At 68.7% G+C, this 57,404-nt stretch carries 46 protein-coding genes and 2 tRNA genes (1 of these 48 running past the window's edge); 34 read left to right on the top strand and 14 right to left on the bottom strand.

The features are described 5' to 3' along the window. Positions 1-150, bottom strand: the 5' portion of a protein-coding gene (locus tag ITJ67_RS16865) for a DUF3107 domain-containing protein (RefSeq protein WP_194678408.1). It extends 75 nt beyond the left edge of the window; the window shows 150 of its 225 coding nt (coding positions 1-150); the start codon lies at positions 148-150; its stop codon lies beyond the left edge, outside the window. 165 nt (positions 151-315) lie between these two features. Between ITJ67_RS16865 and ITJ67_RS16860 the strand changes: the two genes are divergently transcribed. Then, positions 316-3,678, top strand: a complete 3,363-nt coding sequence (locus ITJ67_RS16860) for a UrvD/REP family ATP-dependent DNA helicase (protein ID WP_194678407.1) — start codon at positions 316-318, stop codon at positions 3,676-3,678. Then, positions 3,675-6,971: an ATP-dependent helicase gene (locus ITJ67_RS16855; protein ID WP_194678406.1), complete on the top strand. Its 3,297-nt coding sequence runs from the start codon at positions 3,675-3,677 to the stop codon at positions 6,969-6,971. Before ITJ67_RS16860 ends, ITJ67_RS16855 begins: the two co-directional genes overlap by 4 nt. Here the strand turns inward: ITJ67_RS16855 and ITJ67_RS16850 are convergent. Then, on the bottom strand, positions 6,946-8,136 hold the full coding sequence (locus ITJ67_RS16850; RefSeq protein WP_194678405.1) for a phosphotransferase: 1,191 nt from the start codon (positions 8,134-8,136) through the stop codon (positions 6,946-6,948). The two genes, ITJ67_RS16855 and ITJ67_RS16850, sit on opposite strands and share 26 nt — an antisense overlap. Positions 8,137-8,230: 94 nt before the next feature. Between ITJ67_RS16850 and nudC the strand changes: the two genes are divergently transcribed. Then, on the top strand, positions 8,231-9,169 hold the full coding sequence (gene nudC / locus ITJ67_RS16845) for an NAD(+) diphosphatase (protein WP_228503195.1): 939 nt from the start codon (positions 8,231-8,233) through the stop codon (positions 9,167-9,169). Continuing rightward, on the top strand, positions 9,153-10,925 hold the full coding sequence (locus tag ITJ67_RS16840; protein WP_236558449.1) for an ATP-dependent helicase: 1,773 nt from the start codon (positions 9,153-9,155) through the stop codon (positions 10,923-10,925). Before nudC ends, ITJ67_RS16840 begins: the two co-directional genes overlap by 17 nt. A gap of 898 nt (positions 10,926-11,823) precedes the next feature. Here ITJ67_RS16840 and ITJ67_RS16835 read toward each other — a convergent pair. Then, a complete protein-coding gene (locus ITJ67_RS16835) occupies positions 11,824-13,191 on the bottom strand; it encodes a zinc-dependent metalloprotease (protein ID WP_104331533.1) in 1,368 nt (455 codons plus the stop codon). 130 nt (positions 13,192-13,321) lie between these two features. Between ITJ67_RS16835 and ITJ67_RS20335 the strand changes: the two genes are divergently transcribed. From ITJ67_RS20335 to ITJ67_RS16815, 4 genes are all read left to right on the top strand, one after another. After that, positions 13,322-14,539 (top strand): PDZ domain-containing protein, encoded by a 1,218-nt coding sequence (locus ITJ67_RS20335; protein WP_160072308.1) that lies wholly within the window; start codon positions 13,322-13,324, stop codon positions 14,537-14,539. A 158-nt stretch (positions 14,540-14,697) separates the two neighbouring features. After that, positions 14,698-17,640, top strand: a complete 2,943-nt coding sequence (locus ITJ67_RS16825) for a UPF0182 family protein (RefSeq protein ID WP_194678403.1) — start codon at positions 14,698-14,700, stop codon at positions 17,638-17,640. A 586-nt stretch (positions 17,641-18,226) separates the two neighbouring features. Further along, positions 18,227-18,303, top strand: a tRNA-Met gene (locus ITJ67_RS16820). A 277-nt stretch (positions 18,304-18,580) separates the two neighbouring features. Then, the gene (locus ITJ67_RS16815) at positions 18,581-19,471 is read left to right on the top strand and encodes a DUF817 domain-containing protein (RefSeq protein ID WP_194678402.1); all 891 of its coding nucleotides are present in this window, start codon (positions 18,581-18,583) and stop codon (positions 19,469-19,471) included. Here ITJ67_RS16815 and ITJ67_RS16810 read toward each other — a convergent pair. Next, a complete protein-coding gene (locus ITJ67_RS16810; RefSeq protein ID WP_194678401.1) occupies positions 19,468-20,997 on the bottom strand; it encodes a sensor histidine kinase in 1,530 nt (509 codons plus the stop codon). The genes ITJ67_RS16815 and ITJ67_RS16810 overlap by 4 nt on opposite strands. Next, positions 20,994-21,773 carry a response regulator transcription factor gene (locus ITJ67_RS16805; RefSeq protein WP_194678400.1) on the bottom strand — a complete coding sequence of 260 codons (780 nt, stop codon included), beginning with the start codon at positions 21,771-21,773 and terminating at the stop codon, positions 20,994-20,996. The genes ITJ67_RS16810 and ITJ67_RS16805 overlap by 4 nt, the downstream gene beginning before the upstream one ends. 111 nt (positions 21,774-21,884) lie before the next feature. Between ITJ67_RS16805 and ITJ67_RS16800 the strand changes: the two genes are divergently transcribed. After that, positions 21,885-22,514 (top strand): GNAT family N-acetyltransferase, encoded by a 630-nt coding sequence (locus ITJ67_RS16800; RefSeq protein ID WP_160072300.1) that lies wholly within the window; start codon positions 21,885-21,887, stop codon positions 22,512-22,514. Here ITJ67_RS16800 and dnaE read toward each other — a convergent pair. Next, entirely contained in the window at positions 22,433-25,786 is a 3,354-nt protein-coding gene (gene dnaE / locus ITJ67_RS16795; protein ID WP_194678399.1) for a DNA polymerase III subunit alpha, read from the bottom strand. The two genes, ITJ67_RS16800 and dnaE, sit on opposite strands and share 82 nt — an antisense overlap. Positions 25,787-25,793: 7 nt before the next feature. Next, positions 25,794-26,078 carry a hypothetical protein gene (locus ITJ67_RS16790; protein WP_160072296.1) on the bottom strand — a complete coding sequence of 95 codons (285 nt, stop codon included), beginning with the start codon at positions 26,076-26,078 and terminating at the stop codon, positions 25,794-25,796. Positions 26,079-26,258: 180 nt separating this feature from the next. Here ITJ67_RS16790 and ITJ67_RS16785 point away from each other — a divergent pair, with 180 nt between their 5' ends. The 4 genes from ITJ67_RS16785 (at position 26,259) to ITJ67_RS16770 (ending at position 32,140) form a co-directional block, all read left to right on the top strand. Further along, positions 26,259-27,407, top strand: coding sequence for an L-talarate/galactarate dehydratase (locus tag ITJ67_RS16785; protein ID WP_194678398.1), 1,149 nt, complete (start codon positions 26,259-26,261; stop codon positions 27,405-27,407). 116 nt (positions 27,408-27,523) lie between these two features. Further along, on the top strand, positions 27,524-28,840 hold the full coding sequence (locus tag ITJ67_RS16780; protein WP_160072292.1) for an MFS transporter: 1,317 nt from the start codon (positions 27,524-27,526) through the stop codon (positions 28,838-28,840). Continuing rightward, positions 28,837-31,347, top strand: a complete 2,511-nt coding sequence (locus tag ITJ67_RS16775) for a glycosyl hydrolase (protein ID WP_194678397.1) — start codon at positions 28,837-28,839, stop codon at positions 31,345-31,347. Before ITJ67_RS16780 ends, ITJ67_RS16775 begins: the two co-directional genes overlap by 4 nt. Positions 31,348-31,453: 106 nt before the next feature. Further along, positions 31,454-32,140 carry a FadR/GntR family transcriptional regulator gene (locus tag ITJ67_RS16770; RefSeq protein ID WP_160072288.1) on the top strand — a complete coding sequence of 229 codons (687 nt, stop codon included), beginning with the start codon at positions 31,454-31,456 and terminating at the stop codon, positions 32,138-32,140. A gap of 11 nt (positions 32,141-32,151) precedes the next feature. On the opposite strand, the gene ITJ67_RS16765 is transcribed toward ITJ67_RS16770, so the two are convergent. After that, the gene (locus ITJ67_RS16765) at positions 32,152-32,892 is read right to left on the bottom strand and encodes an SOS response-associated peptidase (protein ID WP_194678396.1); all 741 of its coding nucleotides are present in this window, start codon (positions 32,890-32,892) and stop codon (positions 32,152-32,154) included. A 69-nt stretch (positions 32,893-32,961) separates the two neighbouring features. Here ITJ67_RS16765 and hisC point away from each other — a divergent pair, with 69 nt between their 5' ends. After that, positions 32,962-34,029, top strand: a complete 1,068-nt coding sequence (gene hisC / locus ITJ67_RS16760) for a histidinol-phosphate transaminase (protein ID WP_194678395.1) — start codon at positions 32,962-32,964, stop codon at positions 34,027-34,029. Then, positions 34,026-35,315 (top strand): ATP-binding protein, encoded by a 1,290-nt coding sequence (locus tag ITJ67_RS16755; RefSeq protein ID WP_104298578.1) that lies wholly within the window; start codon positions 34,026-34,028, stop codon positions 35,313-35,315. The genes hisC and ITJ67_RS16755 overlap by 4 nt, the downstream gene beginning before the upstream one ends. A 171-nt stretch (positions 35,316-35,486) precedes the next feature. Here the strand turns inward: ITJ67_RS16755 and ITJ67_RS16750 are convergent, their stop codons facing one another. Then, the gene (locus ITJ67_RS16750; protein ID WP_160072282.1) at positions 35,487-35,867 is read right to left on the bottom strand and encodes a hypothetical protein; all 381 of its coding nucleotides are present in this window, start codon (positions 35,865-35,867) and stop codon (positions 35,487-35,489) included. Between the two features lie 147 nt (positions 35,868-36,014). On the opposite strand from ITJ67_RS16750, the gene ITJ67_RS16745 reads away from it, so the two are divergent. Beyond that, positions 36,015-36,899, top strand: a complete 885-nt coding sequence (locus ITJ67_RS16745) for a carbon-nitrogen hydrolase family protein (protein WP_194678394.1) — start codon at positions 36,015-36,017, stop codon at positions 36,897-36,899. Between the two features lie 7 nt (positions 36,900-36,906). Here ITJ67_RS16745 and ITJ67_RS16740 read toward each other — a convergent pair whose 3' ends face one another. Then, positions 36,907-38,112, bottom strand: coding sequence for an aminotransferase class I/II-fold pyridoxal phosphate-dependent enzyme (locus ITJ67_RS16740; RefSeq protein WP_194678393.1), 1,206 nt, complete (start codon positions 38,110-38,112; stop codon positions 36,907-36,909). Positions 38,113-38,251: 139 nt separating this feature from the next. On the opposite strand from ITJ67_RS16740, the gene ITJ67_RS16735 reads away from it, so the two are divergent. Next, positions 38,252-39,568, top strand: coding sequence for a S1C family serine protease (locus ITJ67_RS16735; protein WP_160072276.1), 1,317 nt, complete (start codon positions 38,252-38,254; stop codon positions 39,566-39,568). A gap of 11 nt (positions 39,569-39,579) precedes the next feature. Here ITJ67_RS16735 and ITJ67_RS16730 read toward each other — a convergent pair whose 3' ends face one another. Then, positions 39,580-40,476 (bottom strand): hypothetical protein, encoded by an 897-nt coding sequence (locus ITJ67_RS16730; RefSeq protein WP_194678392.1) that lies wholly within the window; start codon positions 40,474-40,476, stop codon positions 39,580-39,582. Between the two features lie 131 nt (positions 40,477-40,607). Between ITJ67_RS16730 and ITJ67_RS16725 the strand changes: the two genes are divergently transcribed. The 3 genes from ITJ67_RS16725 to ITJ67_RS16715 are packed head-to-tail and all read left to right on the top strand — an operon-like array spanning position 40,608 to position 43,543. Beyond that, positions 40,608-41,663, top strand: a complete 1,056-nt coding sequence (locus tag ITJ67_RS16725; RefSeq protein ID WP_308471704.1) for an ABC transporter ATP-binding protein — start codon at positions 40,608-40,610, stop codon at positions 41,661-41,663. Then, positions 41,639-43,210 (top strand): hypothetical protein, encoded by a 1,572-nt coding sequence (locus tag ITJ67_RS16720; RefSeq protein ID WP_194678391.1) that lies wholly within the window; start codon positions 41,639-41,641, stop codon positions 43,208-43,210. Before ITJ67_RS16725 ends, ITJ67_RS16720 begins: the two co-directional genes overlap by 25 nt. Positions 43,211-43,252: 42 nt before the next feature. Beyond that, positions 43,253-43,543 carry a DUF3039 domain-containing protein gene (locus ITJ67_RS16715; protein WP_104253865.1) on the top strand — a complete coding sequence of 97 codons (291 nt, stop codon included), beginning with the start codon at positions 43,253-43,255 and terminating at the stop codon, positions 43,541-43,543. Positions 43,544-43,651: 108 nt separating this feature from the next. Here the strand turns inward: ITJ67_RS16715 and ITJ67_RS16710 are convergent, their stop codons facing one another. After that, on the bottom strand, positions 43,652-44,992 hold the full coding sequence (locus ITJ67_RS16710; protein ID WP_194678390.1) for a nicotinate phosphoribosyltransferase: 1,341 nt from the start codon (positions 44,990-44,992) through the stop codon (positions 43,652-43,654). Between the two features lie 91 nt (positions 44,993-45,083). Between ITJ67_RS16710 and murI the strand changes: the two genes are divergently transcribed. From murI to rdgB, 3 genes are read left to right on the top strand one after another with little or no spacing between them, the layout of a single operon-like run. Beyond that, positions 45,084-45,917 (top strand): glutamate racemase, encoded by an 834-nt coding sequence (gene murI, locus ITJ67_RS16705; protein WP_194678389.1) that lies wholly within the window; start codon positions 45,084-45,086, stop codon positions 45,915-45,917. A gap of 49 nt (positions 45,918-45,966) precedes the next feature. After that, a complete protein-coding gene (gene rph / locus ITJ67_RS16700) occupies positions 45,967-46,698 on the top strand; it encodes a ribonuclease PH (protein ID WP_160072268.1) in 732 nt (243 codons plus the stop codon). Continuing rightward, positions 46,695-47,318, top strand: coding sequence for an RdgB/HAM1 family non-canonical purine NTP pyrophosphatase (gene rdgB / locus ITJ67_RS16695; RefSeq protein ID WP_160072266.1), 624 nt, complete (start codon positions 46,695-46,697; stop codon positions 47,316-47,318). The genes rph and rdgB overlap by 4 nt, the downstream gene beginning before the upstream one ends. Positions 47,319-47,507: 189 nt before the next feature. Here the strand turns inward: rdgB and ITJ67_RS16690 are convergent, their stop codons facing one another. Together ITJ67_RS16690 and ITJ67_RS16685 are read right to left on the bottom strand one after the other, a co-directional pair. After that, positions 47,508-48,884, bottom strand: a complete 1,377-nt coding sequence (locus ITJ67_RS16690; RefSeq protein ID WP_104298587.1) for an aspartate aminotransferase family protein — start codon at positions 48,882-48,884, stop codon at positions 47,508-47,510. 155 nt (positions 48,885-49,039) lie between these two features. After that, a tRNA-Leu gene (locus ITJ67_RS16685) sits at positions 49,040-49,121 on the bottom strand. Between the two features lie 123 nt (positions 49,122-49,244). Between ITJ67_RS16685 and ITJ67_RS16680 the strand changes: the two genes are divergently transcribed. The 11 genes from ITJ67_RS16680 (at position 49,245) to smpB (ending at position 57,336) form a co-directional block, all read left to right on the top strand. After that, a complete protein-coding gene (locus tag ITJ67_RS16680; RefSeq protein WP_194678388.1) occupies positions 49,245-50,474 on the top strand; it encodes a CpaF family protein in 1,230 nt (409 codons plus the stop codon). Then, a complete protein-coding gene (locus ITJ67_RS16675; protein WP_194678387.1) occupies positions 50,471-51,334 on the top strand; it encodes a type II secretion system F family protein in 864 nt (287 codons plus the stop codon). Before ITJ67_RS16680 ends, ITJ67_RS16675 begins: the two co-directional genes overlap by 4 nt. Beyond that, a complete protein-coding gene (locus ITJ67_RS16670; protein ID WP_194678386.1) occupies positions 51,331-52,269 on the top strand; it encodes a type II secretion system F family protein in 939 nt (312 codons plus the stop codon). The genes ITJ67_RS16675 and ITJ67_RS16670 overlap by 4 nt, the downstream gene beginning before the upstream one ends. A gap of 21 nt (positions 52,270-52,290) precedes the next feature. Then, positions 52,291-52,467: a hypothetical protein gene (locus ITJ67_RS16665; protein WP_194678385.1), complete on the top strand. Its 177-nt coding sequence runs from the start codon at positions 52,291-52,293 to the stop codon at positions 52,465-52,467. Continuing rightward, positions 52,454-52,873, top strand: coding sequence for a TadE/TadG family type IV pilus assembly protein (locus tag ITJ67_RS16660; protein WP_323741492.1), 420 nt, complete (start codon positions 52,454-52,456; stop codon positions 52,871-52,873). The genes ITJ67_RS16665 and ITJ67_RS16660 overlap by 14 nt, the downstream gene beginning before the upstream one ends. Then, positions 52,842-53,300, top strand: a complete 459-nt coding sequence (locus ITJ67_RS16655; protein ID WP_194678383.1) for a pilus assembly protein — start codon at positions 52,842-52,844, stop codon at positions 53,298-53,300. Before ITJ67_RS16660 ends, ITJ67_RS16655 begins: the two co-directional genes overlap by 32 nt. Continuing rightward, complete coding sequence (locus tag ITJ67_RS16650; protein WP_228503191.1) at positions 53,297-53,764, top strand: hypothetical protein; 468 nt, start codon at positions 53,297-53,299, stop codon at positions 53,762-53,764. The genes ITJ67_RS16655 and ITJ67_RS16650 overlap by 4 nt, the downstream gene beginning before the upstream one ends. Positions 53,765-53,818: 54 nt before the next feature. Then, positions 53,819-54,934 (top strand): peptide chain release factor 2, encoded by a 1,116-nt coding sequence (prfB, locus tag ITJ67_RS16645; protein WP_160072250.1) that lies wholly within the window; start codon positions 53,819-53,821, stop codon positions 54,932-54,934. Between the two features lie 83 nt (positions 54,935-55,017). Beyond that, the gene (ftsE, locus tag ITJ67_RS16640; RefSeq protein WP_160072248.1) at positions 55,018-55,860 is read left to right on the top strand and encodes a cell division ATP-binding protein FtsE; all 843 of its coding nucleotides are present in this window, start codon (positions 55,018-55,020) and stop codon (positions 55,858-55,860) included. Further along, a complete protein-coding gene (ftsX, locus tag ITJ67_RS16635) occupies positions 55,857-56,768 on the top strand; it encodes a permease-like cell division protein FtsX (protein ID WP_160072247.1) in 912 nt (303 codons plus the stop codon). Before ftsE ends, ftsX begins: the two co-directional genes overlap by 4 nt. A 91-nt stretch (positions 56,769-56,859) precedes the next feature. Beyond that, positions 56,860-57,336, top strand: a complete 477-nt coding sequence (smpB, locus tag ITJ67_RS16630) for an SsrA-binding protein SmpB (RefSeq protein ID WP_104241539.1) — start codon at positions 56,860-56,862, stop codon at positions 57,334-57,336. Positions 57,337-57,404: the final 68 nt, after the last annotated feature.

Genomic DNA, 57,404 nt, shown 5'->3' with positions numbered 1-57,404 from the left:
GTACGAGCGTGACTTCGAGTCGTGCAGCTTCACGATCGCTACGTCCTTCGCGACTGCCTCTTCGATGATGCGCTCGAAGTCATCCTTGGTGAGGTCGGTCTCGAACGAGAGCTCTCGTGGGGCGTGCTTGATGCCGATGCGAACTTCCACTTGGCGCCTTTCGAATGCGAACGGGTGTCTGGCAAGGCTACCGGCAGCCTGCCTGGCGCGCGCACATTGACCGCGCCTTTCGCCGTGGGCGCAACAGTCCGCCCATCGCGCCGTCACATCCCGTGCGCAGTCTCCGATGTCGGCGGCCCGAGATACCGTGACTGCATGACTTCAAGCGCCGCACTCGACGCCGTGCCCCTCGACGCCGCACAGCGGGCTGTGCTCGAGGCCGCGACGCGCTCGCATGTCAGCGTCGTCGGTGCGCCGGGCTCCGGAAAGACGACGACGCTCGTCGAACTGCTCGCGAGGCGAGTCCTCTCGGACGGACTCTCCACCGCTGAGGTGCTCGCTCTGACGCCAGACCGCCGCAGCGCCGCGCGGCTCCGCGAGGTCATCGGCGAACGGCTCTCAGTCAGCACTCCCGGGGCGATGGCGCGCACGCCCGAGTCCGTTGCGTTCGAGATCGTGCGCGCGGATCGCGCCAGGCAGGGCCTGCAGGCGCCGCAGCTCTTCACTGGGGCCGATGAGGACACGATCCTCGCCGAGCTCATCCAGAGCGATCTCGAGGCGCGCTCCGCGAACGGCCACGAGCAGCTGCACGCGGCGCCCATCGAGTGGGCGGCGCCCGTCAGCGTCGAGACCATCGGCCTCCGCGGCTTTCGAGCAGAGGTCCGCGATCTCCTGGCGGCGATGTCCGAGTACGACGTGACGCCGGAGCGTCTCGAGGAACTCGCGCACCTGAGGCCAGTGTGGTCGGGAGCAGCGGCACTGGCCCGCCAGTTCCGCGAGAGCGTCGCTCAGGCGAAGCCGAACGCCTTCGACACACCAGGCATCGTGCTCGAGGCCGTCAGCATCGTCCACGCGGCTGAGCGGCTCGACGCCTTCTCTGAGCTCAAGCTGCTTCTCGTCGACGACGTCCAGGAGTTCACCGAGTCGGGCAGGCGGCTGCTCGCCGCCTTCGCGCTGCGCGGGGTGCGCGTCGTCTCCTTCGGCGACCCCGACATCACCACGGGAGGGTTCCGCGGATCGCGTCCCGAACTGGCTGCCGACTGGCGGGGAGAGACGCGCGGGTCGCTCGAGGAGCCGCTGAGGCTCGTGCTCGGCACCGCCCATCGTGGCGGCGCCGAGCTCCGTGCCTTCGTGCGGGGTGTTACCGAGGGCATCGGCGTGCAGCGGGAGCTGCGGCACCGGGCCGCCGAAACACCTCGAGTCGGCGGGCCGCCGGAGTCCGCCCCTCCGGCGGTGGCTCGTCTCTCGGCCGCATCGTCCGCTGCCGAGTGCCGGGGCATCGCCGACTACCTCCGTGAACTGCACCTGCTGCACGGCGTGCCGTGGGACGAGATGGCCGTCATCACGCGTCGAGGCGGGAGCATCGAGTCGCTGCGTCGTCAGCTCGCGAAGCTCGAGGTGCCCACGAGCTCCTCTCAGGCGCTCCCTGCGGCAAGCGACCGCGCCGTCCAGGCCGTCGTCCGGCTCGCCGCCATCGCCAGCGGTGCCCAGGAGCTCACGGCCGAGGCGATCTCGGAGCTCGCCGCCTCACCGGTCTTCGCGATCGACCCCGTGCAGCTGAGGCGGGTCCGGCGCGCACTGCGCCTCGACGAGATCGCCGCCGGCGGGAACCGGCCAGCCGACGACCTCCTGGTCGAAGCCGTGTCCCGAGTCGCAGGGCTGCGTCTCCTGACCGACCCGGATGCCCCCGCCTCCGCGACGTTCGAGCGCCTGCTCGCGACTGGCGGTTCTGCGACCGGCCGCAGTGCCACGCGCGCCCTCCAGCAGCTCGGGACGCTCCTGCGCGCGGTGTCGGGTGAGATCGCGGCCGCGAACGGGCAGCAGCTCAGCATCGCGGCCGACGAGGTTCTCTTCGCCGTCTGGGAGCGTCTCGGCCTCGCCAAGTCCTGGCGCGAGCTGGCGCTCGGCTCCGGGCCCCGCGCCGAGCAGCTCAGCGCGCACCTCGACGCACTCGTCACGCTCTTCGACGTCGGCAAGCGGTTCGTGGAGCGGCAGCCCGACGCCAGCATCCGCGATTTCCTCGAGCAGTGGACGGGAAGCGAGGTCACGGCAGACTCTCTGGCGAGTCGCACGCACGGTGGCACGGTGACCGTCACCACGCCGGCAGCTGTGCTCGGACGGGAATTCCGGGCCGTCGTGGTCGCCGGCCTCTCCGACGGGGTCTGGCCCAACCTGCGTCTTCGCGATTCGCTCCTCGGCGCCGGACAGCTCGCGGAGCTCGAACGGGGCATCGACACCACCCGCGACCTCGTCGACCGTCGGCTCGAGGTGCTGCACGACGAGCGACGGATGTTCGCGCAGGCCGTCTCCAGGTCCTCCGAGTGGCTCCTCCTGACGGCCGAGGAGAGCGAGGACAGCGCGCCTTCGCCGTTCTTCCTCCTCACGCCCCACACGTGGCCCGACACCCCCGCGGCGTCCGAGAGCGCCGCCCAGGGGGCGCTGACGCTCCGCGGGATTGTGGGGGAGCTTCGTCGCACCGCGATGCTCGAGGGCGTCGACCCATCCGCGGCCGCGGGCCTCGCGACGCTCGCGCAGGAGGGGGTGCCGGGTGCGTCGCCGTCCGAGTGGTACGGCCTCGCGGGGCCCACCACGGGCAAGCCGCTGCACGACCCGAGCGACCCAGAGGCGAACATCCCCGTCTCTCCATCGAACATCGAGAGCTTCGAGGACTGCGGCGTCAACTGGTTCGTCAGCTCCCACGGTGGTGGGAGCACCAGCGAGAGCATGAACGTCGGCAACATCGTGCACGCTGCGGCCGAATTCGACTTCCCGGACCTCGAAGCCCGCACCGCATTCGCGCAGGCGAGGCTGCGGTCGAGCGATTTCGACGCCCCCTGGCAGGAGACGGCGGTTCGAGCCAAGGTCGACGAGCTCGTGCGGAACCTCTCCGCCTACCTGCATCGAGTCTCGCTCGGGGGAGGGAAACTGCTCGGCGCCGAGCGCGCCTTCTCCGTCGAGGTCCGGGTTGAGGGCGAGGACACCGCCAAGATCACCCTGCGCGGCAAGATCGACCGAATCGAGAGCACGGCGGCTGGGTCGGTCGACGTCGTCGACTTCAAGACTGGCAAATCCATGCCGTCGAACGACTCCATGCCGGCCAACGCGCAGCTCGCCGCATATCAGATCGCCCTCACCTCCGGCGCCGTGAGTGACCCCGTCGAGCGCCTCGTCCATGCCGTCGAGCTCCCTCCGCGCAGCGACCGGGGAACGCAGATCCCGGCAGCACCGGTGCACGAGGCGAAGCTCGTCTTCCTGGCAAAGCCCACGAAGAAGCTGGAGTGGAGCGAACGCACCCAGCAGCCGTTCGACGAAGACGCGACGGCCGAGTTCTTCGACCGAGTCCGCTCGGTCGCCCTCGGCATGATCGGCATCCCAGAGCCCCTCGGCTCCAGCTCCAGCTCCAGCTCGGATGAGCTCGCAGACGCCCACTACCAAGCCCACCTCGAGTCGCACTGCCTCGGCTCGTTCGGTGGCGGACGAGCATGCGCGCTGCACGCCGCATCGGAGGTCACCGAATGACGCATGCCTGGCCCATGGGAGCCGTCACGCACGGCGACATCGCATTGGCGCTCGCCGACAACGACCCGTCCCGCATGCTCGAGCCGACGCCCGAGCAACGCCTCGTCATCGAGGCACCCCCGGTTCCGAGCCTCGTCATGGCAGGGGCCGGAAGTGGGAAGACACAGACCATGGTGCAGCGCATCGTCTGGCTCGTCGCTGCCCAGGGCGTGCATCCCACCGAGATCCTCGGCCTCACCTTCACTCGGAAGGCCGCAGGAGAACTCCGGGAACGCGTGCAGCTCGCCCTCGCTCGGCTCCGCAGCGAGGGCCTCGTCGGAGGAGACGAGTTCGCGTCTCCGGAGGTCTCGACCTACAACTCGTTCGCCAACCGGGTGTTCTCCGAGAACGCCCTGCTCATCGGGCAGGAACCTGATGCCCGCATCGTCGATGAGATGACCGCCTTTGCTCTCATGCGCAGTGTCGTGCTGGCAAGCGACGACACCAGGCTCAGCTCGCTTGACCTGCAGCTCGGCGCCATAACGAGCCTCGCTCTGGGCGTCGCACGTGCGATGCGCGACAACCAGCTCTCCGCCGCGGCCTGCGAGTCCTTCGTCGAGGAATTCAGAAGGGTTGCCGAGCTCCCCGGTCGGGGCACGGCGAACACGCCGTTGAAGCCGGTGGTTGACGCCGTGGCGATCCTGGACGAGTTGCCGATCTTCGTGGGGCTTGCCGAGCGCTACCAGCTTGAGAAGCGCAAACGGGGGCTCATCGAGTTCTCCGACCAGGTCACCTTCGCGGCAGAGATCTGCTCGAGCACGCCGGCCGTGGTCGAGGAGCTGCGGGCCAGGCACCGCTTCGTCATCCTCGACGAGTACCAGGACACGAGCGTCGGGCAGACGCGCCTGCTCGGGACGATCTTCGGCGATCATCCCGTGCTCGCAGTCGGCGACCCCAAGCAGTCCATCTACGGCTGGCGTGGAGCCAGCCCGGGCAACATGCGTCGATTCCATGGCGACTTCAGGTCTCGCATCGTTGCGCCCAATGAGGAACCCACCTTCCAGCTCTCGATCTCCTGGCGCAACGACGCCAGGATCCTCGACTCGGCAAACCAGGTCGCCTCACGGCTGCCGGAAGCCAGCGACCCCGGTGTCACGCAGCTGGGCACCCGGCCAGGGGCAGGCGAGGGGAGCGTCTCTCTCGCCTTCCCGGAGACACTCGACGACGAGGCGGCTGCCGTCGCGACCTGGATGCGCGAGCGGATCGTGGTCGACGTCGACGTTGACGCCAGACCTCCGTCCGGCGCAGTGCTCCTACGCGCGCGAAAGCTGCTCCCGCTCTTCTCCGCGGCGCTGACGCGTGCGGGCGTGCCCAACCGGGTCATCGGTCTCGGTGGACTGCTCTCGGCCCCGGAGGTCGTCGACCTTCGCTGCGCCATGCGTGTCGCGCACGACTCCACCGCAGGAAACGAGCTCATCCGTCTGCTCGTCGGCGCAAGATTCCAGTTCGGCCTCGCCGACGTCAAGACGATCCACGACGTCTCGCGCAGCCTCGCGAACCGCGACGTCACCATGGCGTCTCTGGCTGACGAGGTGCGGGCGAGCAAACGCGAGCTCGCGACGGGCGACGACGAAGTGCCCCTGCAGGAGGCCCTCGACTTCCTCGCGTCTCGGATCGCCACGGAAGATCGCCGAACCGAGCCCGACACCTGGCTCGCCGGTCTCAGCCCCAGCGCCCGACAGCGCATCCCTGCCGTCAGCGAGCTCATCGCCGAGCTCCGCCGGAACTCAGGACTGCCCATCACGAGCTTCGTCGATGCCACCATCGCGCTCATGGGCCTCGACCTCGAGGTCACCGCGAACCCCGGCAACATCGCAAGAGTCGGCAACCTCGACGCCTTCGCCGAGGCGGCGGCCGCTTTCTCCTCCGCCGAACCCGATGCCGACCTCGGCGCGTTCCTTGACTGGGTCGAGATCGCTGCCGGCGACGACTCGCTCGCTCCCGTGCAGGAGCAGGCCGAGCCCGGCGTGGTCCAGCTGCTCAGCATCCACGGATCCAAGGGGCTCGAATGGGACTTCGTCGCGGTTCCCCGCAGCGTGGAAGGGGAGATGCCGAGCACCTCGAGAGACGGACTCGGCTGGATTCGACGCGGCGTCATCCCCTACGAGCTCCTCCTCGACGCGCACGACCGTCCGGAGCTGCCGTGGCGAGACGCGGAGACGCAGAAGGAACTCGCCGACCTGATGGTCGACCTCAAGGAGCGCATCAAGGAACGCAACGACGACGAGGAACGCCGACTCGCCTATGTCGCCTACACTCGCGCCCGTCACGAGCTCCTCATCTCCGGCTCCTACTGGAGCGCCATCCACAAGACCGCCCGCAAGGTCTCGGTGTTCGTCGACGAGCTGGCCGAAGCCGGCATCATCGACGCCCCACCGGAGAACACCCTCGATGAGGCACCGGCATCACTCGCGGCCGACAGCGTCGCCTGGCCCCACACCCCCTTCAGCCCTGAGCGTCACGAGCGGGTGAGTGAGCTCGCACAGGCGGTCGCCCACGCTCACGACACCCAGGCGACACCGGGCGGTGCACTCGCCAGGCGCATCGAGCTGCTCCTCCGCGAACGCGCTGAACGAAGCACCGTGACGAGCGTCCAGCTCCCTGCGCGCTTCGCCGCATCCAAGTTCAAGGACCTTGTCACCGATCCCGCCGAGATCGCGGCTCAGCTGCGCCGGCCGATGCCGCAGAAGCCCTTCAGGCAGACCCGCATCGGCACCATGTTCCACGCCTGGGTCGAAGCCCACTACGCGGCCCCGAACGCGGGAGGAGACCTCCTCGGCATGGCGGAGATCTTCGGCACGGAGGACGGCGCCCTGAGCAGCATCGCCGACGCCTCGAACGCGGACTTCGCCGAGCTCGAACGCCTGCAGGAGGCGTTCCTCGAGACCCCCTGGCCACATCGAACCCCCAGCCTCGTGGAGCAGACGATCGAGTTCCGACTCGGCGATCGGACCGTCGTCTGCAAGATCGACGCGGTCTTCGAGCACGAGGGACGTGTCGAGGTCGTCGACTGGAAGACGGGCAGGGTTCCGAGCGGCGACAGCGCACGCTGGGAGCGCCAGCTGCAGCTCGCGCTCTACACGCTCGCCTACTCCGAGCACACGGGTGTGCCCCCTGAGCGAATCGACGCAGTGCTCGTCTACGTCCGAGAGGGCGAGGAGATCAGAGTCCCGGAGGTCACGGGGCGTGCAGAGCTCGAACGGCTGCTCGCGGAAGCCGAGGCGGCCCTCAGCGCAGCGAGTCCGTCCGCATGAAGTCGTTCGGCGGAGTGTCGTCGTCGAGGTCGTCCTCGGCGGCGTGATCCACGTCAAGGTCCGGACTGTCATCGGGATGCACGCCCGACGGGGCGCCGGACGGCGACTCGTGCACCAGGCCGGGGAGCACGCCGCTCCCGGTGTCGTGCGCTTCGGGCTGATGAGCCGGACGCCTTCCGGCGGCTTCCTTGAGCAGCTCCTGCACTTCGGCGATGTCGAGCACGGGCAGAGTCTCGTGCACCAGCGGCTGCGCGGGGGCCCGGTGGATGCGGTCGACCAGCGAGTCGAGCATCCCCTCGGCGTCCGAGATGATCTCCGCGTCACCGGCCTCCACCCCGTGCAGCAGCCAGCGAGCGAGCTCCAGCTCCGCGTAGAGGAGGGCCCGCTGCCGAAGCTGCCGGTCCACAGTTCCTGGTGCCTCGTCCGTGTACTCGTCGAGGATGCCCCTCGCGATCGCCCCGTCCAGCGACGAGATCCAGTGCAGGTCTCGAGCGGGGTCGCCGACGCGGAGGTCGCTCCAGCCGAGCACCCCTCTGACCTGGTTTCCGTCCGTGATGATCGAGGACAGGCCAAGCGCCCCGTGGATGACCGTCGGCTGGAACTGCCAGAGCGAATCGTCGTCGATGGCTGCACCCCAGCGGCGATCGAGGGTCACGGGGAGACGCCCGGTCTCCTTCGCCCTCGCGATGGTCTGAGCGGCGGCCTGCCTGGCCTCCGAGGCGGTGAGCGTCGGCATCCCCGCAGCCTCGACGGGCCCCTTGGGGAGGGAATGCACGGATGCGATGGCCCGCCCGAGGCTCACGAGGAACAGCGTCCCCGGTTCGAGAGGTTCGCGGTCGGCCGGAATGCCTCGAAGGTACGTGTAGACCGCGACGCGCTCGCGCTTCTCGGCGAGGTGACCGAGGACTTCCGAGACCTGGAAGGGGAGTCTGCTTCGCATCCCCGGCGTCAGCACGGCGAGTGCACGGACATCGGCGAGCTGCTCCTGGGCCGCCGCCGACGACGTCGGGCGGCGCGCTATGACGGTCTCGCCGTCGGCGAGGGTCAGCAGGGCGGCGTCGAAGTCACCCTGCGCCCCGAACGTGTGCTCGAGGGCCGCAGCCACATCGAGGTCGGGTACAGCGGCCACTGCAAGTGCCGCGAGTTCCAGCGAGAGCTCAGCCATGGTTCCAGGTTAGGAGGCACGGCGGAGCCTGAGTGAGTGCCACGCCCGCACGGCCCCGAGGCGACCTAGGATGAATCCGCCTATGAATCACTTCATGTCTCGTCTTCCTCTTGCCCAGCAGCAGACCGATCGCGACCACGAGCGCCGCAGCGAACCCGGTCTCGTGCAGTCGCTCTTCGCCGACGGCGCAACCCGTGTGCTCGTCCTGAACGGCGGCAAAGCGCTCATGCGGTCGGCGGGTGACGGCCCGAAGCTCGAGCTGCTGGCCGCCACCAGCGAGCGCGCGACCCTCCTCGCGCCGGTCGTCGCCGACGCCGTGTACCTGGGCAGGACGATCGCCGACGACGAGGACCTGCCTCTGGGCACCTCGGTCGTCTCGGTCAGCGTCGACGAGGCACTCGCGGCGACGATCGAACCGGATACACGACTGTGGGCCGGACTCATGGAGACCGCCGCTCATCTCGGGGCGGTGCACTGCGGGCTGTTCACCGAGGCTCTCGCCATCACGAACTGGCACGACTCGCATGCCTTCTCGCCACGCACGGGCTCGGCGACGAGCGCCGGTCTCGCAGGCTGGGTGAGGCAGGCCGAGGGGGAGAAGCACGTGAGCTTCCCCCGCACGGACGCCGCCATCATCGCCGCGGTGCTCGACCGCGACGATCGGATCCTGCTCGGCGCCAACGTGAGGTGGAACCCACGACGCTTCTCCCTCCTGGCGGGTTTCGTCGAACCGGGTGAGTCGTTCGAGGCCGCTGTTGCGCGGGAGATCTACGAGGAGGCGAGGGCGCACGTCGTCGAGCCGAGGTACTTGGGCTCGCAGCCCTGGCCGTTCCCCGCGAGCATCATGGTCGGCTTCACGGCGAAGCTCCACCCGGACCAGGATCCGTCCACCGTCGAGCCCGACAATGACGAGATCGTCGAGCTGGGATGGTTCACCCGGGACGAGGTCAGGGCCATCGAAGATCGCCTGCCCGGTCCCACCTCCATCGCCCGCGCGATCATCGACGCCTGGCTCAGTGGTCACCTCGACTGACTCGGACAGCCTCGCGCAGTCGTCGACGGCGGATGTGAGCCTGCTGGCGTCGCTCAACGATGCTCAGCGCGAGGCGGCGCTCGCTCTCGTCGGCCCCGTCTGCATCCTGGCCGGGGCCGGGACGGGCAAGACCCGAACGATCACGCACCGCATCGCGTACGGCATACGCGCCGGGGTGTACGACCCCTCACGGGTGCTCGCCCTGACCTTCACGGCGAAGGCTGCGGGTGAGCTGCGGGGGCGCCTCCGAGATCTGGGAGCTTCCGGCGTCGCCGCGCGCACCTTCCACGCGGCGGCGCTCAGCCAGCTCGGCTTCTTCTGGCCGCACACGGTCGGCGGCCCTGCCCCGGCCATCGTCAAGGGCAAGGGCAGGCTCATCGCCGAGTCCGCGGAGCGGATCGGTCTGCGGCTCGATCCTGCCGGCGTGCGCGACATGGCGACCGAGATCGAGTGGCGCAAGGTGCGTGAGCTGTCCCTCGAGGAGTACGCCATCCAGCTGCGGTCGTCGCGATCGCTGCCGAAGGGGATGAGCGACGATGCCGCCCTCGGCCTGCTGCAGGCCTACGAGGACATCAAGGACGAGCGTCGGCAGATGGACTTCGAGGATGTGCTGCTGGCGACGGTCGGCATGCTCGAGCTCGAGCCATGGGTCACGCAGCGTGTGCGCGAGCAGTACCGGTTCTTCGTCGTGGACGAGTACCAGGACGTCTCGCCGCTGCAGCAGCGGCTTCTGCAGCTGTGGCTGGGCGCGCGTCGCGAGCTGTGCGTCGTCGGCGACGCGGCTCAGACGATCTACTCGTTCGCCGGCGCATCGAGTTCGTTCCTGACGGGGTTCCCGGAGCGGTATCCGGATGCGCGGGTCGTGCGCCTCGAGGACAACTACCGCTCGTCGTCCGCCATCATCGGCGTCGCGAACGAGGTCGCCAGGCACGTGCCGTACGCGCTCACGCTCGAGCCGGCCGCTGAGACTCCGAGGCGCGAGCCCTTGCCCGAGGTGCTGCAGTTCCACGATGATGACGACGAGGCTCGCGGGGTCGTCCACCGGATCGGCGAGGATCTGCGAGGCGGCATCCCCATCGAGAGCATCGCCGTGCTGTACCGGACGAACGTGCAGGCGGCCGCCATCGAGCGAGCGCTCCAGGACTCGGGCATCGCCTACTCGGCCATCGGCCAGCGGCGCTTCTTCGACCAGCCCGAGGTCCGTCAAGCGCTCAGCGCCCTGCGCGCCGCCGTCATGCAGGAGACCACGGGGCCGCTGTTCCAAGCGGTGAGCGACGTGCTCCGCGACCTGGGATGGACGCACGAGCCGCCGGCCGATTCCGGCGCCTTGCGCGACCGCTGGAACTCCTGGGATGCGCTGCTGCGCCTTGCGGACGCCCAGCCGCACGGTACGAAGCTGGCGGAGTTCTCGGCGGAGCTTCAGCAGCGCGCGAAGATGCAGTACGAGCCGGAGCTGCGAGCGGTGACGCTCTCCAGCATCCACGCCGCGAAGGGCCTCGAATGGGACAGCGTGACCATCGTCGGCGTCAGCGAGGGGCTGCTGCCGATCTGGTACGCGGAGACGCAGGACGAGCTCGACGAGGAGCGCAGGCTCCTGTACGTCGCCGTCACGCGTGCGCGGAAGCGTCTGCGTCTGACGCACGCGCAGTACGGCGGTCGGCGCGACGCTGAGCGGCCGGCTTCTCGCTTCCTGGGAGAGCTCGGCACCCGCATTCGTCGTGGAACGAACGGGGCGTTCGGCGGACCTCGCCGGTGAGCGAGTCGATCGTCAGGACCTCCGGACCGCAGTAGCGCGACGCGGTTCCGTCACGAAGCCACGATGACACCGCGTCGACGGCCAGGCTGCGCACGACCTCCCTCGTGAGGCGTGGGAGCTGGGCACGCGTTGCGAGCGCGAGCTGGGTGGCGATAGCAGCCCAGGCACGATCGGCGTCGAGTCGGTTCAGGTCTTCGCAGCGCTGGCAGGGGGTGCGGCCGGGCACGACGAATGGTCCGATGCTCGCGTCGAGGTCGCCCGCGACGACGGCGAGATGCGGCACATCCGAGGCCATGAGCGGCGTGTACCGCCGAGGCGGGAGGACGTAGTCTCCGCAGTCGACGACGAGGCCGATCTCGGCAGGTCGCGGGGGCTGGTAGTCGCCGCGCGCGCTTCGCACCGTGCAGCCGAGCTCCGCGATGGGCCCGGCGAGGTCGTCACCGGCGATCGTGCCGCGCACGAGGATGACGGGTGGTCGAGCCTTGACGCGAGGTGCGGTTGCCCCGGACCTCCGGCGCGGCGAGACCGGTACCGGCTCGAGGAGCCCCCGCACGCGCCCGAGCAACGCCTCGACCTCGTCGCTGTTCAGTCCGAGTCGTGCGCCCCGCTCGTGGAACTGCGCGAGCGTGCCGCCGCTTCGCAGCGACTCGATGAGCCGCTCGGCGGCCGCGCTCGGGTCGCGGATGACCGCACGAGCGTTCACGCCGCCCAGTTGGAGCTCGGTGGGGGAGCGCCACACGAGGGGCACGCCAGGTGGCAATCGCAGTTCCATGCAGAGATCCTGCTGGAACGCTCGACGCCCCGCAGGAGTTCTCCACAGCCCAGGCTCAGGAGCAGGCCAAGCGAGAACCGGAACCACAGCCACGATCGATGGCTGTGGTCCGCCGGAGGCGCGGGGTCAGCTCGTTGGCGTGTCGCCGCCCTCCGGTGCGTCGCCGAACGCCGAGGGGTCGTCGAGGAACTTCGTCAGCGCCTCGTCGTACTCGTCGGCGGGGAGCTCGCCGAAGCCGAGCCTCGTGACGAGTGCCTCGGGGTGGTCGATGTCCTCGCTCGTCGGGAGAGCGTCGAAGTGGGCCCAGAGCTCATCGCGTGCGGCCGCTCCGTGCGCTTCCGAGACTGCGCGCCACATGGCGGCGGCCTCGCGGAGGCGGCGGGGACGGAGCTCGAGCCCGACGAGCGAGGCGAAGGCGCGCTCGGCGGGGCCGCCGACGGCGCGCCGCCGCCGCACGGTCTCCGCGAGTGCGACCGACTTCGGCAGCCTCGCTGTTGCGTCCTCGGTGACGACGTCGACCCAGCCCTCGATGAGGGCGAGCATGGTCTCGAGGCGGGCGAGTGCCGCCTCCTGCTGCTCCGTGCGGGGCGGGATGAAGGCGCCCTCGGAGAGCGCAGCCCTGATCCCGTCCGGGTCGCTCGGGTCGAGCGTCTGCGCGAGCTCCTCCATGCGGGAGACGTCGATGCTCACCCCTCTCGCGAACTCCGTGATCGAGGAGATGAGGTGCAGGCGCAGCCACTTGGCGTGCTGGAAGAGCCTCGCGTGGGCAGTCTCACGGACGGCGAGGTACAGCTCGATCTGCTCGCGGTCGACGTCGAGGCCTTCGGCGAAGTCGTCGATGTTCTGCGGCAGCAGCGAGGGGCGGCTGTGGTCGAGCACCGGCACGCCGATGTCGCCTCCAGCCACGACCTCCTCCGCGAGGTTGCCGACGACCTGGCCGAGCTGCACGGCGAACATCGCGCCGCCGATGCCGCGCATCATCGAGGAGGACTGGCCGAGCAGCTGCGCCATCTCTGGCGGGGTCTGCTCTGTCAGCACGTTCATGAGAGCGTCGGCGATGCTCGTCGCGACGGGTTCGGAGAGCGAGGTCCAGAACTGGATGGAGCCGGTGATCCACTCGAGTCGGGTGAGCGTCGCAGGAGACTCGCTGAGCTCCCCGAGCTGGGTTGCCTCGCTGAGCCACAGCTGCGCGACTCGGAAGGCCTGGTCGAATCGCCCGGCCTCCTCGGAGCTGATCTCGCGGTTCTTGGGCTGCGCGACCCGACGGGCCTGGTCTCGTGCGACCTGCCAGTCCAGTCCGTTGCCCGGGTTCGCGACGGCCGCCTGCAGCTGCGACAGCAGTGCCTGCACCGCGGCAGGGTCGTTCGGGAGCCCAGCGACTCCCGCCAGCTTGGCGGGGTCGAAGCCTCCCTGCCCGCTCAGCAGCTCGCGGAGCAGCTTGCGCAGCTCGTCTTCGGATCCGTCGTCGGGAATCGGTCCCTGTGCATCACTCATTCCGCACCTCCCAGCGCTTGGATCTACGCTAGCTCGTGGCCCCTCCAAGGAAGGGTCGCCGTGACTGCGTATGCGCCGAGTGCCTTGCGCCACGGGCGAACAATAGCCGCAGGACATCGAAACGAGCGCAGTGACCTTCTTCTCCGAACCCTCCTCAGAGGGGGATGCCCGAGTTCGCGAGCAGTCAGAGGCGTTTGCCAGGGCGCACGAGGCGAACCGTCGCCGCAGCGAGGAAGGCTCGAGGCGGGCGCGCGTCGGACTCGTCTTCCTCTCCGTCGGCATGCTCCTGCTCGTCGCCCTCGGCTTCAGCCCGGCGCCCTACGTCGTACGCTCTCCCGGCCCGGTCTTCGACGCGCTCGGCACGGTGCAGGCCTCGCAGGAGGACACGACGCAGGTCGAGGTCATCACGATCGGCGGCGCCGACACGTTCGAGCCATCTGACGGGCAGCTCGACGTCATGACGGTGAATGTCGGGGGCCGGCCGGAGAACCTGCCCAACTGGTTCGAGGTCTTCCTGGCTCTTGTCACGCCATCCAACGATGTCCTTCCCGTCGAGGCGTACTACGCCGACGCGGAGACCGGCGAGCAGCGCGATGCGCAGAACGCCGCTCTCATGCAGGGGTCTGAGGCCGACGCGATCGCCGCCGCGCTCATCAACGAGGGGTACGACGTCGGAACAGCGCTTGCGATCGTCTCGGTCGGCGAAGACGGGGCGGCGGCCGGCATGCTCGAGCCCGGGGACATCGTGAAATCGGTCAGCGGGATCCCGGTCGACTCGACGGAGGGGCTTCCCGCAGCCGTGGCCGAGGCCTCCGGAGGCAACCTTGACAGCCTCGGACCGGTCGACGTCGTCGTGGATCGGGCTGGCGAGAGCAAGACGTTCTCGATCACGCCACGCCCGGGACTCGTCGAGGGGGAAGAGCGGCCTCTGCTCGGAGTCACGGTCGCCACCCAGCATGAGTTCCCGATCGATGTCGACATCGAGCTCGGCAACGTCGGCGGACCGAGCGCGGGGCTCATCTTCGCGCTCGCCGTCTCCGACAAGCTCGTCGACGGCGACCTGACACAGGGACTGCACGTCGCTGGAACCGGCACGATGTCACCTGATGGCACGGTCGGCAGCATCGGCGGCATCACGCAGAAGCTCTACGCTGCCGTGGAGGTCGGCGCCGACCTCTTCCTCGCTCCCGCCGACAACTGCCAGGACGTCCTGGACGGGGGCATCCCCGGTGACATCCCGGTGTACGCGGTGTCCTCGTTGAACGAGGCGGAGCAGGTCATCCAGACCGTCGGGGAGGGTGGAGACACCGCCGCGCTTCGCACCTGCGAGTCGGTTCTCGGCTCATGACCCACGCCAGTCTCAGTTTTGCCAGGCACTTGCCAGATAAACTCCTCTAGTTCCCCTTTCTCGGAAAACAAACGGCCCCTCCAGGCAATGACAGGTACGACGTGACAAGCACTGCAGCTCAACAGCCCCAGAGTCCGAAACCCGCCAGCCGACGTCGGATGGGACCGCTCACGATCACACTGCTGATCGTCGTGGCGCTCCTCGTCGTCTTCTTCTGGTTCGCTGGCCGATACGCGGACGTGCTCTGGTACGACCAGCTCGGCGTCCTCGAGGTCCTCCTCACCGAGTGGGGTGCCGGAGCGATCATGTTCGCCATCGGGCTCGTCGGCATGGGCGTTCCCCTCTACGCGAACCTGCAGATCGCCTACCGTGCGCGTCCTGTCTACGCCAAGCTCAACGAGCAGCTCGACCGCTACCAGCAGGTCATCGAGCCGATCCGTCGTGGTGCGATGATCTTCGTCCCCGCGATCTTCGGCCTCTTCGCCGGCGTCGCGCTCATCGCCTCCTGGCAGACCGTGCTGATGTGGATGAACTCCACTCCGTTCGGCGAGACCGACCCGGTCTTCAACCTGGACGTCTCGTTCTACATCTTCCAGCTTCCGTTCTTCCGAGGCGTCGTCGCCTTCGTGAGCGCAGTCGTGCTCCTCTCGCTGATCCTGACCGCGGCAACGCTCTACCTGTACGGCGGGATCCGCGTGACCGGTCGCGAGGTCGTCATCTCGAAGAGCGCCCGCACGCACATCGCGATCCTCGCGGGTCTCTACATGCTCGTGCAGGCCGTCAGCTTCTGGCTCGACCGCTACGCCGCGCTCAACACGCTCTCCGGTCGCTGGACGGGTGTGCTGTACACCGAGGCGAACGCGACCATCCCCGGTCAGGGCATCCTGGCCGGAGCTGCGATCGTCGTGGCTGTCCTGTTCTTCATCGCGGCCGCCATCGGTCGCTGGCGTCTGCCGCTCGTCGGCACGGCCCTGCTCGTCATCGTCGGCCTCGTCGTCGGCATGGTCTACCCGTGGATCGTCCAGCAGTTCCAGGTCGGGCCGAGCGAGCAGGCACTCGAGACCCCGTACATCCAGAACAACATCGATGCGACGAGAACCGCCTACGGTCTCGATCAGATCGAGGAGATCAACTACGCGGCCGAGACGACGGTCAGCCAGGGGCAGCTGCGCGACGACGCAGACACCACGGCGAACATCCGTATCCTCGACCCCTCGCTCGTCTCGCCCACGTTCGCGCAGTTCGAGCAGGAGCGTGCGTACTACCAGTTCCCTGACCGCCTCCACGTCGACCGCTACGAGATCGACGGCCAGGTCCAGGACGCGGTGGGCTCCGTCCGCGACATCAACATCGCGGGTCTCGGCGCCGACGCGCAGTCGTGGGTCAACAACACGATCGTCTACACGCACGGCTACGGGCTCGTCACGGCCTACGGCAACCAGCGCGGACCGGACGGTCAGCCGCTCTTCATCGAGGGCGGTATGCCCAGCGAAGGTGCGCTCGGCGACTTCGAGCCGCGCGTGTACTTCGGCCAGTCCTCGCCCGAGTACTCCATCGTCGGCGCTCCGGAGGGCTCGCAGCCCGCTGAGTTCGACCACGTCTCGGGAGCTGACGGCGCGACGCAGACCTACAACACGTTCACCGGTGAAGGAGGACCCGACCTTGGGAACTTCTTCAACCGCCTCGTGTACGCGATCAAGTTCCAGTCCGAGCAGATCCTGCTCTCCGAGTACGTCAACGACGAGTCGCAGATCCTCTACGACCGCGACCCTGCTGAGCGCGTGCAGGCCGCTGCCCCGTACCTGACGATCGACTCCGACCCGTACCCCTCGGTCGTGGACGGACGCCTCACCTGGATCGTGGACGGCTACACGACGAGCAACAAGTACCCGTACTCCGAGCTCGCCGGCCTGCAGAACCTGCTCGAGGACGCGGACACCCCAGCGTCGTCGCTGCCGCCAGAGGTCATCAACTACATGCGCAACTCGGTGAAGGCGACCGTGGACGCGTACGACGGAAGCGTCACGCTCTACGCGTTCGACGAGACCGACCCGATCCTGCAGACCTGGCAGAAGGTCTTCCCGTCGACGCTCAAGAACGTGTCGGAGATGTCGGGTGAGCTGCTGAGCCACATCCGCTACCCCACGGACATGTTCAAGGTGCAGCGCGAGATGTTCGCCAGGTACCACGTGACCGACGCGAGCACGTTCTACAACCAGACGAACGCCTGGCAGCTGCCGCAGAACCCCACCGGGGGAGAGGCATCGCAGCCGCCGTACTACCTGACGATGCAGATGCCCGGCCAGGAGTCGGCGTTCTCGATCTACTCCACCTACATCCCGTTGACAAACGCGAACGCGCAGTCGAGGAACGTGCTGAGGGGGTATCTCGCCGCCAACTCCAACGCGGGGTCCACTGACGGCACCGTCGCGGATACGTACGGGAAGATAACCCTGCTGCGAGTCGAGAACGACAATGTCAACGGCCCTGGCCAGGTGCAGAACATCTTCAACTCGAACGAGACGGTCGCCAACCAGCTGAACCTGCTCGAGCGAGGCGGTCAGACTGCGGTGCTGCGAGGAAACCTCCTCACTGTGCCGGTCGGCGAAGGATTCCTGTATGTCCAGCCCGTCTACGTCGAGTCGACAGGTGAGACCAGCTACCCGCTGCTGAGGCGCGTGCTCGTCGCGTTCGGCGACAAGATCGCGTTCCAGCCGACACTCGACGAGGCGCTCGACGAGCTCTTCGGCGGCGACGCCGGAGCTGACGCCGGTGACGGCGGCGTCGAGGTCACCGACGACGACGTGCCGGTCGACTCGGTGCCTGACGACACGACCGGGACGCCCGCACCGACAGCGACGACTCCACCCTCTGGTGGAGGCACGGGAACTCCTCAGGAGCAGCTCTCGACCGCGCTGGCGGACGCTGAGAAGGCACTTGAGGACCGGACGGCCGCGTACGCGAGCAACGACCTCGTTGCGGCTGCCGAGGCCGACCAGCGGCTCACCGAGGCGCTGAACCGTGCCCGTGATGCGGACAGCCAGGTCTCCGGCACGTCGGCCACGCCGAGCGATTCCCCGGAGCCGACGCCGACAACGTAGGCGCCGAGCTGCACACGCCGACGGGCGTCACCCTTTCGAGGGTGGCGCCCGTCGGCGTCTGCGTGCACGGAAGTCGGCATCCGCGCGGCGCTCCCGCGCATCCCCGCGTTCCTGCGCTCCCGCGTTCCTGCGCTCCTGCGTTCCTGCGCTCCTGCGTTCCTGCGTTCCTGCGCTCCTGCGCTCCTGCGCTCCTGCGCTCCTGCGCTCCTGCGCTCCTGCGCTCCCGCGCTCCCGCGCTCTCAGCCGTCCCGAAGCTGGAGTTGTGGGTTAGTGCCGTTCAGGAGTCCGCTGACGACGTCATGCCACAACTCTGCGCTCGGCGGCGTGCCCGGCGGCGTGGTCGGCGGCGTGGCCGGCGGCGCGGGGCGAGCGGGTGGTGCTCGCTCGGGCGCGACGCGCCCGGGATGCGTCCCGTGGCGGGCTCCGCAGAGGGAATACGCGCGAATTCGAGCAATTTCGGCCCGTAAGGCGGCCTGCGGAGGCGCCTGCGGCAGGCATCTCATGCCCCCGACACGCCGAGTTTTCCGGGGAAGTGGGGGCCTGAGTTGCACGACGCCGGGACCGCTGGTAATGTTTTCTCTTGTGCCGCGGGGTGGAGCAGTTCGGTAGCTCGCCGGGCTCATAACCCGGAGGTCGTAGGTTCAAATCCTGCCCCCGCAACCAGATCCGCACAAGTTGGGATTGCTCGAAAGAGCAAAATGTAACTGCGGCACAAGGCCCGCTTCCTTTCGAGGAAGCGGGCCTTTCGCATTTCCCGGACACCGACTGAAGGGGTGTCCTCTTCCCTGGTCGAGATTCCGACCTATGCGAGCGGTCCCCGTCGACGCGGACGGTTCAAGGGTGTCATGGCCAGCCTCAGGGGGCTCGCGGACACGTGCCGCTAGTGTCGGCCATTCGACGTGCGCCGATCGTTGGCGCTGGAGGAGAGCGGCGGTTCCAGGTGGCCAGATTCACGAGCCTCGAGCAGCGCATCGACGACGTCGCGGGGCGTCTCCTCGAGCGTGCCCCCGCACACGGCCTCAGGGCCGGCCTGGTCGAGTTCCTGGTCTTCGGGCTCAAGCAGGCCTGGGCGTGCATCTTCGGGGCGCTCATGCTCGTCGTGATCCTCGCCGCGAGACTCTGGTACCCGGACGATGCGCTGCTGGCACGCAACGATGCCCTCGTCATCGCCGCCGTCGCGATCCAGGTCTTCATGGTGGTGGCGAGGCTCGAGACCGGTCGCGAGCTGCTGGTCATCCTCGCCTTCCACGTCGTCGGCACGGGAATGGAGCTGTTCAAGACCAGCGTCGGCTCGTGGAGCTACGCGTCCGGGGGAGTGCTGCATATCGGCCCGGTGCCGCTCTACACGGGCTTCATGTACGCGGCAGTCGGCTCGTATATGTGCCGCGTCTACCGTCTCTTCGACCTGCGGTTCTCCAGGTACCCGCGCATCTGGCTCACCGTGGTCGCGGCCGTGGCCATCTACGTGAACTTCTTCACGCACCACTACGCCTACGACTTCCGGTACGTCCTCCTGGTGTTCGTGGCCGTGCTGTGGGGCCGCACGTGGATGCACTTCCGCGTGTTCCGGAGGACGCTCCGGATGCCGTTGCTCGTCGCGTTCCTGCTCGTCGCCCTGTTCATCTGGTTCGCCGAGAACATCGGCACCTTCGCCGGCGCGTGGGTTTACCCGAATCAGGAGCACGGCTGGGAGCTCGTGTCGATCACGAAGCTCCTCTCGTGGTTCCTGCTCATGATCATCTCCGTGGTGATGGTCACGCTCGCGTACCCGCCGAGGCCGCCAGGTGGCGGGGAGGGCGCTGAGCCCGTGTCTCGCGAGGTGGCCGGCTAGTCCCAGGCCTTGGCTGCGGGGATCCGCACGATGAAGGCGGCGCCGTCCTCGGACTCGACGGCGATCTGTCCGCCGTGCGCCTCGACGATGGACTTCACGATCGCGAGTCCGAGGCCAGTGCTGCCGGATGCGCGGGTCCTGGCGGAGTCGCCGCGGGCGAACCGCGAGAAGAGATCCTGGCGGAGCGTCTGGGGAATGCCCGGCCCGTCGTCGCGAACGATGAGGACCGCCTCGCGCCCCGTCGCCGACGCGGCCGCGAGCTCGTAGCGCACGGAGACGTTGACGTGCGTGCCCTTCGGGGTGTGCAGGCTGGCGTTCGAGAGCAGGTTCACGACGATCTGGTGCAGGCGCTCCCAGTCGCCGAGCACCGAGACCTCGCTCGGCGGCACCGTCGCGCTCCAGTGACGGTCGGCGTCGCTTGCCTGGGCATCGCTGACGGCGTTGATCACGAGCTCGGACAGGTCGACGGTGTCGAACTGCAGGTCCTGCCCCTCGTCGAGGCGCGCGAGCAGGAGCAGATCGTTGACCAGCGAGCTCATGCGAGTCGCCTCGGACTCGATGCGGGCGAGGGACCGCTCGGTGGTGTCTGGCAGCGACGCAGAATCCTGCCGGGTGAGCTCCGCGTACCCCTGGATCGCGGCGAGCGGAGTCCGCAGCTCATGGCTCGCGTCCGTGACGAAGCGACGCATCCGCTGGTCTGCCGCGGTGCGCACGGCGAAGGCCTCGTCGACGTGCGCGAGGAGCTTGTCGAGGGCCTCGCTCACCTTGCCGACCTCGGTGCGGGGGTCGATGTCGTCGAACTTCACGGCTTTGCGGAGGCCGACCTCGCCCGAGGCGAGGGGCATCTGCGCGACGTTCTCAGCGGCAGTGACCACGCGCGACAGGGGACGCATCGCGACTCGCATGACGAGCGCGACGAGGAGAACGATGAGGCCGATGCCGAGCGAGGAGAGCACGAGCGTGAGGACGGTCTGGTTGAAGGTCGCGTCACGGGCGGTGTCGAGGGAGACGGCGGAGATGAGGGCGTAACTCGGGTCGCCGTCCCACTCGTGGATCATGACGCGGAAGTCGCCGGCGGCGTCATCGAGCTTGATCGTCTCGAGCAGCGAGTGCTGGGTCGCGAAGCCGGGTGACTGGACCAGCGCCGTGAGCTCGTTCTTGATGGTCTGGTCGCATTCGACCGCGGAGGTCTCGCTGAACGATGCGGAGTCGATGATCTCGCCGTCGTGGGCGAGGGCGATGATGGTGCCTGGCGCGTGGCCGACGAAGTTGATGAGGGGCTTGACCTTCGGTGCCGCCGAGTCGCCCATCTTCGAGGGGTGCGGATGCGTGCCCGGGACGTCGACGCGGTACTTGTCGACGGAGTTCTCCAGCACCGACATGGAGGCGGCGAGCTGCGTGTTGACGACGCTCGTGATGGCGGAGTTGAGGGTCACGACGTTCATGATGCCGATCGCGCTCATCACGAAGGCGACGACGAGGGTGACGCCGACGATGATGCGCGCGCGCAGCGTCCATGGCCTCATTCTGCTGGCCTGATGACGTAGCCGACGCCGCGCACCGTGTGGATCATGGGGGTGCGTCCGGCGTCGATCTTCTTGCGCAGGTAGGACACGTACAGGTCGACGATGCTCGCCTTGCCGGCGAAGTCGTAGTTCCAGACGCGGTCGAGGATCTGGGCCCTGCTGAGGACTCGCTTCGGGTTGCGCATGAAGTAGCGCAGCAGCTCGAACTCGGTGGTGGTGAGCGCGACCGGGTCGCTGCCGCGGCGCACCTCGTAGCTGCTCTCGTCGAGGAAGAGGTCGCCGACCCGGAGCTGGGAGGCGTCGTCGGCGACCGCCTCGCCGGCGCGCTGGATGAGGCCGCGCAGCCTGGCGACGAGCTCCTCGAGGCTGAAGGGCTTCGTCATGTAGTCGTCGCCGCCGGCGGTGAGCCCGATGATGCGGTCGTCGATGGAGTCCTTCGCGGTGAGGAAGAGCACCGGTGTGGCGTGTCCCTGACCTCGGAGGTTCCTGAGAATGCTGAGGCCGTCGATGTCCGGGAGCATGATGTCGAGCACGATGACGTCCGGCCGCTCGGCGGTGAACTTCGCGAGCGCATCCCGGCCGTTGTTGGCGACGTCGACCTGCCACCCCTCGTACGAGAGCGCGAGGCTGACCAGGTTCGTCAGGGTCTCTTCGTCGTCGACCAGCAGCACGCGGATGGGGGTGCCGTCTGGGCGGTGGAGTCGGGGGAGCTGCGCGAGGACCGCCCGACGGCGACCGGGCTCGATGATCGGGTCAGCGGCGGCGGAATCGGGCATTCCTTCATCGTGTCATGGGAACGGCGTCGTGGCGCGGTGTTCGCTGCTCCTCATAGGAAGCTCAAATCTTCTCTCACGCGGAGCATGAGAGGAGTTCGTAACCTGCGACGCATGACACTCCAGCGAATCCAGCAGCCCGACCTCGGGAGCCGTGCGCCGGGCGTCAAGAAGGACTTGCAGGGTGGCCTCTTCCACCGTCCCCGTTTCCTCCGCGGCCCCCGCACCGAGCGTCCGTTCGACGCGCCCCAGCTGTTCACGGAGCGTCTGGTGCTCCGCCCCCACGACGTGCGTGACGCTGAGGCCTGGCACGAGATCGTGTCCGACGCCGAGGTCGTCCGCTACCTGCACTGGAAGCAGCGCGACCTGACGGAGGCGACCGAGCATCTGAGTCGCCGCACGACGCACACGCGTCTCTGGCAGACGGGTGACTTCATGGCCCTGGCCGTCGAGCACGACGGCAAGCTCATCGGGGACGTGTCGGTGCACCTGCGCGACGTCGAGCCCGAGCATCGCTCTGCGGAGCTCGGCTGGATCATGCACCCGGGATGCGCGGGACAGGGCTTCGCCACCGAGGCAGCGGATGCGCTGGTCGAGTACCTGCGCGACTACGTCGGCGTGAAGCGCGTGCTCGCGGTCATGGACCTGGAGAACGAGGCGTCCTACGCGCTCGCGAGGCGCCTCGGGTTGGCGGAGATCTCCCGTTCGGACGACTCGAGGACCACGGCGCTCGACCTCGTCTGAGCGGTTCCCGCGGCACCGGACGCGGACATGAGCTGCGCGACCTCGAGGAGGTCCCACGCCATGTCGCCCGTCACGGAGATGCCCTTGGCGCCCGATCGGCGAGTCTTTCCCCGCGCCAGCATGTAGTGCGTGCGGAACACCCGGTTGCCTGCACGCTCCTGCGCGTCGTGGAAGAACACGATCTGCGAGAGTCCGGTGCTGTCGTCGAGGGAGACGAACACCGTGCGCCGCCCGCCACGCATGGGCGGGGTGTTCGTGGCGCGCCGCACCCCTGCGATGAGCACGTCGGTGCCGCCTGGCAGGTCCATGAGCGAGCTCGCGGGAGTGACTCCGAGCTGGCGGAAGAGCGGGAAGAAGCGCTCCATCTGGTGTCGGCTCACGCCGAGGCCGAGCTCCTGCAGCTCCAGGTCGGTCTGCGTCTTCCCATGCAGGTCCATGGTGGTCACCCCGCGAAGCTCCGGGATGGGCAGGGGGAACGCGAACGCCTGCTGGTGCTCCGGCACTCGCGTCGGCGTGCTCGTGAGCGAGCGGATGAACGCGAGCAGCTCGTGCCGCCTGCGCGGCTCGTAGTCGATGAACACGTCGAGCGCCCCAACTCTGGCGAGGGAGTCGAGCGTGCTTCGGCGTGGTCGGACACGAGCGCGGAAGTCGGCGAGCGAGTCGAACGGCTGGTGCTCGGCGACCCTGTCGCGTTCCGCCGATGACATGCCGCGCACATCCGCGAGTGACATGCGAACCCCGTCGCGTCCATCCGGGAGCGGCTCGACCGTGTACTCGAGGCCTGATCGCTGCACGTCGATCGGGAGGAGCGGGATGCCCAGATGCCTCGCCTCGGCGATGATGAGGTCCTTGCCCCACATGCCGGGGTCGTGGGTGAGGAGGCCCGCCCAGAAGTGCGCGGCTCTATGGGTCTTGAGCCAGGCGCTCTGGAAGGTGGGCAGGGCGAACGCAGCGCCGTGGGCTTTCGCGAAGCCGAAGCTGCCGAAGCCGGCGAGCACCTTCCATGACCGGTCGATGATCTCTGGCGGGAACCCACGCTCTGCGGCCTTTCCGCGCACGAGCTCCTCGATACGCGGCACGAGCTCGGGCTTCGCGAGCCAGCGTCGGTACACGTCGGCGAGCTCGAGGCCGCACCCCGTGAGCTCGTCGAAGATGCGCATGACCTGCTCGTGGAAGACGACGACGCCTTTCGTCTCGAGCAGGATCGGCTTGAGCCTCGGATGGATGTAGTCGGGCATCACCTCCCCGTGGCGGGCCCTGAGGAAGTGGAGGGGCATGTTGTTCTGCATGGGGCCAGGGCGGAACAGGGAGATGTCGATGACGAGGTCGTTGAACACCTCTGGCTGCAGCTTGCCGACGAGCTCCATCTGGCCTGGGCTCTCGACCTGGAAGATGCCGAGGGTCTTCGTCGAGCGGATGGTCTCGTAGGTCGCCTCGTCGTCGAGGGGAAGCGCATCGAGGTCCAGTTCCTCACCGCGGGTGCGCTTCAGCTCCTTCACCGCGTGGGCCATGGCGCTCTGCATGCGCACCCCGAGGATGTCGAGCTTGATGAGCCCCATCGGGTCCATGTCGTGCTTGTCGAACTGGCTCATGGGCAAGCCGATCCCCGACATCTGCACGGGAGTGCGGTCGAGGAGCGAGACGTCGGAGAGGATGACCCCGCACGGGTGCACGGAGATGTGCCTCGGCAGGGAGTCGAGCCGCTCCGTCGCCTCCACGAGCACCTCGAGCTGCCGTGAGCGACGCACCTCCTCCGCGAACTCGCGCAGCTCGGGCTTCTCGGCGAGGGCCTGCCTGAAGCGCTTCGCGGAGAACCGCCACAGCTCCTTGGCGATGCGGTCGACCTCGCCGTCGGCGAGCCCGAGGGCGAGGCCCGCGTCGCGGACTGCGCCCCTCGACCCGTAGGTGTTGACCATCGACATGAGGGTGACCCGCTGCCCGCCGAACTCGTCGAAGATGCGGTGGTAGACGCGGTGGCGCTCCGCGCTCTCCACATCGAGGTCGATGTCGGGGAGCGTGCGTCGCTCATCGGAGAGGAAGCGCTCCCAGATGAGCCCGAGGGAGACGGGCTCGACGTGGCTCGTGTACAGGAGGTAGTTGAGCAGCGATCCGACGCCTGAGCCCCTGGCCTGCACCCGGACCCCCATCTCCTTGATGAGCTCGACGACGTGCGAGACGGTGAGGAAGTAGGGGGCGAAGCCCAGCTTCCGCACCGTCCTGAGCTCGTGGGCGAGGCGGTCCTGCAGCTCCCGCTCGTGGGCGGCGGATGCACCCGGGTAGCGGGCCGGGATCGCGGCTTCCGCCTTCGCTCTGAGCACCTCGAATGGGTCGCCGTCGATGCCGAAGCGGGTGACCTCCGGCATGCGCGGGGTGCCGATACCCGCATCCCGCTCCGGGTCGATGACGCAGCTCTCGGCGAGCAGCCTCGTCTGGGCGAGGAGGTCGTCGGCGGCCGAGGGGCCGTGCCCGCCGGCATCCGCCACCATGCGCGCGACCTGCCGCATGAGGTTCGCCGGCTTGAGCCAGGCCTGCGCCGTCGGGGCCAGCTCGATGTCGTCGAGTGCACGCCTCGCCCGCACGGCATCGGCGATGTCGACCGTCGCCGCCTCCTCGGGGGAGGCGTAGCGCACGGCGTTGGTGAGCACTGACCGCAGCCCGGATTCTGTTGCGAGGCCCAGCATCCGCGTCGCGACCGTGACCGACCCCGGGGTGCCTGGCTCGGCGAGATGGCAGACGATCTCGACGACGAGCGAGGCGCGGGGGAGTCCGTGCCGCCAAGCACGCAGACGCTCTCTGGCCAGGCCCAGCTGGGCAGCTGAGGCCGCAGTGCCGACGTCGCTCGTCGGGCCGAGCAGGACGGTGAGTCTCGTGGCCCCCTCGTCGGTCGAGGCGAGCTCGGCCAGGCGGGCGAGGGGAATGCTCGGCTCGTGGATGCGCGTGGCGGCGCTCGCGGTGGTCTCGTGGGCGGCTGACACGGCCCGGCAGAGCGCTGCGTACCCGGAGCCGCCGTCACCGCCGGCTGCGAGCACGACGACCCGGCCGAGGGGCTCGCCTCGCTCGTCGTGCACGGCGAGCTCGCTGCCGAGGACAGCCCGAAGGTTCGCGGTTCTGCACGCAAGGAGGTGCTTGACCGCGCCGGAGATGCCGTCGCGGTCGGTGAGCGCGAGCGTGTCGAGGTCTCGCTCGGCCGCGGCCTGGGCCAGCACCTCGGGAGGGGAGACCGCATAGTGCGCGCTGAAGCCCGACGAGACGTGCAGGTGCGGGAAGCTCATCGCGTCGTCACTCCCAGCTCAGGGCGAGCCGCCAGCCGCCGGCGGCGTGACAGAGGTCGTACAGGTGCTCGCCGTGCTGCTCACGGGGGCTGTCGCGAACGGCGGTGACGCGCCACAGCTCTTGGTCGATGCGCGTGGGGGAGGAGTCGCCATGCCACCACGGCGGGAGTCTGCGGAAGTAGGCCTGGGGTTGGCCGGTGACGGTGTAGAGGAAGCGCTGCCACACGAAGGAGGTCGGCTGCCCGTCGCCGCCGATGGCGACCTCGATGGTGTCGTCGATGACGGTCGGCATGGTTTCCCCCTTCGCTTCTTCGAATCTGTATTCGAACGTGCATCCAGCGTAAATCGCACCACCGACAGTGGCAACCGCAAGCCTCAGTCACAGGATGAAGGTGGGGGAGTTCAAGCTAGACAGATTCCAAATCTGTCTGATAGCTTTCGGGAAGAACGTCACCCTCAAGGACGAAGGACTATGACTCACACCCCAGACGCCACCCGCTCGGCAGACTCCATCCGCTCGATAGAGCTGTCCACGCTCCGCCTCCCGCTGGCCACTCCGATCTCCGATGCGAAGGTCTTCACGGGGAGGCAGAAGCCCATGACGGAGGTCGTCTTCCTCATCGCCGAGATCCAGACGGCGCAGGGCTTCTCCGGCCACGGCTTCAGCTACTCGAAGCGCGCCGGCGGCGCCGCCCAGTACGCCCACGCCCGCGAGGTCGCCGAGGCCGCGCTCGGCGAGGACCCGAACGACATCCAGAAGCTGTACTCGAAGCTGCTCTGGGCTGGAGCTTCCGTCGGTCGCTCGGGCGTCGCGACGCAGGCGCTCGCGGCACTCGATATCGCGCTCTACGACCTCAAGGCGAAGCGGGCCGGCCTGCCCCTCTCGAAGCTGCTCGGCGCGCACCGCGACTCGGTCCGGACGTACAACACGTCAGGCGGCTTCCTGAACGCGTCCCTCGACGAGGTGCGCGAGCGTGCGACGCAGTCGATCGCGGAGGGCATCGGCGGGATCAAGGTCAAGGTCGGGCTGCCGGACACCGCCGAGGATCTCCGCCGAGTCCGCGCCGTCCGCGAGCACATCGGCGCGAGCGTGCCGCTGATGGTCGACGCGAACCAGCAGTGGGATCGCGCGACCGCGCTGCGCATGGGGCGTCGCTTCGAGGAGCTCGACCTCACGTGGATCGAGGAGCCGCTCGACGCCTACGACGCCGAGGGGCACGCAGACCTCGCACGCGCGCTCGACACCCCGATCGCGACGGGGGAGATGCTCGCGTCGGTCGCCGAGCACCGGCAGCTCATCGCCGCGAGGGCCTGCGACATCATCCAGCCGGATGCGCCCCGCATCGGCGGGATCACGAACTTCCTGCGCCTCATGACCCTCGCCGACGAGGCGGGCCTCGACCTCGCCCCGCACTTCGCGATGGAGATCCACCTGCACCTCGCCGCGTGCTACCCGCGGGAGCCGTGGGTCGAGCACTTCGACTGGCTCGACCCGCTCTTCGAGGAGCGCCTCGAGACGCGCGACGGGCGGATGCTCGTCCCCGACCGCCCAGGGCTCGGCTTCACCTTCAGCGAGCAGGCCCGCGCCTGGACGACGGACAGCGTCACGCTGACCGCCTGAGCGGACACCACCACTTCCTCGGCGCGCGTCGCCGAGGCCATGAGTTCGACTGCGCGGCCTGAGCCGCGCGCTCGCCGACGATGCCGTCGGCGATACTGACAGAGAGGTCCTCGAACATGTCCAAGAAGCCAATGTCCACCCGCAAGATGTGGTGGATCGCACTCATCTCGGGAATGGCGTCCTATATCGACGCCGCCGCGATGACCTCGAGCGGGACGGCCCTGGTGCTCCTCAAGGACACCCTGGCCCTGACTCCGGAGACCATCGGGGTGCTGTCCTCGGCGCTCACCTTCTCGGTTGCCGTCGGCGCCCTCTTCGGCGGGCGCCTCGGCGATCTGCTCGGACGCAAGGCGGTCTTCATCGCGACCATGGTGATGATCGCCGCGGGTTCGGCGCTGCTGGTGTTCGTCGAGGTGTTCCCGGGGCTGCTCGCGGGCATGATCCTCGTCGGGCTCGGCGCGGGCGCTGACCTGCCGGTCTCCCTCGCGACGATCTCGGAGATGGCCAAGTCCGGGCTGCGCAGCAGCATGATCGGGTTCACCCACTTCCTCTGGAAGATCGGCAGCATGGTCGCGCTCGGGCTCGCGACCATCGTCGGCAGCATGGGCCAGCTCGGGGCCCAGATCCTGTTCGGGCACATCCTCGTGGTCACCCTGCTGACGCTCGTCGCGAGGTTCGCGGTTCCGGAGTCGACGCTGTGGCTCGAGCAGCGCGAGGCGGAGAAGGCGGGCGCCACGAGCCGCTCGGATGCAGCGCTCGGGTGGAGCACGCTGAAGACGCTCCTCAGGGCGCCCTTCGCGAAGTACTTCATCGTGCTCGCCGTCTTCTACACGCTCATGAACCTCGGTTCGAACACGGTGAGCCAGTACGGGGCCTACATGTACACGGAGGTCGCCGACTCCACGGTCCAGGTCTACTCGACGGTGAAGCTCATCACCATGTTCCTCGGAGCGATCCTCGTCCTCCTGTTCATGCGGGTCGTCGGGACACGGTGGCGGATGAGCTGGTTCGTGGGAGGCGCGATCTGCACGATCACGGCCATGTGCGTTCCGCTTGTCTTCGGCGTGACCGAGTCGACGCTGAACATCATGATGTTCCTGTGGCTCATCGGTACCGTGTTCGCTGGGGAGGGCATCATGAAGATCTGGACCCAGGAGTCGTTCCCGACCCTGCTGCGTTCCTCAGCGCAGGGCGCGATCATCGCCATCGCGCGATTCGGCTCGTCCGCGCTCGTGCTCGTCACTCCCGTCGTCCTGGCGACCGGCCCCGGGGCCCTCTTCGGGTTCCTCGCGGGCTCCTGCCTCGTCGCGGTGGTCCTCGCCTTCGTGGTGTTCGCGCGCCAGCGCACGACCGTCATCGACCAGGAGGAGGCGGACGCCGCCGCCGAGCAGAGCACATCCGCCGAACGTGCGCACCTCGAGGTGCGGGGATGAGCGGCACGATGCAGGAGGTCGTGCAGGCGCTCCAGGGCGAGACCGGTCATGCGGCACCGCTCATGCGCTGGTGGTGGTTCTCGACGCACGTGAGCGAGGCGGCGATCGACGCCGACCTGGACGCCATGCTGGCCGCTGGGATCGGCGGAGTCGAGCTCGCGTTCGTGTACCCGGTGGATGAGGGCGGGCTGCGTTTCGGCGATCCGGAGTTCCTCTCGCTCGTGGGCTTCGCCGCGCGAGGGGCGCAGCGGCGGGGGCTGCGCTTCGATCTCACGCTCGGCGCGGGATGGCCGTTCGGCGGGCCGTACATCGACGCGTCGACGGCAGCTCGGGGGCTCCACTGGGAGCGGATCGAGCTCGCACCCGGCGCGACCGAGCTCGCCTTCCGGACCTCGCTCGATGGTGATGAGCTTGTGAGCGCCTACGTGGGCGCCGGCTCCATCCAGGAGCTGCCCGCCGAGTGGGTGCGCGCCGAATGCGGGGAGCGCATCCACGTTCCGGCTCTGGGCGGCGGACCGCGAGTTCTCCTGGTCGCCGTCTCTCGCCTCACCGGCCAGAACGTGAAGCGCGCGCCTCGAGGTGCTGAGGGGCTGGTGCTCGACCACTACTCGGCGGTCGCCGTGCAGGCGCACCTGGATTCCGTCGCGACGCCGCTCCTGGCCGCAGCGGGGGCCACGCGTGTGCACGCGGGGTTCTGCGACAGCTTCGAGGTGTACGAGTCCGATTGGACGACGGAGCTTCCCCGGGAGTTCCTCGCTCGACGGGGCTACGACCTGCTGCCGGAGCTCTGGCGGCTGGAGATCGACGGCGACGGCACGGCTCGGGTGCGCACCGACGTCATGACGACGCTCAGGGAGCTGTTCGAGGAGCACTTCGTGCAGGCGTTCGGAGACTGGGCGCACGGACACGGCCTGCTCTTCCGTGCGCAGTGCTACGGGGAGCCGCCCATGCTCATGAGCAGCTATCGCGACGTGGATCTCATCGAGGGTGAAGGGTGGGGATGGCGGCGATGGACGAAGAACGCGTGGGCGGTCTCCGCGGCCGGAGCCTACGGCAGGTCGCCCGTGTCGTCTGAGACGTGGACCTGGGTGCATTCCCCGTCGTTCCGGGCGGGGCCGGCCGAGCTCCTGGGGGAGGCCTACGAGCATCTGCTGAGTGGCGTCAACCTCCTCGTCGGCCACGGCTGGCCGCTCGGGGGAGCGCTCGGTCACGGACAGCCGGTGTTCTACGCGTCCGATGCTCTCGACTCGAGGAACCCGTGGTGGCCGGTCGCGCGTGAGCTGTTCTCTGGGCTCGCTCGCGTGAGCGCCGTCCTCCAGCTGGGCGAGCGGATCGCTCAGGTCGCCATCTACCATCCGGTCGCCGAGCTGCTGGCGAGCGCCGAGGGGGAGCGTCCGTTCGACCTGTGGCGGCAGACGCGTCGCTACGTGGACGACGAGTTCGTCTCGGCGGTGCGCACCACCGGCCTCGAGTACGACCTCGTCGACGACGCGCTCCTCGAGGTCGGCGGCGCCGACCGCTTCGAGGTGCTGCTCGTGCCGGCGGGCTGCGCGCTCTCCGCCGCGGCGGCGCAGCTCCTGTCATCGGCGGGCGTTCGCGTGGTCCACCTCTCGGCGTCCCGCAGCCAGGCGCGGCGGGCGGAGATCCGCGCCGCCGTGCACGGGATGGTCCCGCCGCTCGCGACGAGCGCACCGGACACCGTCGGGGTCACGACCCGCCAGCTCGAAGGCTCGCGCATCTCCCTGCTGGTCAACACCGGGGAGCATTCGGCCGACGTCGTGCTGGCGACCTGCGACGACAGCACGCTCACCGTGTGGGACGCCGTCTCCGGGCAGAGACGAGCGGCGGTGCTGGGCCACGGCAGCCGTACCGTGCGCCTCGGCTCCTACGAGGCCGTGCTCGTCGGTCAGACTCAGGGAGAGGGGCCGGTGGGCGTCGACGAGCTGGAGATGACCAGCCCCGCGCTGGGCCAAGTCCACGAGGAGCCCCTCGCGGCCGGCTGGTTCGTGCGCTCATCCAGCGGACGTCGGCCCGTCACGCTGCCCCACACGTGGGAGGACGACCCGAAAATCACCCACGACGACGAGCACCTGGTGTACGAGACGACGGTGGAGCTCGAGCGCCCCGCCTCCGCTGCCCTCGACTTCGGCGAGGCCAGCGTGCCCGAGGTCGGGGCCGCGCGTCGAGAGAACTCGTTCGCGCTCCCGGCTGACCCGCCTGTCGGCGCGGCTGCGAGCGTCGAGGTGGACGGCCTCCCCGTGGGGAGCGTCTGGCGGCCGCCCTACTCCGTCCAGCTCGGACGGCTCGCCGAGGGTCGCCACACGATCACGGTGACGGTCTCCTCGCTCGGGGTTCGAGGGACCGCAGCGCGGGCGATCGCTGGGACGAGCGCCGCGGCGCGAGCCGCGAACGGCGTCAGGTTCCGAGTGCAGGATGCGAGCCGAAGGCTGGACGGGGTGCGCTCCGGCATCCTCCGGGTCCCGACCCTGCGGCTCAGCGCTGACTGACGCGTGTCAGACGCGCGCCGTCGCAGACTGCGCGCCGAGGAGCTTCCTTCTCGAGGCCCCCGCCCGCCCGGCACGGCGTCCGGGCGAGGGATGGCACGATGTGTGCATGAGCATGACGCGCGCCGAGGAGATCGCCAAGGTCCTGGCCGACCGCATCGTCGAGGGAAGCATCGCTCCCGGCGACCGGCTGCCGAGCGAGGGCGGCCTCGTTGAGGAGTTCGGGGCGAGCCGGAGCGTCGTCCGCGAAGCGCTGCACCGCCTGCAGTCGCGCGGCCTCGTGCGCACGCGTGTCGGCTCGGGAAGCTACGCCCTCACCCCTCCCGTCGCGACGACGGGCGACGACTGGCTGGGCGCGCACTCCGAAGCGGAGCGCGCCGAGCTCCACGCCTTCCGAATCGCCGTGGAGGTCGAGGCCGCCGCGCTCGCGGCCCGCTCCCCGTCAGCGCAGGAGATCGCCGAGATCGACGCCGCTCTCGCCGCCCTCGCGAAGGCGAGCCTGCCGAGTGAGACCGTCGACGCCGACTTCGCCTTCCACCGTGCGATCGCCGCCGCGTCCGGCAACCGCTACTTCCTGACGGCACTCGACCGGATGGGGGCGCGCGCCATCATCCTGCCGCCCGCGCGCATCTCCGATGTCGACCGCAACGCGGCCGAGGCCGCCGCCGTTCTCGCCGAGCACCGGGCTGTCGCCGACGCCATCCGCCTCGCAGACCCCGTCGCGGCCGCAGCGGCAGTGCGCACCCACCTCGCGGCATCCACGGCGCGCCGAGCCGCCCGCGGCACCAGCTCCTGACTCCTCGCTGACTACTCCGGCGTGCTGACGGGGGCCATCAGCTGCGGCCCCGTGCTCGACACCCGACCCACCTCGGGGCCGACCTCGTGCATGGTGAGCGTCGAAGCCAGCTCGACACCTGCCTGGCTGGCCTCGTCGAGCAACCCCTGCGTGCCCACCACCGACTGGTCGAGCCACGCATCCCAGAGCGCGCGCGGCAGCATGAGCGGCATGCGGTCGTGGATGCTCGCCAGCTCACCCGTCGACCCCCTCGTCAGGATCGTCGTCGTCAGCAGCCACCTGGACGGATCATCGCCGGGCTTCGTGGGGTCCGCCCACCAGGAGTACAGGCCAGCGAACGCGATGAGCTCATCGTCGTGCTCCGGGTGGATGAAGAACGGAGTCTTCGACCCGGACTTCGTGCCGTCTGCCTTCTTGCGCCACTCGTAGTAGCCGACAGCGGGCACGATCGCTCGCCGCTGCTTCACCGGCCCACGGAACGTCGGCTTCTCCAGCACCGTCTCGATGCGCGCATTGAACGCCTTCGACGAGAAGCTCGGATCCTTCGCGAACGGCGGCAGCAACCCCCATCTCGCACGCTCGACGCGGCGAACCGCAGCGCCGCCGCCCTTGGGCTCTGGCTCCACCACCACGGGGACCGGGTCGGTCGGGGGAGTGTTGAACGACGGTTCCGGCAGATCAGCGCCGAGGGCCTCGATATCGAAGAGCGCCTCGACGTGCTCGACTGCTGGGGTGACGTAGCGACCGCACATGGCCCAACGCTACGACAGCGCGGCCGACGGCGCGCGCTGCAAGCTTCGGATTCTCTGTACGCTCAGTGCATGGTCAAGCAGCGCAGCGCCCTCGACAGCATCCCCGCCTACAAGCAGGGTGCCATGCCGAGCACCAGCGACGTCGTCAAGCTCTCCTCCAACGAGAACCCGTTCCCGCCGCTCGCCTCCGTGCGCGCCGCCGTGGCCGAAGAGCTCGAGCGCATCCACCTCTACCCGTCGATGGCGGCACCGGAGCTCACCGCGCGCGTCGCGACGCTCCAGGGCGTCGAACCCGAGAACATCGTCTTCGGTGCGGGCTCCGTCGAGGTGGCCACGCAGCTCGTCCAGGCCAGCGCGGGAGAAGGCGACGAGGTCATGTTCGCCTGGCGCAGCTTCGAGGCGTACCCGATCATCGCGATCGGTGCAGGAGCAACGCCGGTGCAGGTGCCCCTCACCGCCGATGAGCGCCACGACCTCGACGCCATGGTCGACGCCATCACTGATCGCACCGCGATCATCTTCGTCTGCAACCCCAACAACCCCACGGGTGCGACTCTCACCCACGCCGAGGTCCGTGCGTTCATCACACGCGTCCCCAGCGACGTGCTCGTCGTCATCGACGAGGCCTACGAGCACTTCAACCGCGACGCCGAGACCGCCATCGGCATCGACCTCTACCGGGAGTTCCCCAACGTCGCCGTCCTGCACACCTTCTCCAAGGCCTACGGCCTCGCCGGCCTCCGCATCGGCTACGCCGTCGCCCAGGCAGACGTCGCAGCCAACCTCCGCAAGGTCTCCGTGCCCTTCGCCGTCTCCGCCCTCGCCCAGACCGCCGCCCTCGCCTCCCTCGACGCCGAAGCCGAGCTCGGCGAGCGCATCGACGACATCGTCAGCGAACGCACCTTCGTCACCGAAGAGCTCCGGGCCCAGGGCTGGAACATCGGCGAATCCCAGGCGAACTTCGTCTGGCTCAGGCTCGGCGACGACACCGAGCACATCGACGCCGCACTCACCCGATCCGGTGTGCTCGCGCGCGCCTTCCCAGGCGAAGGCATCCGCATCACCATCGGCTCGCCGGAAGCCAACCGCCGCGCGCTCGCCGCGCTCGCGGGAGTCAGACAGGAGGCGACGCGATGAGCACCTGGCGCATCCGCGATTTCCAGCCGACAGACATGGACGCGCTGCTCCGCCTCTGGGAGCAGCACCGCCGTTCTGGCACGGAACCCGTGTACGGCCTCAGCGAGGTCATCGCCTCGACCCGCAAGGACACCGCTGTCGTCGCGGTCGCGGGCGAGAAGATCGTCGGCGTCGCGGTTGCGCGTGCGGCCCACGACCAGGGCTGGATCGTGTTCTTCGGGACCGACGACGAATGGCGCCGCCGCGGAATCGGCGGGGCGCTACTCGCCTCCCTCGAGCAGCGGATGGCGCAGCACGGGCTGCAGAAGCTCACGATCCTCGTTCCTGACGAGCAGACGCAGGTGGGGGCGCTCACGAAGGCAGGGTTCGCCGACAAGCGCCACCTGCGCTATTTCGAACGGGAGATCCGCGTCAAGCAGCAGGAGATGGTGGCCCTTCGCGAGCTCGGCGGCCGCATCCTGCCCTCCGACCGCTGGGACGCGATCGGCGGCATGCAGCATGAGAAGGACGTGCTCGAGCGACGACTCGTGCTGCCGCTCAGCGACCCCGACCTCGCCGAAGAATACGGCGTCGTGCCGCCTCGCGCGATCGTGCTCTTCGGCCCTCCGGGCACGGGCAAGACGACCTTCGCGAAGGGCATCGCCTCTCGTCTCGGCTGGCCGTTCGTCGAGGTCTTCCCATCGCGCCTGTCAGCATCGCCGCGCGGTCTCGCCGGCGAGCTCCGCGAGACGTTCGAGCAGGTCGAGTCGCTCGAGCATGCCGTCGTCTTCATCGACGAGGTCGAGGAGATCGCGTCGCACCGAGGCGGGGAGCCGCCGTCGCCCACGCAGGGCGTCACCAACGAGCTCCTGAAGATCATCCCCGCCTTCCGGGAGAAGCCAGGGCGACTCCTCATCTGCGCCACCAACTTCATCCGCGCCCTCGACCAGGCGTTCCTTCGCCACGGCCGCTTCGACTACGTCATCCCGATCGGGCTGCCGGATGCCGCCGCGCGTCGCGCCATCTGGGAGCGGTACGTGCCCGAGTCGGTGAGCGACTCCGTCGACGTGCCCGCGCTTGTCGAGCAGACGAGCGGATACTCGCCCGCCGACATCGAGTTCGCCGCACGCCGTGCCTCGCAGGTCGCGCTCGAGCGTGCCGTCGCGGCCCGCAACTCCGGTGACGTGGTGCCGCTCGGCCCCACCACCGACGACTTCCTCGCCGCCATCTCCTCGACGCGCACGACCGTGTCAAGTGAGGTCGAGCGCGAGTTCGAGGAGGACATCTCGGCGATCGCCCGCGTGTAGCGGGGCGCGGCTGTCCAGCAACAGTGCAGAACGGCGTCGAACGCCGGTGTTTCGGCGCCATCGGCCGAATATTGCACCGAAGCTGGACAGCGGCCGGCCGAGGACCGCGCGTCCGAACGAAGAAGAGGGGCCGGATGCGATGCATCCGGCCCCTCTTCTGTGCAGCCGAGGCTAGGCCTTCTTGGCTGCGCTGTCTTCGTCGTCGGACGTGATGTCGAAGTCGTCGACCTCGTCATCGCCGGCCGGGTCGAGCTCTGCTTCGTCCTCGTCGAGGTCGTCGTCCTCGTCGGAATCCTCGAGCTCGCTCTCGATCTCGTCGATCCACTCGTCGAGGAGGTCCTCTGCTGCTTCGTCGTCGGAGGCGGACTGCACCTCGAGGGTGCCGTCGCCCCACAGGCGCGAGGAGACGCGGACGTCGTCGGTGTCCTCGACGGCGTCGTGTGCCTCCGACTCGAACTCGTTGGCGATCTTCGCCGCTTCGTCTTCGGATTCGGCTTCGATGACGAGCGCCGAGACGACCTCGTATTTCAAGAGCACGGCGTAGGTAGGCATGGGGCGACTCCTCGTGACTGCGAGCGCACCGCTCGCAGAATGAAGGTACTCGTGACCGAGCGCCCAGACAAGCTGAGGCCGGTGCGTCGCGGATGACACCTTGGTGAAGAGTTTCCAGCGTCCCGGCGCTCGACGTAGGCTCGCGTCATGCCACTCGATGCGCCAGCCCTCCTCGATGCGACCGCCAGTGCACGCGGCGGCGAGGCCAAGCGGTCTCCGCTCGCCGTCGCCGTCGCCCAGTACGCCCCTGGCTCGGATCTCGCGGAGAACGAGCGGCTGCTGCGCGAGAACGTCGCTCTGGCGGCGAATCGCGGAGCCCAGCTGGTCGTCGTTCCCGAGTACGCGAGCTTCTTCCTGCCGGAGCTCGGGCCAGAGCTCGTGCGGAACGCGCAGGACCTCGATGGGCCCTTCGTCTCGCTCATGCGCTCGCTTGCGGCAGAGCACGGCGTGACGATCGTCGCCGGACTCGTGGCGACGTCGGAGGACCCGCAGCGCTTCGCCAACACGCTGGTCGCCGTCGACGCCACGGGCGAGGTCGTCGCCCAGTACCGCAAGGTGCACCTCTACGACGCGTTCGGGGCCAAGGAGAGCGACTGGGTCGTGGCCGGCGACACGGCCGCGCCGCAGACGTTCGTGGTCGGCGGCGTCCGGGTCGGGTTGCAGACCTGCTACGACCTTCGGTTCCCCGAGGTCTCGAGGACCCTCGTGGATGCGGGGGCCGAGCTCATCGCGATCCCCGCGGAATGGGTGCGCGGCCCGCTGAAGGAGCATCACTGGACGACCCTGCTCGCGGCCCGCGCCATCGAGAACACGGTCTACGTCGCCGCGGCCGACCATCCAGCCCCCATCGGCGTCGGCCACAGCGCCGTCATCGACCCGAGGGGCGCGACGATCGCGGGCGGGGGCATCGAGGCGGGGCTCTCCATCGGCTGGGTGTCGCTCGAGGTGCTCGACTCGGTTCGCGAGCAGAACCCGGCGCTCGAGCTCCGGAGATACCGGGTCGTGCCGGTCGAGGCACCGCCGACGGACTGAGGCGCCGCTACCGGCTGAGCTCGCCCAGCCGGTCGAGCCTGCGCATGCCCTCCTCGAGCACCTCGTCGCTCTTGCAGAATGCGAAGCGAACCAGTGAGCGGTAATCGCCCTGGCGCTCAGGCGTGCACAGCGCGGCGACGGGGATGCCGACCACCCCGATCTCGCGAGGCAGCCGTCGGCACAGCTCGGTCGCATCCGTGTACCCGAGGCTCGCCGCGTCGGCGATCGCGAAGTAGCCGGACGCCGGCGTAGCCGTCTCCAGGCCGCGGCTGCGCAGCGCGGTCACGAGCAGGTCGCGCTTGGCGCGGAGCCGATCGCGTTCCTCGTCGAAACGACGCTCCTGAAGCCTGAGCCCCACGGCGACGGCTGGCTGGAACGGCCCGCTTCCGACGTAGCTGAGGTACTGCTTGACCGCGAGCACCGCTTCGATGAGGGCGGCGGGCCCAGCGACCCAGCCGACTTTCCAGCCGGTCACGCTGAAGGTCTTGCCTGCCGAGCCGATGCTGAGCGTGCGCGACGCCGCTCCCGGGAGGCTGGCGATGGCGACATGCGATCCGTCGAAGACGAGGTGCTCGTAGACCTCGTCGGTGACGATGATCGCGTCGTGGCGAGCGGCGAGATCCACGATGAGCTGGAGCGTCTCGCGGGGGAGAACGGCACCCGTCGGGTTGTGCGGCGTGTTGACGATGATGAGGCGGGTCCGGTCGGAGACCGCGCGCCTCAGCTCATCGTGATCTGGCCGGAACGCGGGCCACCTGAGCGGGACCGTCACGAGGCGGGCATCGGCGAGGCGAGCGAGCGCCCCGTATGCGTCGTAGTGGGGTTCGAGGACCACGATGTCCTCGCCCGGCTCGACGAGCCCGAGCACCGTCGCCGCGAGTGCCTCGGTGGCGCCGACGGTGACGAGCACCTCCCGGTCGGGGTCGAGCACAACACCGCGGAACCGCAGCTGGTGCTCGGCGATCGCCGCACGCAGATCGGCGGTCCCCCGGGCCGGTGGGTACTGATTCTCACCGCGCGCGATCGCCTCGATCGCCGCATCCAGCAGCTCCCGCGGTCCCGCGTAGTCGGGGAAGCCCTGCCCCAGATTCACCGATCCCGTGGTGCGGGCGAGCTCGCTCATCTCACCGAAGACCGTGCCCTGCAGTTCGCCACTCGGGGACAGGAGGCCGGCCCCCTGGGCCGCCCGGAGCCATGGTCCGTCTCTGCGCATGCATCCAGTCTGTCATCGCCCGGTCACGATCGAATCTCGAACCGCGACGTGCCGCCGAAACCAGAGCGATCGCTCCGTCCGCTCCCTAGACTTGCGCCACGGATGCGCCCCGACGCATCGAGAGAACGTCAGGATCCTCATGCTCGACTCATCCCCCGCTGCGGGCGCCGACGCGAACAGCGCGCAGCCCCAGTCGAGCGCTGCGCGGGCTGAGGAGCACGGTCGCCACCGGGCTGGGGCGCACCTGCATTCCATCCACGACGATGCCCCCGTGATCACCCGGCGCACCGGCCTCCTCGTCGTCGCGGGCATCGCGGTCGTCGCGGCGGTCATCGGCGGGCTGAGCGGGGCGCTCATCACGGCCAATGTGATCAACCAGCCCAACCAGGACGCCCAGCGTCTCACGCAGCCGCTCGGCTCCCCGAGCGAGCCGACCGCTCCGCTGCCGGGAGAGGCCAGCGCGGCGATCGTCGGGGCCGCCCCGAGCGTGGTCACGCTCACGGTCTCGACGCCCACCCGCACCGAGACGGGGTCTGGCGTCATCTACTCGGGCGACGGGCTGGTCATCACCAACGCCCACGTCGTGACGCTCGACGGCACGGTCTCGGATGCGCAGATCACGGCGACGACCAGCGACGGTCGGGTCTACACGACCACTCGGGTCGGCTTGGACGTGCTCGCCGACGTCGCCGTGCTGCGGCTGACCGACGCCAGCGGGCTCCAGCCCGCCTCCTTCGCCGATTCCGACCAGATCGTGGTCGGCCAGTCCACGATCGTGCTCGGGGCCCCGCTCGGGCTCGCCGGCACTGCGACGACGGGTGTGGTCTCCGCGGTCAACCGCAGCATCGAGATCGCCTCGGCCGCGGTGCCGCCGACGGTCGACGAGAACGCCGCGACCGACTCGCCCCTCAGCTCCACGACCGACCCGGGCAAGAGCATCGTCCAGCTTCCCGTCATCCAGACGGACGCCGCCATCAACCCGGGCAACTCGGGCGGTGCCATGCTGAACGCGAACGGCGAGGTCATCGGCATCAACGTGGCGATCGCGGGCACCAAGTCCGGTGGCCAGGGGCAGGCCGCCTCGAGCGGCAGCATCGGCCTGGGCTTCGCACTGCCCGCCAACTATGCCGTCCAGATCGCCGCGCAGCTCGCGGACGGGCAGACGCCGTCGCACGGCGCGCTGGGGGCGACAGTGCGCAACGCCGCGACCGTCGCGACGAGCAGCCAGAGCATCGTGGGCGCCTACGTCGACAGCGTCGTGGAGAACGGCGCCGCGTCGATCGCGGGACTCAGCAGGGGAGACATCGTCACCTACATCGGCACGGTCCCCGTGTCGAACGCCAACGACCTCATCGCGCACGTCCGCGTCTACGAGGCGGGGGAGGTGGCCACGCTCACCGTCGTCAGACAGGGCGAGGTCATCGAGGTCGAGGTGTCCCTCGACGCGGCGGCCTAGGCTGCATCGGCCTAGGACACCCCGTCGGTCTCCTTGCCCTTCCCCCTGGTGAGCGCGAGCGGTACCCGGAAGAAGCTGAACGGCCCGCGCGTCAGTGCCTTGTGCTCGTCCGCGTCGTCCGGCTTGGAGCTGGCGAACTGCGGGTGCAGCTCGATGGGGAAGCTCGCGGGCGCCACGCCGAACGCCTCGCGGGACGTGCGCACGACCTCGTTGCTGAGTATCCGGTTGCCGGCGCCCCCGATGACGGCGCCGATGCCGAACGGCACGAGCCGCCCGACCGTGCTCGCCGACTGGCGAACGACGAAGCGCTTGAGGAACATCGACTGGATGCGCCCGGACAGCTCGCCGACCATCGCCCGCGGCAGCCGCTTCGTCACGATCTCGCCCCAGAACACCTGCTTCGCCGGGCCCTTGCCGAAGGCCTGACCCGCGAACTGCTGGATGAGGTTCTTGCTGGCCTTGCCGAGCATGAGGGACTGGATGAGGGTCCGCGCGCGCACGGGGTCGGAGATGGGGAGTCCGTGGATCTCGGCGACCGCCTGACCGAAGAGGGAGGTCATCTCGAGGAAGCCAGCGGTCTCGACGCCCGTCACGGCGAGGGATGCCGCCGTGCCGACACCCGGCACCATCGCGGCGGCGCCAGCTGCGCCCCCGCTCACGGTCGTCGCGTTGAGGTACTGCTGCTCGATCTTCTTGATGAGCTCGCTCGGAGTCGCATCCGGGTACTTGCCGCGGAGGATGCGGATCTGCCGCAGCACGATCGGGCGCTGGATGGCCATGAGCCGGTCGAGCCAGATCTTGTCCTGCTCTCCCGCTGCCGAAGCCTGCTGCTCGTCGCGCGGGGGCAGCGGGGCGTAGCTCGCCGCGTCGGCACCTTCGTTGACGCGCGGAGTGCTGGAATCTGACACTGGACCTCCTCGGGATGGCACGGCCGAGCGCGGAGCGCATGGCGACGCGAGCAGTGTATGAGGACACGCCTGGGGGGAGCTTGGAGTCGCAGGAGCGGCGCGGCACGCCGGATCGTTGGTACGGTTGAGCGATGTCTTCGAAGAGCTCAGACGTCGGCGATGGCGCCGCCGACGATGTGAACGAGAGTGCTGCCAGCCCAGACGTACCGGAGGGCGACGCGAGTCGACCCCAGGCGATCATGGTCGAGGCGATCGTCGTCGACGACAGCGTGACCGCTTCATCGCTCGCAGAGGAGGAGGCCGCGGCGCAGGAGTCCGGCCTTCCGGCTGCCGTCAGGAACCCGGTTCTGGGCGCCGCGACGGCAGAGGGCCTCTCGACGATGACGCCCGTCACGCGTGTCACCGAGGCACCCGACCGTGAACTCGGCGACACCGTGCTGTCCGTCACCGGGCTCACGAAGCGCTTCGGCGCGGACGTCGCCGTCAACGACGTCACCTTCGAGGTCCGTCGTGGCTCCTTCACCGGCATCGTCGGACCGAACGGCGCCGGGAAGACGACGACCCTGTCGATGGCGACGGGGCTGCTGAAGCCGACGAGCGGCACCGTCGAGGTGCTCGGCCTCGACGTGTGGAAGAACCCGAAGGCCGCCCATCCCCACATCGGCATCCTCCCGGACCGGCTGCGTCTCTTCGACCAGCTCACGGGCGGACAGCTCCTCTACTACTCGGGTCTCCTCCGCGGCCTCTCGCCCGCGGACTCGCGGTCGCGAACCGAGTCGCTGGTGCACGCCTTCGAGCTCGAGTCGGCCGCCAACCGCCTCGTCGTCGACTACTCGGCGGGCATGACGAAGAAGATCTCGCTCGCCGCCGCGCTCATCCACTCGCCGGAGCTGCTGGTGCTCGACGAGCCGTTCGACACGATCGACCCGGTGTCGGCGGGGCAGCTCATCGACATCCTGCTCGAGTACGTGCAGCGCGGGGGAACGGTGCTGCTCTCGAGCCACAGCATGGACCTCGTGCAGCGCGTCTGCGACCACGTCGCCGTGATCGTTCGGGGCGAGCTCCTCGCTTCCGGCACGGTGAGCGAAGTGCGCGGCAGCATCACACTCGAAGAACGCTTCCGCGACCTCGTGCGCGGCACGCCACAGATGGAGGGGCTCGATTGGCTGGACATCTCCTTCAACTGAAGCTGCAGTCGATCCGCAACGGCGCTCGGCGCGACTCGCAGCATCGGGGGGCGTGGATCGGCACGCTCCTGCTGTCGATCCTCGCCGCGGTCTTCGCCGTATTCGCGGTCCTGTCGCTGCTCGATTCGGACATCGAGGCGAAACGCGAGGCGGCCATCATCGCGGGATCGCTCGTGACCATCGCGACCGGGCTCGTGAGCGTCTTCGTGACGCCGATCGCCGCGATCGACCCGCGCTCCCTCGCCGTCATGGGCTTCTCGCCCCGGCGGTCGGCATGGCTGGCGCTCGGCACGGCGTTCGTCAGCGTGCCGTCGTTCGCGATCACGATCGTCCTGCTGGCAGGGCTCCTGCTCTGGACCGGCGACTCGACTGGCCTGCTCGTCGCCATCGTCGGCGCCGCTCTGGTCCTCGCCACCCTCGTCGTGCTGTCGCGCCTCGCTGGTCTCGTCGGTGAAGACCTGCGGGCCAGACGGCTCGTGAGCGACGCCCGCGCAGCGCTTGTCCTGGTGCTCCTGCTCCTCGCGTCGCCCATCGTGTTCGTCGCGGTGTCCGTCGACTGGCAGCTGGGTGAGCACGAAGCCGTCAGCGCCGCGCTCGAAGTGCTCTCGCTCTCGCCGATCGCGGCCCCGTGGGCGGCAGCGGCGAGCGCGGCAGGCGGAGACCTGCAGCTCGCCTTCGGGCAGCTCGGCATCGGTGCGGTCACGCTCGTGGTCCTGCTCGTGCTCTGGCAGGTCGTCGCCGGCCGAGTCGCGTCCGCTGCCCTTGGCGGCGACGAGACCGAGCTCGTCGATCTCGGCGCGTTCGGGGCATTCGGCCGTTCGCCTGCGCTTGTCGTGGCGGCTCGGACGGTCACCTACTGGATGCGCGACCCGCGGTACGTCGTCGTCAACGTGTCGATCATCCTCATCCCACTGCTCGCCCTGATCCCGCTGGCGGTCGTCGGCGTCGAGCCGCGGCACCTGGCGCTGCTGCCGTTGCCGCTCCTGGCGTTCTTCATCGGGTGGACCCTCCACAACGACCTGGCCTTCGACGGCTCTGCGGTGTGGATGCACGTGACGAGCGGCATGTCCGGCCTCTCCGACCGCTTCGGTCGCGCCCTCCCGACGCTCGTCTTCGGTACGGTTGTCGTCGTTCTCGGCGCGCTTGTGACCTGGCTCATCGTGGGTGAGTGGGGCACGATCCTCGCCCTCGTCGGCCTGTCGCTCGGCCTGCTCTTCGCTGCGACGGGCTTCTCGAGCATCGGCAGCGTGCTGCACCCGTATCCGGTTGCGCGACCGGGCGACTCGCCGTTCAGCCAGCCCGTGCGGTCTTGGGGGTCCGGCGTGTTCTGGCACCCCACGACCGGCTTCATCGCGATCCTCCTCATGGGCCCGTCCGTCTACGCGGGTCTCGTCGCCCTCAACGGTGGCGAATCCTGGTGGAACTTCGTCGCCCTCGGCTGGGGCGTCGTCGTGGGGCTCATCGTTCTCATCGTGGGCTTGAACGCGGGCGCTAGGCAGTTCGAGCGCCGCTCCAGCGAGATCATGGCGTTCGCGCAGAGCGCGTAGCCATCCGGTGGGGTCCGCGGTTTGCGTTCTAAGATGATCGGCATGACGTTCTCCAGCACCCCAACGGGCCCCGGCGGGCCAGACGAGACCGGCGGCGGTACGGCGATCCTCGATCGCGAGCTCGAGAAGCTCCTCAACGAGGAGCAGACCGACGACCCGGGCGACCACGACAAGTTCTCGCACTACGTGCGCAAGGAGAAGATCCTCGAGTCGGCGGTGACAGGGAAGCCGGTGCGCGCGCTGTGCGGCAAGAAGTGGCTGCCGAACAGCAATCCCGACCGCTTTCCCGTCTGCCCGAACTGCAAGGCGGTGTACGACAAGATGAAGGGCTGAGCCGCGCATCGATCGGATGCACGAGGCTCACCCGCACGCGCGACGGCCGCGAACCCGAGATGGGTTCGCGGCCGTTGTGCTGTTCGGGCGTGAGGCGCCAGGGGTGTGTCAGACCCAGACGGTCTCGCGGCCGTCCTGCTCGACGAAGACCGTCGGCAGTGCGGCCTCGCCCGCGTGGAGGCGGAGCGCGCCGATCGGCAGCTCTTCGATGGCGGTGCGGTGGTGCTCTCGGGCGCTCTGCACGCCCGCCTGGCCCGTGTACTCCTCGTTGATGACACCGTCGACGACGAGGTCGACGAGCAGCGAGCGGTCGCTCTTGTCGGAGACCGGGGGAGCACCGATGCCGACGACCTCGGCCTCGGCGATCCCGTGCTCGTCGCGGCGGCGGACGGGGAACTTCTCGCCGCCCACGCTGACTTTGCCCGTGGAACGCTTGGCGACCGACACCCATTCGCCGTCTTCGCCGCGGCGGGCGACGAGCTTGTAGACCATGCCGGAGGCGACGGATCCCGATCCCGTGACGACGCTCGTGCCGACGCCGAACGAGTCGACGGGGCTCGCACCGAGCCCGGCGATGGCGAACTCGTCGAGGTCGTTCGTGACCGTGATGCTGGTCGCGGTGTTGCCGAGCTCGTCGAGCTGCGCGCGCACCTCCGCGACGAGCGTCGGCAGGTCGCCGGAGTCGAGGCGCACGCCGCCCAGTTCTCGGCCGGCGACCTCGACCGCGAGGCGCACGCCCTCGCGAACGTCGTACGTGTCGACGAGGAGCGTCGTGCCGGCGCCGAGGGTGGCGACCTGCGAGGCGAACGCCTCGCGCTCGGAGTCGTGCAGCAGGGTGAACGAGTGCGCTGCGGTTCCCATCGTCGGCACCCCCCAGCTGCGTCCGGCTTCCAGGTTGCTCGTGGCCTTGAAGCCTGCGATGTAGGCGGCGCGGGCTGCTGCGACAGCTGAGCGCTCGCCGGTGCGGCGCGAGCCCATCTCGGCGAGCGGACGGCCTCGGGCGACGGAGACCATACGTGCGGCGGCGGAGGCGACCGCGCAGTCGTAGTTGTAGATGCTCAGCAGGAGCGTCTCGAGGATGACGCCCTCGGCGAAGCTCGAGCGAACCTCGAGGATGGGGGAGCCGGGGAAGTAGATCTCGCCCTCGCGGTAGCCGCGGATGGTGCCAGAGAAGCGGTAGTCCGCGAGCCAGTCGAGGGTCTTGGGGGAGACGATCGAGTGCTCGCGGAGGTGCGCCAGCTCGGCGTCCCCGAAGCGGAAGTCGCGCAGCAGTTCGAGCGCGCGCCCGACCCCCGCCACGACTCCGTAGCGGCGCCCGCTCGGCAGGCGCCTCCCGAAGAGCTCGAAGACGCTGTCACGATCGGCGGTGCCGGCGTGAACCGCGGCATCGATCATCGTGAACTCGTACTGGTCGGTGAGGAAGCCGGTAGACGGCCGTTCGGAAGTCACCGCCCCAGCCTAGGCGCAGCCGCGGGGCGCGCAAGGGTGCTCGGCGTGCGCATCCGCCCCCGGCTGATGCCTGGGAGTAGACTCGGCACTCATGAGCGAGGCACCGATCGGCGTATTTGACTCTGGTGTCGGCGGGCTGACGGTCGCGAGGGAGATCCGGGCGCAGCTGCCGGGGGAGTCGCTCCTCTACGTCGGAGACACCGAGCACACGCCGTACGGCCCGAAGCCGATCGCCGACGTCAGGCGTCTGTCGCTCGCGGTCCTCGACGAGCTCGTCGAGCAGGACGTCAAGATGCTCGTCATCGCCTGCAACACCGCGTCTGCCGCGGTGCTGCGGGATGCGCGTGAACGCTACGACGTGCCGGTCGTGGAGGTCATCGCGCCGGCCGTGCGAGCTGCCGTGAGCGCGACGCACAACAATCGCATCGGGGTGCTCTGCACCGAGGCGACCCTGTCGTCACGCGCGTACGACGACGCTTTCGCGGCGGCCCCCCACCTCGAGATCTTCTCGCAGGCCTGTCCGCTGTTCGTGGAGTACGTGGAGCGAGGCGACACGACGAGCCCAGAGCTGGTGCGGCACGCCGAGGAGTATCTGGCGTCGATCAAGGCGGCTGGCGTCGACACTGTCGTCCTCGGATGCACGCACTACCCGTTCCTGAAGGGCGTGCTCGGCTACGTGCTCGGCCCGGACGTCCGCCTCGTCTCGAGCGACGTGGAGACGGCGCAGGACGTGTACCGCGTGCTCGCCTCGAACGGCCTCCTCAACGCCAGCGGGCGAGCCCCGCAGTACTCCTACCGGGCGACGGGCGAGAACACGGAGGCATTCGTGAACCTTGCCGGTCGCTTCCTCGGCCCCGACGTGCGCCACGTGGAGCGACTCATGACGGAGGCCATCAACCTGCCGCCGTCGATGCGCCGCCCCTGACGCGACGCGCCCCGATTTCCAGCACCGCATCCGACCCCTTGGAGGACCAATGACCGATGCACGCGCAGACGGCCGCACCCACGACCAGCTTCGCCCCGTGACGATCGAGAAGGGCTGGAGCGAGCAGGCAGAGGGCTCGGCCCTCATCTCGTTCGGGAAGACGAAGGTGCTGTGCACGGCCTCGTTCACACCCGGCGTGCCGCGCTGGCTCAAGGGGCAGGGCAAGGGCTGGGTCACGGCCGAGTACGCGATGCTCCCGCGCGCCACGAACGACCGCAACAGCCGTGAGTCCGTGAAGGGCAAGATCGGCGGGCGCACGCACGAGATCTCCCGCCTCGTGGGTCGCTCGCTGCGCGCGGCCGTCGACATGTCGGCGCTCGGCGAGAACACGATCGTCATCGACTGCGACGTGCTGCAGGCCGACGGCGGCACGCGCACCGCGGCGATCACCGGCGCGTACGTGGCGCTGGCCCAGTCGATCGAGTGGGCGAAGGCCAATAAGCACGTGCCAGCGAAGGCGAACGTGCTCACGCGCTCCGTTGCCGCGATCTCGGTGGGCATCGTCGACGGCGTCCCGCTGCTCGACCTGGCCTACGTCGAGGACGTCCGCGCCGGCACGGACATGAACGTCGTCGCGACGGGCGACGGCAAGCTCATCGAGGTGCAGGGCACCGCCGAGGGTGCACCGTTCGACCGTGAGGAGCTCGACCGTCTCCTCGATATCGCCCTCGCGGGCACGGCGACGCTCACGGAGCTGCAGAACGAGGCGCTCAAGGCATGAGCGAGCCGGTCCGGGTTGTCCTCGCCTCCCACAACGCGCACAAGCTGATCGAGCTGCGACGCATCCTGGGTGCGCAGCTCGACGGCATCGAGCTCGTCGCCTACGACGGCCCCGAGCCGCGCGAGACCGGTCTCAGCTTCGAGAGCAACGCGCTCCTCAAGGCGCGCGCCGCGGCAGAGCACACGGGGCTCCCGGCGCTGGCTGACGATTCGGGCATCTCGGTGGACGTGCTCGGCGGCTCGCCCGGCATCTTCTCCGCCCGCTGGTCGGGGCCCGCGAAGGACGCGAAGGAGAACCTCGAGCTGCTGCTGTGGCAGCTGAGCGACGTGTCGCATCCGAACCGCGCGGCGCAGTTCGTCGCGGCGGCGGCGCTGGTCGTGCCGGCGTCCGCGTCTGCGACGGGCGAGGAGCTGAGCGAGGCCGTGCTCGGCGTGTGGCCCGGCCGCATCCTCGAACAGCGGAGCGGGGAGCACGGGTTCGGCTACGACCCCATCTTCCAGCCCGACGGCGCCGAAGGCTCGGCCGCAGACCTCACGGATGCCGAGAAGGACGCCTCGAGCCACCGCCGCCGCGCGTTCGACGCGCTCGCGCCGAAGCTGCGCGCGGCCCTCGGCTTGTAGCCGAGCCGGCTGGGCTGGTCCTGGCATCTCGCCCCGAGCACCCACCTGAGTTTCGGGATGGAAAAGTCGCTTCGTGCTGGAAAGTTCTCCAGCACGAAGCGACTTTTCCATCCCCATTCCACGCAGGGAACCCATCCCGAAGCTGAGAAGTCGGGTCGGGACCTCGCGTGCGCGGCCTGGAGCCGACCGTTAGAGGAGTGAGCTGGCTTCGGTGAGTACGCCGCGCAGTGTCTGCTCGATCTCGTCGAATTCTGCCTGCCCGATGGTGAGGGGCGGGGCGAGCTGGATGACGGGGTCGCCTCGGTCGTCGGCGCGGCAGTAGAGGCCCGCGTCGAAGAGGGCCTTGGAGAGGAATCCGCGCAGGAGGCGCTCGGATTCCTCGTCATTGAAGGTCTCTCGGGTGTCCTTGTCCTTGACGAGCTCGATGCCGAAGAAGTACCCGTCGCCGCGGACGTCGCCGACGATGGGGATGTCGAGGAGCTTCTCGAGAGCCGCGCGGAAGTGCGGCGAGTTCTCCTTGACGTTCTGCGTGAGGCGTTCCTCCTCGAAGATGTTCAGGTTCTCGAGGGCGACGGCTGCGGAGACGGGGTGGCCACCGAAGGTGTAGCCGTGCGAGAACGACGTCTGGCCGTGCTTGAAGGGCTCGTAGATGCGGTCGCTCACGATGGTGGCGCCGATCGGGGAGTAGCCGCTGGTCATGCCCTTGGCGCAGGTGATCATGTCGGGCTGGATGTCGTACGTGGTGGATGCGAACATGTCGCCGATGCGTCCGAAGCCGGTGATGACCTCGTCGGCGACGAGCAGCACGTCGTACTTGGTGCAGATCTCGCGCACGCGCTGGAAGTAGCCTGGGGGAGGCGTGAAGCAGCCGCCGGAGTTCTGGACGGGCTCCAGGAACACCGCGGCGACGGTCTCTGGTCCTTCGAAGAGGATCATCTCCTCGATGCGGTTCGCGGCCCACTGGCCGAACTCGACGAGGTTGTCGCCGTGCTCGGGAGCGCGGTAGAAGTTCGTGTTCGGCACGCGGAAGCCGCCGGGGGTGAGCGGTTCGAACATCGCCTTCATCGCGGGGATGCCCGTGATGGCGAGGGCGCCCTGCGGCGTGCCGTGGTACGCCACCGAGCGGGAGATGACCTTGTGCTTGGTGGGCTGTCCCTGCAGCTTCCAGTAGTACTTGGCGAGCTTGAAGGCGGTCTCGACCGCTTCGCCGCCGCCCGTGGAGAAGAACACGCGGTTGAGATCGCCTGGCGCGTAGTCGGCGAGGCGGTCGGCGAGTTCAATGGCGTTCGGGTGGGCGTACGACCAGATGGGGAAGAACGCAAGCTCTGCGGCCTGCTTGGCAGCGGTCTCGGCGAGGCGCTGGCGGCCGTGGCCGGCGTTGACGACGAAGAGGCCGGAGAGGCCGTCGAAGTACTTGTTGCCCTTCGAATCCCAGATGTGGTGCCCGTCGCCCTTGACGATGATCGGCACCCCGGCGCCGTCTTCCATCACGGACTGGCGCGAGAAGTGCATCCAGAGGTGATCTTTGGCTTTCTGCTGCAGGTCTGCTTCGTTGAATTCGGTCATCGTCGATGCTCCTTCTCAGTGCTGATACTGGAACCGTACCCGTTGGTCGGGAGCGCCGGAACAGACAGTCTGTCGAGTCGGAGGAGCTTCAAGTGCCTGAGTTGCGCTCGCAGTCAGACGAGCAGCTGGACGCCGGGATCCGAGATCAAGAACAGTGCGGAAGGCGGGACTTGAACCCGCACGCTCGAAAGCACAGGAACCTAAATCCTGCGTGTCTGCCAATTTCACCACTCCCGCAAGCACGAGCGAACCCGTGTGCTGAAGCCAGTCTAGGGCGGCGCTGCAAAGCCGAGAAGCCGCGACGCGCAAGGCCTGTGGATAACTTCTGCGGCATTTTCGAGTCTTGGGCATGCTGTCGCCGTGAGCATCGCGGTAAGCACTATCACTGACCGAATCCGGCGTCGTGTCCTGTTGGAGGGCATCGACCTCGGTGGTGACCGTGTGCGGGCCGCCGACATCGCGCGCGAGGAGGTGCGGGGGTACGCGGAGGAAGCGCTGGGCTCGTCGCTGCCGCTGGTCCACGATGAGGAGTCCACGACACGTGAGGTGCTGGCCCGAGTGACCGGCTTCGGTGCGCTCCAGCCCTACCTCGACGATCCGGAGATCGAGGAGATCTGGATCAACGCACCTTCCCGAGTCTTCGTTGCTCGGGGCGGCGTACCCGAGCTCACGTCGACGGTCGTCCCGGAGACCGACCTGCGCGATCTCATCGAGCGGATGCTCCAGTCGAGCGGCCGACGAGTCGACCTGTCCTCGCCCTTCGTGGATGCCTCGCTCCCGAACGGCGAGCGGCTGCACGTGGCCGTTCCCGAGGTGACCAGGCGCTATCCATCCGTGAATATCCGCAAGTTCTCGCGCCGCATCCGAGACCTCTCCCATCTCGTCGAGCGCGAGGCGCTCACCGCGCAGGCAGCGGAGTTCCTGCAGCTCGCGGTCCTCGCCGGCTGCAACATCCTCGTCTCGGGCGCGACCCACACCGGCAAGACCACCATGATCAACGCGCTCCTCTCCTCGGTGCGCAGCGAAGAACGCATCGTTACGGTCGAGGAGACCTTCGAACTCGACCTCGTCGCCCGCGATGTCGTTGCGCTGCAGTGCCGGCAGGCAAGCCTCGAGGGCACCGGTGAGATCACGTTGCGCCGACTCATCAAGGAAGCACTGCGCATGAGACCCGACTGGCTCGTGGTCGGCGAAGTGCGGGAAGCTGAGAGCCTCGACCTCCTGATCGCCCTCAACAGCGGAATGCCCGGAATTTCCAGCATCCACGCGAACACCGCGAGGGATGCGCTCGTCAAGCTCTCCACGTTGCCGCTCCTCGCGGGACGCAACATCGACAGCGCGTTCGTGGTGCCCACCGTGGCCAGCTGCATCGACCTCGTCGTGCACCTCGAGATGACAGCCTCCGGAACACGACACGTGGGGGAGATCCTCGCGCCGACCGGAACGGTAACCGGTCAGATCATCGAGGCGGCCACCCTCTTCAACCGTGGACGGGCGCAACTCGAATCGACCGGATCCCCGCCGCCGCGAACCGCGAAGTTCGAGGCGCACGGTTTGGATGCGGCGCGTGTCCTTCGGCGGTCCCTGTGACCGTTCTGCTGGCGCTGGTCATGGGGGCGGGAGTCTCGAGCGTTGTGAGCGCGAGACTGTGGCCGCAGAGCAGCGAGCGACGCGACCGACGCCTCTCCAAGGTTGCCGACTTCGAGGCAGATCTCAGGCGAGCCGGATTCGAACGGGTACCCATCGGCGTGTTCGCGGGTGCTGCCTTCGCGCTCGGGCTCGCGTTGGGTGCCATGGCGCTCGCTCTCACGGGAGTGGTCGCTGTTGCCCTCATCGCTCTCGTCGGAGGGTCGGCGGCTCCAGTCACGATCGTGCGGGTCCGGTCCGTGCAGCGGCGGAACCGGAACCGGCTCGTGTGGCCGGACGTGGTCGACCACCTGGTGGCGTCCATCCGTTCCGGTGTGGCCCTGCCCGAGGGGGTCGCGGGGCTGGCCGAATCGGGGCCGGCGGTGCTGCGGGAGGACTTCGCCGCATATACCCGCCAGTACCGCCTGACGGGCAGCTTCCGCGTGGCTCTCGACGAGCTGAAGGAGCGGCTCGCCGACCCGACCGCAGACCGCATCCTCGAGACGCTTCGCATGTCCAGAGACGTCGGCGGATCGGAACTCCCCACGGTGCTCAAAAGCCTCGGCAGCTACCTGCGAGAAGAGCAGGCCGTGCGCCACGAAGTCGAAGCCAAGCAGTCCTGGGTCATGAACGCCGCCAAACTCGGCTCGGCCGCACCCTGGATCGTCCTGCTCATGCTGGGAACCAGGCCCGAGGCGGCGAGCGCCTTCAACAGTCTGGAGGGCGCGATCGTGATCCTCATCGGCCTGGGCGTGACCGTAGCCGCCTACCTGCTCATGCTCCGCATCGCGAAACTCAAAGACGACCGCAGGTGGTTCGCATGAACGAGACACTCGGCTGGGCCGTGCTCTGCGGGCTCGGTCTCGGAATCGGCCTCTGGACGCTGCTCGCCGCCGTCCCACGCCTCTCCAAGCCGAACCTCGCGGAGCGTCTCGCCCCGCACCTCCTGGACATCTCGGCGGCTGCGCGAGCCGATGTGCAGAAGACCGCGAGCGATCCGCTCCCCGTCCTCGGGACACTCGCCGCCCCATTCGCAGCGAGAGGCAGGGCCCTCCTCGATGAAGTGCTCGGCGGCAGCGACCGCATCACCGCGCAGCTGCGTCAATCGGGCTCCACGACCAGGCTCGAACGGTTCCGAGCCGAACAGCTCACCTGGGGACTCGTCGCGACTGGCCTGGGCCTGAGCGCCGGTCTCTTGCTCGGCGCGACCCGCGGAATTCCGGTCCTCGCCCAGATCCTCCTGCCTCTCCTCCTCGGCTGCGTCGGCATCTTCCTCCGCGACCAGGCCCTCGGCCGCGCCGCGCAGCGCCGTCACCGACGCGTCGCCAGCGAGTTCCCCACCGTCGTCGAATTCCTCTCCCTCAGTCTCTCGGCAGGTGAGGGCATCTTCGACAGCCTGAAGCGCGTCGCCAGCGTGAGCACCGGCGAGCTCGCGAAGGAGTTCGCGCGAGTCGTCCACCACGTCAACACCGGCGTCTCGCTGTCCGATGCACTCCACGAGATGACCAGGGGCGTCCGCTACCTGCCGCTCGACCGCTGCGTCGAGCACATGATCTCCGCACTCGAACGTGGGGCGCCGCTCGTCGAAGTGCTCCGCGCGCAAGCAAGCGACGCACGGGAACTCGGCAAACGCGACCTCCTGGAATCCGCCGGCCGGAAAGAAGTCCAGATGCTCGTCCCACTCATCTTCCTCATTCTCCCCACGACCATCTTGTTCGCCCTCTATCCAGCCGTCTTCGTGCTCCGCACGAGCTTCTGACCGCCACCCGAAAGGCACACCATGCAGTTCCTGCACGCACTCCGAACCCGAGCCAGCTCCGAACGCGGCGACGTCCCCGGCTGGGTCCTCATCACGATCATGTCTGCGGGACTGGTGATCCTCCTCTGGACCGTCGCCGGCGACCTCCTCGTCGACGTCTTCCAGAACGCCATCAGCCGCGTCAGTGACTTCAGCTAACCGCGCCCATTCGCGCGGCGTGATGCGCGACGAGACCGGCTCGGCAGTCGCCGAATGGGTCATGGTGTCGGCGATGCTGCTCCTCCTCACGCTCACCGTCCTGCAGGTCGGCTTCGCCCTGCACGTTCGCACCACGCTCCTGGACGCCGCGGGGGAAGGCGCGAGGCACGCCGGGCTCTTCGGCGGCAGCCTCGAAGCGGGGGAGACCCGAGCGGCGGACCTCATCACGGTCGCCATCGGTGCTGGCTATGCCCAGGAGGTGACGGCCACGGCAACCGAGACCGACGGATCACCGACCATCGCGGTCACCGTGCGCTCACCGTTGCCGCTGATCGGCCTGCTCGGCCTCCCCGACGCGCTGGAGGTGACCGGACATGCGCCGACAGAGACGCTCGAGACTGAGTGACGATCGGGGCTCGGCCTCCCTCGAATTCCTGACGCTCGGCACGCTGCTCATCGTGCCGCTCGCCTACCTCATGCTGACGCTGTCCTCGCTCCAAGGCGCGAGCATCGCCGCCGAGTCTGCGGCACGCAACGCGGCGAGACTGCTCGCAGCGGACCCTGCCGCAGCCGACACCCAGGCCCTTGCCGAGGCCACGATCGCACTTGCGGCTGCCGACCACGGATTCGACGCGAAGCTCGTCGAGCAGACGGTGGAGTGCCGTGGCCCGGACCCCAGCTGCACCGCCCCCGGCTCGGTGCTCGCGGTCACTGTCACGATCGCCGTGCCGTTGACGTTCGCAGCCAGCCTCACCGGCGAGGCGACGCCGATCTCGGTCCCCACGAGCGCAACCTCCTCGTTCGCCGTCACGCGCTTCGGCCTGGCCGCATGATCGGGATGCGCGTGCGAGCACGAGCGGGCCTGCGCTGGACGCGCGGGGAGCGCGGCAGCGTCCTCCCGCTCATCCTCGTCTTCCTCATGATCGGACTCGCCGCCGCCTACGTGCTCGTCGCGGCCACTTCGCTGTCCATCGAGCGCAAGCGCCTCCTCACGATCGCCGACGCCGTCGCGCTCTCCGCATCCGAGAGCTTCTCCGCCGCCGACGTGGTCTTCAGCGACGGGGAACTCCAACCGGTCCTCAGCCAGACCCGCGTGGAAGACCGCGCCCTCGCGACCCTCGAAGACCTCTCCGCGGCGCGCACCGACAGCATCACGCTGGATTCCGCGACTTCACCCGACGGTGTCACCGCGCACATCGTCATCACCGGCGCATGGTCGCCACCCCTCGCCCATGCGCTCCTCCCGACAGGACTTCGGATCACCGTCTCCAGCGACGCGAGAGTCGTGCTGAGCTGACACGATGCGCGCCGGACAGCACCGCCCAGCCCCGACGGCTAGTCTTGGGGGATCATGATCAACCTTGACCTCGCCTCGGAGATCACTGCCCTGCGCAGCACCTTCGGAGACATCAGCGCCGTGCTCAACCCCGACAAGCTCCGCGCGAAGGTGGTGGAGCTCGAGGCCGAAGCGTCCGTCCCGGACCTCTGGAACGACACGGACAACGCGCAGAGGGTCACCTCCGCCCTCAGCCACGCCCAGTCGGACCTCAAGCGCCTCGACGAGATCGAGCAGCGCCTCGACGACCTCGAAGTGCTCGCGCAGATGGCCGTCGAGATGGAAGACGAGGACACGGCCGAGGAAGCCCGAGCCGAGCTCAAGTCGATCACCAAGGTCATCGGCAACCTCGAAGTGCAGACCCTCCTCGACGGCGAGTTCGACCCTCGTCCCGCCGTCATCACCATCCGCGCCGGCGCCGGCGGAGTCGACGCCTCCGACTTCGCAGAGATGCTCCTTCGCATGTACCTCCGCTGGGCGGAGCAGCACAGCTACAAGGTCTCCGTCCTCGACACGAGCTACGCAGAGCAGGCGGGCATCAAGTCGGCCACCATCGAGATCGACAGCCCGTACGCCTTCGGCACACTCTCCGTCGAGGCCGGCACACATCGCCTCGTGCGCATGAGCCCCTTCAACTCCGCAGGCAGCCGAGAGACGAGCTTCGCCGCCGTCGAGGTCGTGCCGCTCATCGAGCAGACCGAGTCGATCGAGATCCCAGACAACGACATGCGCGTGGATGTGTTCCGCTCGTCCGGCCCCGGTGGCCAGTCCGTCAACACGACCGACTCCGCCGTCCGCATCACGCACCTGCCCACCGGCATCGTCGTGAGCTGCCAGAACGAGAAGAGCCAGATCCAGAACCGCGCCGCAGCGCTCCGCGTCCTCCAGTCGCGCCTCCTCCTGCTCCGCCGCGAGGAAGAGAACGCACAGAAGAAGGAGCTCGCCGGCAACATCACCGCCAGCTGGGGTGACCAGATGCGGTCCTACGTCCTCGCCCCATACAAGATGGTGAAGGACCTCCGAAGCCAGCACGAGACCGGCAACACCGACAAGGTCTTCGACGGCGACATCGACGCCTTCATCGCCGCCGGCATCCGCTGGCGCAAGCGCGGCGAGGCCGACGCCGCCTAGCTCGGGTCGCTGACCACCGCGTCTGACCACTTCTGCATGTCGCGCCGCGCTGACGCCAGTCCGGTGCCTACCCTGTTAGCGCCATGATCAGATTCGATAACGTCGCCAAGGTCTACCCTGGCACCGCCGCCCCCGCACTCGACGACATCACCTTCGAGGTGCTGCGCGGCGAGTTCGTGTTCCTCGTCGGCCCCTCGGGCTCCGGCAAGTCCAGCGTCCTCCGCCTCATCCTCCGAGAAGACGCACCCAGCAGAGGCCAGGTGCACGTGCTCGGCCAGGACCTGCGGCGCATCTCCAACCGCAAGGTGCCGTACTACCGGCGCAGCATCGGCATGGTGTTCCAGGACTTCCGCCTCCTCGCCGGGAAGACCGTCTTCGAGAACGTCGCCTACGCGCTCGAAGCGCTCGGCAAGTCGCGCGGGCACGTCGCGAAGGCGGTCCCCGACGTCCTCAAGACCGTCGGCCTCGGCGACAAGGCCAACCGGTTCCCGCACGAGCTCTCCGGCGGTGAACAGCAGCGAGTCGCGATCGCGCGCGCCGTCGTCAACAAGCCGGACATCCTCCTCGCGGACGAGCCGACCGGAAACCTCGACCCCGTCACGAGCCGCGGCATCATGCGCCTCCTCGCGCGCATCAACGCCAACGGCACGACCGTCGTCATGGCCACCCACGACGTGTCCATCGTCGACGAGGAACGCAGGCGCGTCATCGAGCTCGACGGCGGCATCATCATGCGCGACGAGTCGGACGGCGTCTACCAGCCCGGGATCGTCCCCCTCACCGAAGCCGAGACGGCAGCCGCCAACCAGCTCGAGCAGGACGACGAAGCCGAAGTCGAATCACAGGCACCCACATCCATCGCCGACTCGATCGCCTCCCGCGTCGCCGGCGAATCGACCACGAAGAACACTGGAGACGTCAAATGATCGGCCGCGTATTCGCCGAGATGTGGCAGGGGCTGCGCCGCAACTCGAGCATGGTCATCTCCGTCGTGCTCGTCACCTTCGTCTCCCTGACGTTCGTCGGCGCCGGAATCCTCATGCAGCAGCAGATCAGCAGCATGAAGTCGTTCTGGTACGACCGCGCCCAGGTCTCGGTCGACCTGTGCTCCTCCGTTTCGAGCGCCCCCAACTGCGCCGGTGGGCAGGCCAGCGAGTCGCAGCGCGAGGCCGTCGAGGCGGCCCTCCAAGGTGCCGTGCTCACGCCGTACATCAACGAGTACGTCTTCGAGGACCAGGACCAGGCCTACGCGAACTTCCAGCAGCAGTTCGCCGGTGACCCGATCGTCTCCTTCGTCGAGCCCGAGTACCTCTCCGAGAGCTTCCTCATCACGCTGACCGACCCTGACCAGGCCGACATCATCATCCAGCAGCTCGAGGGCTACGACGGGGTCGAAGCGGTCACCGACCAGCGGCAGTACCTCGAGAGCATCTTCGAGCTGCTCAACGTCGCGAGCCTCTCCGCCATCGGCATCGCCGTGGTCATGCTCGTCGCGGCCGCCCTGCTCATCGCGACCACGATCCGCCTCTCCGCCATCAGTCGCCGACGCGAGATCGGCATCATGCGCCTCGTCGGCGCCTCGAACCGCTACATCCAGGCGCCGTTCATCCTCGAGGGAATCGTGGCCGCCCTCATCGGCGCGATCCTCGCGTCGGGGGCGACGCTGGCCATCGCCCACTTCTTCGTGCAGGGCTACCTCGGACGCCAGCTGCCCTTCGTCTCCCTCATCGGAGTTCCGGAGGCGCTGCTTGCCCTCCCCGTGCTGCTCGTGGTGAGCGTGCTGCTCGCTTGGGTGTCGGCGCGCATCGCGATCAACAAGTACCTCAAGGTCTGACCCGCACGAAACCCGCAGAGTAGACCGATGGACAGCCCGTGTCGTAAGATAGCGGGCTGTCCATCGTTTGCCGTCGAGAGAGGAAGAGGCCATGCCAAAGGAGCAAGGGACAAAGCCTGTCGCGACGAACCGTCGAGCCAGGCACGACTATCTGATCGAGGACACCCTCGAAGCGGGCATCGTGCTCAACGGGACCGAGGTGAAGTCGCTGCGTCAGGGGCGTGCTTCCCTCGTCGATGGATACGCGTACATCGACCGCGGTGAGGCGTGGCTTGACGCCGTGCACATCCCCGAGTACCTCGAGGGCACCTGGAACAACCATGCCCCGCGCCGCAAGCGCAAGCTCCTGCTGCACAAGGAGCAGATCCGCAAGCTCGCGATGAAGACCAAGGAGGGCGGGTACACGCTCGTCCCGCTCACGCTGTACTTCCTGAACGGCCGGGCCAAGGTCGAGCTCGCCGTCGCCAAGGGCAAGCGCGAGTTCGACAAGCGCCACGCGCTCCGCGAGCGTCAGGACAAGCGCGAGGCCGACAGGGCCGTGGCCTCCCGCAAGTACATGGGGGAGTGACCCCCGGCGCTCCTCGAACGACGAGCTGCAACAGCGATGCGGCCCCCGATCCAGTGGATCGGGGGCCG

Origin of the sequence: Pseudoclavibacter sp. VKM Ac-2867, assembly GCF_015351275.1 — a bacterium.
Classification (GTDB): Bacteria; Actinomycetota; Actinomycetes; order Actinomycetales; family Microbacteriaceae; genus Pseudoclavibacter.
This window is presented reverse-complemented; position numbering and strand designations above follow the sequence as displayed.

Excerpts from the sequence above, each read along its gene's own strand:
- ITJ67_RS16860 (WP_194678407.1), top strand. The coding sequence starts at position 316 with ATGACTTCAAGCGCCGCACTCGACGCCGTGCCCCTCGACGCCGCACAG.
- ITJ67_RS16855 (WP_194678406.1), top strand. The coding sequence starts at position 3,675 with ATGACGCATGCCTGGCCCATGGGAGCCGTCACGCACGGCGACATCGCA.
- ITJ67_RS16850 (WP_194678405.1), bottom strand. The coding sequence starts at position 8,136 with ATGGCTGAGCTCTCGCTGGAACTCGCGGCACTTGCAGTGGCCGCTGTA.
- nudC (WP_228503195.1), top strand. The coding sequence starts at position 8,231 with ATGTCTCGTCTTCCTCTTGCCCAGCAGCAGACCGATCGCGACCACGAG.
- ITJ67_RS16835 (WP_104331533.1), bottom strand. The coding sequence starts at position 13,191 with ATGAGTGATGCACAGGGACCGATTCCCGACGACGGATCCGAAGACGAG.
- ITJ67_RS16825 (WP_194678403.1), top strand. The coding sequence starts at position 14,698 with ATGGGACCGCTCACGATCACACTGCTGATCGTCGTGGCGCTCCTCGTC.
- ITJ67_RS16810 (WP_194678401.1), bottom strand. The coding sequence starts at position 20,997 with ATGAGGCCATGGACGCTGCGCGCGCGCATCATCGTCGGCGTCACCCTC.
- ITJ67_RS16805 (WP_194678400.1), bottom strand. The coding sequence starts at position 21,773 with ATGCCCGATTCCGCCGCCGCTGACCCGATCATCGAGCCCGGTCGCCGT.
- ITJ67_RS16800 (WP_160072300.1), top strand. The coding sequence starts at position 21,885 with ATGACACTCCAGCGAATCCAGCAGCCCGACCTCGGGAGCCGTGCGCCG.
- dnaE (WP_194678399.1), bottom strand. The coding sequence starts at position 25,786 with ATGAGCTTCCCGCACCTGCACGTCTCGTCGGGCTTCAGCGCGCACTAT.
- ITJ67_RS16790 (WP_160072296.1), bottom strand. The coding sequence starts at position 26,078 with ATGCCGACCGTCATCGACGACACCATCGAGGTCGCCATCGGCGGCGAC.
- ITJ67_RS16785 (WP_194678398.1), top strand. The coding sequence starts at position 26,259 with ATGACTCACACCCCAGACGCCACCCGCTCGGCAGACTCCATCCGCTCG.
- ITJ67_RS16780 (WP_160072292.1), top strand. The coding sequence starts at position 27,524 with ATGTCCAAGAAGCCAATGTCCACCCGCAAGATGTGGTGGATCGCACTC.
- ITJ67_RS16775 (WP_194678397.1), top strand. The coding sequence starts at position 28,837 with ATGAGCGGCACGATGCAGGAGGTCGTGCAGGCGCTCCAGGGCGAGACC.
- ITJ67_RS16770 (WP_160072288.1), top strand. The coding sequence starts at position 31,454 with ATGAGCATGACGCGCGCCGAGGAGATCGCCAAGGTCCTGGCCGACCGC.
- ITJ67_RS16765 (WP_194678396.1), bottom strand. The coding sequence starts at position 32,892 with ATGTGCGGTCGCTACGTCACCCCAGCAGTCGAGCACGTCGAGGCGCTC.
- hisC (WP_194678395.1), top strand. The coding sequence starts at position 32,962 with ATGGTCAAGCAGCGCAGCGCCCTCGACAGCATCCCCGCCTACAAGCAG.
- ITJ67_RS16755 (WP_104298578.1), top strand. The coding sequence starts at position 34,026 with ATGAGCACCTGGCGCATCCGCGATTTCCAGCCGACAGACATGGACGCG.
- ITJ67_RS16750 (WP_160072282.1), bottom strand. The coding sequence starts at position 35,867 with ATGCCTACCTACGCCGTGCTCTTGAAATACGAGGTCGTCTCGGCGCTC.
- ITJ67_RS16745 (WP_194678394.1), top strand. The coding sequence starts at position 36,015 with ATGCCACTCGATGCGCCAGCCCTCCTCGATGCGACCGCCAGTGCACGC.
- ITJ67_RS16740 (WP_194678393.1), bottom strand. The coding sequence starts at position 38,112 with ATGCGCAGAGACGGACCATGGCTCCGGGCGGCCCAGGGGGCCGGCCTC.
- ITJ67_RS16735 (WP_160072276.1), top strand. The coding sequence starts at position 38,252 with ATGCTCGACTCATCCCCCGCTGCGGGCGCCGACGCGAACAGCGCGCAG.
- ITJ67_RS16725 (WP_308471704.1), top strand. The coding sequence starts at position 40,608 with ATGTCTTCGAAGAGCTCAGACGTCGGCGATGGCGCCGCCGACGATGTG.
- ITJ67_RS16715 (WP_104253865.1), top strand. The coding sequence starts at position 43,253 with ATGACGTTCTCCAGCACCCCAACGGGCCCCGGCGGGCCAGACGAGACC.
- murI (WP_194678389.1), top strand. The coding sequence starts at position 45,084 with ATGAGCGAGGCACCGATCGGCGTATTTGACTCTGGTGTCGGCGGGCTG.
- rph (WP_160072268.1), top strand. The coding sequence starts at position 45,967 with ATGACCGATGCACGCGCAGACGGCCGCACCCACGACCAGCTTCGCCCC.
- rdgB (WP_160072266.1), top strand. The coding sequence starts at position 46,695 with ATGAGCGAGCCGGTCCGGGTTGTCCTCGCCTCCCACAACGCGCACAAG.
- ITJ67_RS16690 (WP_104298587.1), bottom strand. The coding sequence starts at position 48,884 with ATGACCGAATTCAACGAAGCAGACCTGCAGCAGAAAGCCAAAGATCAC.
- ITJ67_RS16670 (WP_194678386.1), top strand. The coding sequence starts at position 51,331 with ATGAACGAGACACTCGGCTGGGCCGTGCTCTGCGGGCTCGGTCTCGGA.
- ITJ67_RS16665 (WP_194678385.1), top strand. The coding sequence starts at position 52,291 with ATGCAGTTCCTGCACGCACTCCGAACCCGAGCCAGCTCCGAACGCGGC.
- ITJ67_RS16655 (WP_194678383.1), top strand. The coding sequence starts at position 52,842 with ATGCGCCGACAGAGACGCTCGAGACTGAGTGACGATCGGGGCTCGGCC.
- ITJ67_RS16650 (WP_228503191.1), top strand. The coding sequence starts at position 53,297 with ATGATCGGGATGCGCGTGCGAGCACGAGCGGGCCTGCGCTGGACGCGC.
- prfB (WP_160072250.1), top strand. The coding sequence starts at position 53,819 with ATGATCAACCTTGACCTCGCCTCGGAGATCACTGCCCTGCGCAGCACC.
- ftsE (WP_160072248.1), top strand. The coding sequence starts at position 55,018 with ATGATCAGATTCGATAACGTCGCCAAGGTCTACCCTGGCACCGCCGCC.
- ftsX (WP_160072247.1), top strand. The coding sequence starts at position 55,857 with ATGATCGGCCGCGTATTCGCCGAGATGTGGCAGGGGCTGCGCCGCAAC.
- smpB (WP_104241539.1), top strand. The coding sequence starts at position 56,860 with ATGCCAAAGGAGCAAGGGACAAAGCCTGTCGCGACGAACCGTCGAGCC.